The sequence below is a fragment of the Neisseria sp. genome (assembly GCF_030530745.1).
GTDB lineage: Bacteria > Pseudomonadota > Gammaproteobacteria > Burkholderiales > Neisseriaceae > Neisseria.
In genome coordinates this window covers 157,565-214,849 of sequence record NZ_JAUMUI010000001.1, presented here as the reverse complement: position 1 = coordinate 214,849, position 57,285 = coordinate 157,565, and the positions used below count along the sequence as shown (strand labels likewise).

The 57,285-nt window shown below is 52.5% G+C and carries 53 protein-coding genes, 2 pseudogenes and 1 CRISPR repeat array; of the genes and pseudogenes, 42 read left to right on the top strand and 13 right to left on the bottom strand.

Features of this window, described 5'->3' with window-relative positions; translation table 11 throughout:
• Window positions 1-149: 149 nt before the first annotated feature.
• The gene (locus Q3970_RS01010) at window positions 150-2,060 is read right to left on the bottom strand and encodes an ATP-binding cassette domain-containing protein (protein ID WP_303098751.1); all 1,911 of its coding nucleotides are present in this window, start codon (window positions 2,058-2,060) and stop codon (window positions 150-152) included.
• A gap of 144 nt (window positions 2,061-2,204) precedes the next feature.
• Here Q3970_RS01010 and Q3970_RS01005 point away from each other — a divergent pair, with 144 nt between their 5' ends.
• A complete protein-coding gene (locus Q3970_RS01005) occupies window positions 2,205-2,729 on the top strand; it encodes an RDD family protein (protein WP_303098750.1) in 525 nt (174 codons plus the stop codon).
• 160 nt (window positions 2,730-2,889) lie between these two features.
• On the opposite strand, the gene Q3970_RS01000 is transcribed toward Q3970_RS01005, so the two are convergent.
• Entirely contained in the window at window positions 2,890-3,864 is a 975-nt protein-coding gene (locus Q3970_RS01000) for a 3'-5' exonuclease (RefSeq protein WP_368494361.1), read from the bottom strand.
• A 182-nt stretch (window positions 3,865-4,046) separates the two neighbouring features.
• On the opposite strand from Q3970_RS01000, the gene Q3970_RS00995 reads away from it, so the two are divergent.
• From Q3970_RS00995 to Q3970_RS00950, 11 genes and pseudogenes are all read left to right on the top strand, one after another.
• Window positions 4,047-4,844, top strand: coding sequence for a DsbC family protein (locus Q3970_RS00995; protein ID WP_303098748.1), 798 nt, complete (start codon window positions 4,047-4,049; stop codon window positions 4,842-4,844).
• A gap of 521 nt (window positions 4,845-5,365) precedes the next feature.
• Entirely contained in the window at window positions 5,366-6,247 is an 882-nt protein-coding gene (locus tag Q3970_RS00990) for a prephenate dehydrogenase/arogenate dehydrogenase family protein (protein ID WP_303098747.1), read from the top strand.
• A gap of 133 nt (window positions 6,248-6,380) precedes the next feature.
• Complete coding sequence (locus Q3970_RS00985) at window positions 6,381-6,872, top strand: disulfide bond formation protein B (protein WP_303098746.1); 492 nt, start codon at window positions 6,381-6,383, stop codon at window positions 6,870-6,872.
• Between the two features lie 215 nt (window positions 6,873-7,087).
• Entirely contained in the window at window positions 7,088-7,528 is a 441-nt protein-coding gene (gene mscL, locus Q3970_RS00980) for a large conductance mechanosensitive channel protein MscL (protein WP_303098745.1), read from the top strand.
• Window positions 7,529-7,695: 167 nt separating this feature from the next.
• Window positions 7,696-8,322: a hemolysin III family protein gene (locus Q3970_RS00975; RefSeq protein ID WP_303098744.1), complete on the top strand. Its 627-nt coding sequence runs from the start codon at window positions 7,696-7,698 to the stop codon at window positions 8,320-8,322.
• 306 nt (window positions 8,323-8,628) lie between these two features.
• Window positions 8,629-9,078: a PTS IIA-like nitrogen regulatory protein PtsN gene (ptsN, locus tag Q3970_RS00970; protein WP_303098743.1), complete on the top strand. Its 450-nt coding sequence runs from the start codon at window positions 8,629-8,631 to the stop codon at window positions 9,076-9,078.
• Window positions 9,079-9,081: 3 nt separating this feature from the next.
• A complete protein-coding gene (gene hprK / locus Q3970_RS00965) occupies window positions 9,082-10,116 on the top strand; it encodes an HPr(Ser) kinase/phosphatase (protein WP_303098742.1) in 1,035 nt (344 codons plus the stop codon).
• Window positions 10,097-10,951 carry an RNase adapter RapZ gene (gene rapZ, locus Q3970_RS00960; protein ID WP_303098741.1) on the top strand — a complete coding sequence of 285 codons (855 nt, stop codon included), beginning with the start codon at window positions 10,097-10,099 and terminating at the stop codon, window positions 10,949-10,951. The genes hprK and rapZ overlap by 20 nt, the downstream gene beginning before the upstream one ends.
• A gap of 203 nt (window positions 10,952-11,154) precedes the next feature.
• Complete coding sequence (gene glnD, locus Q3970_RS00955) at window positions 11,155-13,716, top strand: [protein-PII] uridylyltransferase (protein WP_303098740.1); 2,562 nt, start codon at window positions 11,155-11,157, stop codon at window positions 13,714-13,716.
• Between the two features lie 293 nt (window positions 13,717-14,009).
• Window positions 14,010-14,211 (top strand): annotated as a pseudogene (locus tag Q3970_RS10705) (hypothetical protein).
• Window positions 14,208-14,576 carry a PAS domain S-box protein gene (locus Q3970_RS00950; protein WP_303098739.1) on the top strand — a complete coding sequence of 123 codons (369 nt, stop codon included), beginning with the start codon at window positions 14,208-14,210 and terminating at the stop codon, window positions 14,574-14,576. The pseudogene Q3970_RS10705 and the gene Q3970_RS00950 overlap by 4 nt, the downstream one beginning before the upstream one ends.
• A gap of 97 nt (window positions 14,577-14,673) precedes the next feature.
• On the opposite strand, the gene metW is transcribed toward Q3970_RS00950, so the two are convergent.
• Both metW and Q3970_RS00940 read right to left on the bottom strand, forming a co-directional pair.
• Window positions 14,674-15,258 carry a methionine biosynthesis protein MetW gene (gene metW, locus Q3970_RS00945; protein WP_303098738.1) on the bottom strand — a complete coding sequence of 195 codons (585 nt, stop codon included), beginning with the start codon at window positions 15,256-15,258 and terminating at the stop codon, window positions 14,674-14,676.
• Complete coding sequence (locus Q3970_RS00940) at window positions 15,251-16,393, bottom strand: homoserine O-acetyltransferase (RefSeq protein WP_303098737.1); 1,143 nt, start codon at window positions 16,391-16,393, stop codon at window positions 15,251-15,253. The genes metW and Q3970_RS00940 overlap by 8 nt, the downstream gene beginning before the upstream one ends.
• Before the next feature lie 279 nt (window positions 16,394-16,672).
• Here Q3970_RS00940 and Q3970_RS00935 point away from each other — a divergent pair, with 279 nt between their 5' ends.
• Window positions 16,673-16,849 (top strand): hypothetical protein, encoded by a 177-nt coding sequence (locus Q3970_RS00935; protein WP_303098736.1) that lies wholly within the window; start codon window positions 16,673-16,675, stop codon window positions 16,847-16,849.
• Between the two features lie 87 nt (window positions 16,850-16,936).
• Here Q3970_RS00935 and Q3970_RS00930 read toward each other — a convergent pair whose 3' ends face one another.
• Together Q3970_RS00930 and miaA are read right to left on the bottom strand one after the other, a co-directional pair.
• A complete protein-coding gene (locus Q3970_RS00930; protein WP_303098735.1) occupies window positions 16,937-18,949 on the bottom strand; it encodes a site-specific recombinase in 2,013 nt (670 codons plus the stop codon).
• Window positions 18,950-19,039: 90 nt separating this feature from the next.
• Window positions 19,040-19,990, bottom strand: a complete 951-nt coding sequence (miaA, locus tag Q3970_RS00925; protein ID WP_303098734.1) for a tRNA (adenosine(37)-N6)-dimethylallyltransferase MiaA — start codon at window positions 19,988-19,990, stop codon at window positions 19,040-19,042.
• A gap of 147 nt (window positions 19,991-20,137) precedes the next feature.
• On the opposite strand from miaA, the gene Q3970_RS00920 reads away from it, so the two are divergent.
• The gene (locus Q3970_RS00920; RefSeq protein WP_303098733.1) at window positions 20,138-21,004 is read left to right on the top strand and encodes an ATP-binding protein; all 867 of its coding nucleotides are present in this window, start codon (window positions 20,138-20,140) and stop codon (window positions 21,002-21,004) included.
• 65 nt (window positions 21,005-21,069) lie between these two features.
• Here the strand turns inward: Q3970_RS00920 and Q3970_RS00915 are convergent, their stop codons facing one another.
• The gene (locus Q3970_RS00915; protein ID WP_303098732.1) at window positions 21,070-21,489 is read right to left on the bottom strand and encodes a DUF2846 domain-containing protein; all 420 of its coding nucleotides are present in this window, start codon (window positions 21,487-21,489) and stop codon (window positions 21,070-21,072) included.
• A gap of 31 nt (window positions 21,490-21,520) precedes the next feature.
• Complete coding sequence (locus tag Q3970_RS00910; RefSeq protein ID WP_303098731.1) at window positions 21,521-22,126, bottom strand: Slam-dependent surface lipoprotein; 606 nt, start codon at window positions 22,124-22,126, stop codon at window positions 21,521-21,523.
• Between the two features lie 310 nt (window positions 22,127-22,436).
• On the opposite strand from Q3970_RS00910, the gene metZ reads away from it, so the two are divergent.
• From metZ to Q3970_RS00880, 6 genes are all read left to right on the top strand, one after another.
• Window positions 22,437-23,606, top strand: a complete 1,170-nt coding sequence (gene metZ / locus Q3970_RS00905; RefSeq protein ID WP_303098730.1) for an O-succinylhomoserine sulfhydrylase — start codon at window positions 22,437-22,439, stop codon at window positions 23,604-23,606.
• A gap of 55 nt (window positions 23,607-23,661) precedes the next feature.
• On the top strand, window positions 23,662-23,868 hold the full coding sequence (locus Q3970_RS00900; protein ID WP_303098729.1) for a DUF2788 domain-containing protein: 207 nt from the start codon (window positions 23,662-23,664) through the stop codon (window positions 23,866-23,868).
• A gap of 66 nt (window positions 23,869-23,934) precedes the next feature.
• A complete protein-coding gene (folP, locus tag Q3970_RS00895; RefSeq protein WP_303098728.1) occupies window positions 23,935-24,801 on the top strand; it encodes a dihydropteroate synthase in 867 nt (288 codons plus the stop codon).
• Window positions 24,802-25,496: 695 nt separating this feature from the next.
• On the top strand, window positions 25,497-25,703 hold the full coding sequence (locus Q3970_RS00890) for a dioxygenase (protein WP_303098727.1): 207 nt from the start codon (window positions 25,497-25,499) through the stop codon (window positions 25,701-25,703).
• Window positions 25,703-26,086 carry a VanZ family protein gene (locus Q3970_RS00885; protein ID WP_303098765.1) on the top strand — a complete coding sequence of 128 codons (384 nt, stop codon included), beginning with the start codon at window positions 25,703-25,705 and terminating at the stop codon, window positions 26,084-26,086. The genes Q3970_RS00890 and Q3970_RS00885 overlap by 1 nt, the downstream gene beginning before the upstream one ends.
• Before the next feature lie 385 nt (window positions 26,087-26,471).
• Window positions 26,472-27,617 carry an iron-containing alcohol dehydrogenase gene (locus tag Q3970_RS00880; protein ID WP_303098726.1) on the top strand — a complete coding sequence of 382 codons (1,146 nt, stop codon included), beginning with the start codon at window positions 26,472-26,474 and terminating at the stop codon, window positions 27,615-27,617.
• Between the two features lie 301 nt (window positions 27,618-27,918).
• Here the strand turns inward: Q3970_RS00880 and Q3970_RS00875 are convergent, their stop codons facing one another.
• A complete protein-coding gene (locus Q3970_RS00875) occupies window positions 27,919-28,704 on the bottom strand; it encodes a basic amino acid ABC transporter substrate-binding protein (RefSeq protein ID WP_303098725.1) in 786 nt (261 codons plus the stop codon).
• Window positions 28,705-28,821: 117 nt separating this feature from the next.
• Entirely contained in the window at window positions 28,822-29,073 is a 252-nt protein-coding gene (locus Q3970_RS00870; RefSeq protein WP_303098724.1) for a hypothetical protein, read from the bottom strand.
• A 134-nt stretch (window positions 29,074-29,207) separates the two neighbouring features.
• Between Q3970_RS00870 and Q3970_RS00865 the strand changes: the two genes are divergently transcribed.
• Window positions 29,208-30,020 (top strand): hypothetical protein, encoded by an 813-nt coding sequence (locus tag Q3970_RS00865; RefSeq protein ID WP_303098723.1) that lies wholly within the window; start codon window positions 29,208-29,210, stop codon window positions 30,018-30,020.
• 39 nt (window positions 30,021-30,059) lie between these two features.
• On the opposite strand, the gene Q3970_RS00860 is transcribed toward Q3970_RS00865, so the two are convergent.
• Window positions 30,060-30,215 (bottom strand): hypothetical protein, encoded by a 156-nt coding sequence (locus Q3970_RS00860; protein WP_303098722.1) that lies wholly within the window; start codon window positions 30,213-30,215, stop codon window positions 30,060-30,062.
• A gap of 59 nt (window positions 30,216-30,274) precedes the next feature.
• Here Q3970_RS00860 and Q3970_RS00855 point away from each other — a divergent pair.
• The 14 genes and pseudogenes from Q3970_RS00855 to Q3970_RS00790 all read left to right on the top strand — a co-directional run bounded on the left by Q3970_RS00855 (window position 30,275) and on the right by Q3970_RS00790 (window position 47,039).
• Window positions 30,275-31,128 (top strand): annotated as a pseudogene (locus tag Q3970_RS00855) (IS630 family transposase).
• Window positions 31,129-31,667: 539 nt separating this feature from the next.
• On the top strand, window positions 31,668-31,976 hold the full coding sequence (locus tag Q3970_RS00850) for a hypothetical protein (RefSeq protein WP_303098721.1): 309 nt from the start codon (window positions 31,668-31,670) through the stop codon (window positions 31,974-31,976).
• 13 nt (window positions 31,977-31,989) lie between these two features.
• Window positions 31,990-32,571: a hypothetical protein gene (locus Q3970_RS00845; protein ID WP_303098720.1), complete on the top strand. Its 582-nt coding sequence runs from the start codon at window positions 31,990-31,992 to the stop codon at window positions 32,569-32,571.
• Complete coding sequence (locus Q3970_RS00840; RefSeq protein ID WP_303098719.1) at window positions 32,568-33,512, top strand: DUF4868 domain-containing protein; 945 nt, start codon at window positions 32,568-32,570, stop codon at window positions 33,510-33,512. The genes Q3970_RS00845 and Q3970_RS00840 overlap by 4 nt, the downstream gene beginning before the upstream one ends.
• Window positions 33,513-33,524: 12 nt before the next feature.
• The gene (locus Q3970_RS00835; protein ID WP_303098718.1) at window positions 33,525-35,309 is read left to right on the top strand and encodes a site-specific DNA-methyltransferase; all 1,785 of its coding nucleotides are present in this window, start codon (window positions 33,525-33,527) and stop codon (window positions 35,307-35,309) included.
• On the top strand, window positions 35,302-36,336 hold the full coding sequence (locus Q3970_RS00830) for a YhcG family protein (RefSeq protein ID WP_303098717.1): 1,035 nt from the start codon (window positions 35,302-35,304) through the stop codon (window positions 36,334-36,336). Before Q3970_RS00835 ends, Q3970_RS00830 begins: the two co-directional genes overlap by 8 nt.
• 1 nt (window position 36,337) lies before the next feature.
• Window positions 36,338-37,369, top strand: a complete 1,032-nt coding sequence (locus Q3970_RS00825; protein ID WP_303098716.1) for a virulence RhuM family protein — start codon at window positions 36,338-36,340, stop codon at window positions 37,367-37,369.
• Window positions 37,369-40,059 (top strand): DEAD/DEAH box helicase, encoded by a 2,691-nt coding sequence (locus Q3970_RS00820; protein WP_303098715.1) that lies wholly within the window; start codon window positions 37,369-37,371, stop codon window positions 40,057-40,059. The genes Q3970_RS00825 and Q3970_RS00820 overlap by 1 nt, the downstream gene beginning before the upstream one ends.
• 123 nt (window positions 40,060-40,182) lie before the next feature.
• Window positions 40,183-42,615, top strand: coding sequence for a CRISPR-associated helicase Cas3' (cas3, locus tag Q3970_RS00815; protein WP_303098714.1), 2,433 nt, complete (start codon window positions 40,183-40,185; stop codon window positions 42,613-42,615).
• A 10-nt stretch (window positions 42,616-42,625) separates the two neighbouring features.
• Entirely contained in the window at window positions 42,626-43,348 is a 723-nt protein-coding gene (gene cas5c, locus Q3970_RS00810) for a type I-C CRISPR-associated protein Cas5c (RefSeq protein WP_303098713.1), read from the top strand.
• Entirely contained in the window at window positions 43,345-45,339 is a 1,995-nt protein-coding gene (gene cas8c, locus Q3970_RS00805) for a type I-C CRISPR-associated protein Cas8c/Csd1 (RefSeq protein ID WP_303098712.1), read from the top strand. Before cas5c ends, cas8c begins: the two co-directional genes overlap by 4 nt.
• Before the next feature lie 25 nt (window positions 45,340-45,364).
• Window positions 45,365-46,204, top strand: coding sequence for a type I-C CRISPR-associated protein Cas7/Csd2 (gene cas7c, locus Q3970_RS00800; RefSeq protein ID WP_303098711.1), 840 nt, complete (start codon window positions 45,365-45,367; stop codon window positions 46,202-46,204).
• Window positions 46,205-46,215: 11 nt separating this feature from the next.
• Entirely contained in the window at window positions 46,216-46,872 is a 657-nt protein-coding gene (gene cas4, locus Q3970_RS00795; protein WP_303098710.1) for a CRISPR-associated protein Cas4, read from the top strand.
• Window positions 46,873-46,886: 14 nt separating this feature from the next.
• A complete protein-coding gene (locus Q3970_RS00790) occupies window positions 46,887-47,039 on the top strand; it encodes a hypothetical protein (protein WP_303098709.1) in 153 nt (50 codons plus the stop codon).
• Between the two features lie 245 nt (window positions 47,040-47,284).
• On the opposite strand, the gene Q3970_RS00785 is transcribed toward Q3970_RS00790, so the two are convergent.
• Complete coding sequence (locus Q3970_RS00785; protein ID WP_303098708.1) at window positions 47,285-47,659, bottom strand: hypothetical protein; 375 nt, start codon at window positions 47,657-47,659, stop codon at window positions 47,285-47,287.
• Between the two features lie 537 nt (window positions 47,660-48,196).
• Between Q3970_RS00785 and cas1c the strand changes: the two genes are divergently transcribed.
• The 6 genes from cas1c (at window position 48,197) to Q3970_RS00755 (ending at window position 56,008) form a co-directional block, all read left to right on the top strand.
• On the top strand, window positions 48,197-49,210 hold the full coding sequence (gene cas1c, locus Q3970_RS00780) for a type I-C CRISPR-associated endonuclease Cas1c (protein WP_303098707.1): 1,014 nt from the start codon (window positions 48,197-48,199) through the stop codon (window positions 49,208-49,210).
• A gap of 39 nt (window positions 49,211-49,249) precedes the next feature.
• On the top strand, window positions 49,250-49,543 hold the full coding sequence (cas2, locus tag Q3970_RS00775) for a CRISPR-associated endonuclease Cas2 (RefSeq protein ID WP_303098706.1): 294 nt from the start codon (window positions 49,250-49,252) through the stop codon (window positions 49,541-49,543).
• Between the two features lie 191 nt (window positions 49,544-49,734).
• Window positions 49,735-52,023: direct repeats of the CRISPR family, unit length 32 nt; unit sequence GCAGCCGCCTTCAGGCGGCTGTGTGTTGAAAC.
• A gap of 295 nt (window positions 52,024-52,318) precedes the next feature.
• Window positions 52,319-53,992 (top strand): energy-dependent translational throttle protein EttA, encoded by a 1,674-nt coding sequence (gene ettA, locus Q3970_RS00770; RefSeq protein ID WP_303098705.1) that lies wholly within the window; start codon window positions 52,319-52,321, stop codon window positions 53,990-53,992.
• Window positions 53,993-54,239: 247 nt separating this feature from the next.
• A complete protein-coding gene (locus tag Q3970_RS00765; RefSeq protein ID WP_303098704.1) occupies window positions 54,240-54,890 on the top strand; it encodes a protein-L-isoaspartate O-methyltransferase in 651 nt (216 codons plus the stop codon).
• A 137-nt stretch (window positions 54,891-55,027) separates the two neighbouring features.
• The gene (locus Q3970_RS00760) at window positions 55,028-55,351 is read left to right on the top strand and encodes a rhodanese-like domain-containing protein (RefSeq protein ID WP_303098764.1); all 324 of its coding nucleotides are present in this window, start codon (window positions 55,028-55,030) and stop codon (window positions 55,349-55,351) included.
• Window positions 55,352-55,435: 84 nt separating this feature from the next.
• On the top strand, window positions 55,436-56,008 hold the full coding sequence (locus tag Q3970_RS00755) for a DUF4126 domain-containing protein (protein ID WP_303098703.1): 573 nt from the start codon (window positions 55,436-55,438) through the stop codon (window positions 56,006-56,008).
• Between the two features lie 134 nt (window positions 56,009-56,142).
• Here the strand turns inward: Q3970_RS00755 and Q3970_RS00750 are convergent, their stop codons facing one another.
• A complete protein-coding gene (locus Q3970_RS00750; RefSeq protein ID WP_303098702.1) occupies window positions 56,143-56,415 on the bottom strand; it encodes a PepSY domain-containing protein in 273 nt (90 codons plus the stop codon).
• 212 nt (window positions 56,416-56,627) lie between these two features.
• Between Q3970_RS00750 and greB the strand changes: the two genes are divergently transcribed.
• Window positions 56,628-57,119, top strand: a complete 492-nt coding sequence (gene greB, locus Q3970_RS00745; RefSeq protein ID WP_303098701.1) for a transcription elongation factor GreB — start codon at window positions 56,628-56,630, stop codon at window positions 57,117-57,119.
• Window positions 57,120-57,285 lie beyond the last annotated feature (166 nt).

Below are 57,285 nucleotides of genomic sequence, written 5' to 3'. Positions count from 1 at the left end.
CCGGGTGCTTCCCGGGTATTTTTTATGGGGTTTGTTGGAAAGGGCGGGCGGAAACCTTGCAAAATTCCCTCATGCCGTCTGAAATATCCGACGTCATACCTTAGGTATGATGCAGGGAATTTAAAATACCGGCATAACTTGCAAAGGTTTCAACCCGCGCCGTTTTTCTTGTTTTCCAATATTTCCCAGCGTTCCAGTTTTTCCAACAGCAGCATTTCGACTTCCGCCGCGCGCGTTTGCAGGGCGCCGGCTTTTTCGTAGTCTTTGAAGATTTCTGGATCAGAAAGCTGCATGTTGAGTTCGGCCTGTTCGTTTTCCAGGGCGGTGATTTCTTCGGGCAGGGCGTCGAGTTCGCGCTGTTCTTTGTAGGAGAGTTTTACCGTGCGGTTGGCTTTGCGTTCGGTTTTTATGTTTTCAGACGGCCTTTCGGTTTTGCTGTTCGAGGCCGTCTGAAAACTTTGCTCGCGTTTTTTGGCATCGAGATAGTCTTCATAGCCGCCGATGTATTCTTTCAGACGGCCTTCTCCTTCAAACACGATGCTTTGCGTAATCACGTTATCCAAAAACATCCGGTCGTGGCTGACCAGAAACACCGTGCCCTGATAATCGCGCAACAGCTCTTCCAAAAGCTCTTGCGTGTCGATGTCCAAATCGTTGGTCGGCTCGTCGAGCACCAGGATATTGGCGGGTTTTGTAAACAGTTTGGCCAGCAACAGGCGGTTGCGTTCGCCGCCGGAGAGTGAAGAAACAGGGCTTTGTGCGCGGGCGGGCGGGAACAGAAAATCTTCAAGGTAGCTCATCACGTGTTTTTTCTTGCCGCCGATTTCCACATAATCGTTGCCTTGTCCGAGCGTGTAGAACACGGTGTCGTTTTCGTTGAGCGCGCTTCTGAACTGATCGAAATAGGCCACTTCCTGTTTGCTGCCGATGCGGATGCGGCCGTAGGTGGGCTGCAATTCGCCCAAAATCAGCTTTAAAAAAGTGGTTTTGCCGATGCCGTTGGGGCCGATTAAGCCGATTTTGTCGCCGCGCTGAATCACGGCGGAGAATTTATCGATGATGACTTTGCCGCCGTATTGGAACGAAGCGTGTTCCAGCTCGGCGATGATTTTGCCGCTTTTTTCGCCGCTGTCGAGTTTGAAGTTCACCTGCCCCTGCCGTTCGCGGCGTTCGGCGCGTTGGCGGCGCAATTCTTCCAAACGGCGCACGCGGCCTTCGTTTCGGGTGCGGCGCGCTTCGATGCCTTTGCGTATCCAGGCTTCTTCTTGGGCGTGGAATTTGTCGAACAGGCGGTTGTGTTCGGCTTCGACGGCCAACTCCTGCGCTTTTTTCTCGCTGTATTTGGAAAAGCTGCCGGGGTAGGAACGCAGCGTGCCGCGGTCGAGTTCGACGATGCGGCCGGCGGTGTTGTCGAGGAAGCGCCGGTCGTGGGTGATGACTACGATGCTGCCTTCAAAGGCTTTGAGCAGGTTTTCCAGCCAGATGATGGCGTCGATGTCGAGGTGGTTGGTGGGTTCGTCGAGCAGCAGGATATCGGGCTTCTGCACCCACGCCTGCGCCAGCGCCACGCGTTTTTTCTGGCCGCCGGAAAGGTTGCCGATCAATTCGTTTTCAGGCAGGCCCAGTTCGCTGACGGCCTGCCTGATAGCCGCGTCGAACTGCCAGCCGTTTTGTGCTTCCAATTCGGTTTGCACCTCGTGCAGCGCTTTCAATAAGGCATCGTCGGTGCCGTTTTCCAGCTCGCGGCTGATGCGGTGGTAGCGGCGCAAAATGCCGCGCAGGCCGCCCAAACCTTCGGCTACCACGTCGAACACGCTCTCTTCGGGGTTGAAAAACGATTCTTGCGGCACATACACGGTTTTCAGGCCGTTTTGCAGAATCAGCCGGCCGTCGTCGGCTTTCTGCACGCCCGCCAGAATTTTCAGCAAGGATGATTTGCCCGCGCCGTTGCGGCCGATCAGGCCGACTTTTTCGCCGCTGTTAAGCTGGAACGAGGCTTTGTCGAGCAGGGCGACATGGCCGACGGCGAACGAGAGGTTTTCTGCTTGCAGGATATTCATGGTTTCGGGCGCGTAAAAAGCGTGTATTTTAATGGATGAGGCCGTCTGAACAAAGTGTTTCAGACGGCCTGCCGCCGCGCCGCTATACGCTGTGCCGTTATCCGCTATAATAGCCGCCTTGATTATCGTGCCGCTTTTTATTTTATGACCCTGCCTGCCGTTTCCCTAAAACGCCGCCTGATTGCGCTGCTGTATGAAGCGCTGCTTGCGGGTGCTGTCGGCGCGGTGGCCGCGCTGCCTGCCGGTGTGGCCGCCACGCTGCTCAACACCGTTTCCCATGTTTTGTCCAGCCTGGCGGCCACGCTGATTCCGCTGGCGGTGTGGTGGTTTTATTTCAAGGCCAATTGGTATAAAAAAGGGCAAACGTTGCCGATGAAAGTGTGGGGCATAGGGCTGGCCGATGCGTCGGGCGCCCGTCCGCCACTGCGCCGGTTGCGCCTGCGCTTTATGTGGGCGTGTGTGTTGGTTATTTTTGTGCCTATGCTGGCTTATTCGGCTTTGCGCCACTTCGGCCAAATCCCCCCGCGGCCGGCTTTCGGCGCGGCGCTGGTTTGGTGGATACTGCCGTGGGGCTTTGCTTTGTTGAATCCGGACCGCCAGTTTTTATACGATTATCTGGCGGGAACCCGTTTGGTGGATGTGCGGGAGAAGCGCAAGGGTGGGGATTGAGCGGCGGCACCTTGAAATTTCTGCGTTATGCCCGGGTTTGACCCGGGCATTTTTCAACAGCCCTCAAAAATTTAAGATATTCGGGCAAGGCCCGGGTGTAGCCGGATCGGGTATTTCAGACGGCCTCAAGGCCTCTTGTAAAGGCTCCGGCGGCCAAAAATTACCGCCATGCGGTGCAGAATTCGGCCCAATGGGCTTTTTCTTCGGCCAGCGTTTTCAAGTAGCCTTTCATGCGTTTGATTTCCAGCTCGTATTCGTCGGCATCGAGTGCGCCGCTCATCATGCGGAAGCGCAGATACATTAAATAAGTGTTGGCAGCATCGGTTTCGCAATAGTCGCGGATGTCTTTCAGACGGCCTGCATGGTAGGCTTCCCACACTTTGCTGCCGTCCATGCCGAGTTTGCCGGGAAAGCCGCACAGTTTGGCCATGTCGTCGAGCGGCACGCTGGCACGGGGCTGGTAGAGGGCGAGCAGGTCCATCAGGTCGCAATGGCGGCTGTGGTAGCGGCTGATGTAGTTGTTCCATTTGAAGTCGCGGCTGTCGCCGAAATCGCCTTCGCCCATGTCCCAATAGCGGGCGGCGGGAATGCCGTGTATCAGGGCGCGGTAGTGCAAAACGGGCAGGTCGAAGCCGCCGCCGTTCCAGCTCACCAGTTGCGGCGTGTGGGTTTCGACCAGATCGAAAAACTTGGCGATCATGGTTTCTTCGTCGTCGCTGGTTTCGCCTATGGTGCCGACGTGGATTTTATCCTGCCCCCAACGCATACAGCAGGAAATCGCCACCACTTGGTGCAGGTGGTGCTGCATGAAGTCGCTGCCGGTTTGGGCGCGGCGTTTCTGCTGGGCGAAAACAACCGCATCGGCATCGTTTACGCTGTCGGGCAGTTCGTAAAGGGTGCGTATGCCCTTCACATCGGGCACGGTTTCGATATCGAAGGCTAGAATCGGGGTCATGGCTGGGGCTTCCGTATAAGGTTTCGGCATTTTGGCATGAAGCGGCGCGTGCGCCAAGTGTGGTGTGAAAATATCATGTTCAGGGTGGAAATTCATCAAGTTTCCTTTTCGGTTGAGACCCCGCCGGTTATGGCGGTAGAATTTGGGTTTATCGGATAGGGGGGGGTAACCCCTTCCCAATCAGGGCAACACGTAGGGCGGCGCTTTATGTGTCGTCCTGTGTGTTGAAACATGTTTTAACGGAAAGAAATGCAGAATTTGGTAAAATACGTGCGTTTAAAAGGCCGTCTGAACGTTTCAGACGGCCTTGAGGGCTTTTCAGGCAGGGCGCAACCCCGCACATAAACGATACGAGGAAATACATGAAATTCATCAAACAACCGCTGCTGCATGCCTTGCTGATGGCTTCGCTGGCGGCCTGCGGCCAAACGCCGGTGAAAAACGGTCAGGCAGGCGCCAAGCCGCAGAAGGAGCAAGCCGAAGTCAAAACAGGCACCGAAGCTGCCATTAAGGCCAAGCTGGAAAAAACCTATGCCGGGCAGAAGCTGAGCGTGCAAAGCGTGCGCACCACGCCTATCGGCGGTATTTACGAAGTGGTGGTGTCGGGCAACCAGATTATCTACACTGATGCCAAAGCCGACTATATTCTGCAGGGCAGCCTGCTCGACACTAACAGGCGCATCGACTTGACCGAAGAACGTATGGCCGAGTTGAACACCGTTGAATTCGATTCGCTGCCGCTCGATAAAGCCGTTAAAGAAGTGCGCGGCAACGGCAAACTCAAAGTAGCGGTGTTTTCCGACCCCGACTGCCCGTTCTGCAAACGTTTGGAGCACGAATTTGCCAAGATGACCGACATCACCATTTACAGTTTTATGATGCCGATTGCCAGCCTGCACCCCGACGCCGCCCGCAAGGCAGAACAAATTTGGTGCCAGAAAGACCGTACCGCCGCATGGACGGCTTGGATGCGCGAAGGCAAAATGCCGCCGCAGGTTGCAGGTTGCGAAAATCCGGTGGAAGAAACCACTTCGCTGGGCGAGCAGCTCGGTTTTTACGGCACGCCTGCGCTGGTGTTTCCCAACGGGCGCACGCAAAGCGGCTACAGCCCTCTGCCGCAGTTGCAGAAGGCTGTTGAGGAAAACCAGAAAAAAGTGTAAGCATTTTTTGGCTGTTTTTGACTGTTTATGCATTTCAGAATGTGGTCTGACACATTAAACAATGCCGCACCCGGGCTTGGCCCGGGTGTTTTTTATTTCGAGTACCGAGAGGTGCCTGAACCGGATCCAGGTATGGCAAGCGGATTAATTTAACTTTCGCTCGCGCCTTACTATACTTGCACTATCTGCAGCTTGCAGCTTGCTGCTTGGTATCAAAGTAATTAAACCCGCTATAGGAGCCACTAATTAAATAGTTGGGAAGAGAAAATGTTTCAATACACAGGACGGCACATAAAGCGTCGCCCTACGTATTGTCCTGATTGGGAAGGGGTTGCGCCCCTCCAATAAACCCAAATTCTGCCGCCATAAATAACGGGGTTTCAACCGTAAAGGAATTTTTGATGAAAACAGGGGACGGGTCGTCTGAAAAATCATTCCGACAGCCTGTATTTAGTTAAATGCCTGTTAAGTAACCACCCAATCAGGTAAACTGGCGGCCTTAATCTGCTTTCCGTTCCGTTATGACCGCCATCCTTCAACCACTGCGCATCACCCTTATCGGCGTCGGCCTGATAGGCGGATCGTTTGTGCTTGATTTGAAACACAAAGGGCTGGCGGGCACGGTAACGGGCATCGACCTTGACCGCAGCAACCTCGACCGCGCGTTGGAGCGCAAAGTAGTCGACCGCGCGTTTGATCATATTTGCGCCGAAGCAGTCGGCGGGGCGGATTTAGTAGTGGTGGCTACGCCCGTCGCCACTTTGCCGGCCGTGTGCGCGGAACTGGCGCCGTTGCTTGACGGGCATACCGTGATAACCGACGTGGGCAGCACCAAACAGTCGGCAATCGACGCGTTCAGGCAATATCTGCCGCAACAACTGCCGCGCTGCATCGCCGTCCACCCGATAGCCGGTTCTGACCGCAGCGGCGCATTAGCGGCACAGTTCGGGCTGTTTCAAAACAAAAAACTGATTATCTGCCCGCACGGCGCAGAAGATTCAGACGGCCTTTGCCTGGTGGAATCGCTGTGGCAGGCGGCGGGGGCGCAAACCTTCCGCATGAGCGCGCAAGAACACGATGCCGTTTTCGCCGCCGTGTCGCACCTGCCTCACCTCTTGGCCTACGCTTATGTGCACCAAATCGCCACTCATCCCGACGGCGGCGTTTATTTCGATTTCGCCGCTTCGGGCTTTCGGGACTTCACCCGCATCGCATCCAGCCACCCCGCCGTCTGGGCCGATATCTGCCTGGCCAACAAACACAGCCTGCTCGCATTGCTCGACGGCCAGCAGCAGCAGCTTGCCGCCTTGAAAACTATGCTCGAAGCGGGCGATGCCGCTGCACTTTACCGTTATTTCGAAGAGGCCAAGCGGGCGCGAGACGATTGGGCGGCGGTGCAATAAAACGGCGGCAGCCGCGCGGGCGGTATCGGACAGGCCGTCTGAAAGCGTACCGCGCCCGCCGGTTGACGGCTTTTTCTTTTGAAACTGATGAAATTTACCGCCATCTGGCCTGCCTGATACGGAGTATTTATTTATGAATCTTTTCCGCAAAACCTTATGGGCCGTGGTGGTGCTTTCGGTCTGCACCGCCATAGGTTCGTTTTATTCGCAATACGTTATGGGGTTAAACCCCTGCGTGTTGTGCATTTTGCAGCGTTTATCGGTGTTGGCCGTCGGCATAACGGCGCTGCCGGCCGCGCTGGGCAGGCAGAAGAGCAGGGCGGGGCGTATGTTCAGCGCGCTGCTGGTGAGCGTGCCTGCCGTGTATGGTGCAGGCGTGGCGGTGTATCAAATGTATATTCAAAGTCTGCCGCCGGGCGCAGCTCCGGCTTGCGGAGCGCCGTGGACGTTCCGTCTGCGCGACTGGCCGCTGTTCGATTTATACGAGCCGGTTATCCGCGGTTTCGGCGATTGTGCCGTGCCAGATTATTTCTTCGGCGTACCGCTGCCGGTGTGGAGCGTGCTGTATTTTAGTTTTGTGCTGCTGTTGGTGTGGGGGAGCTGGCTGAAAAGCCGTTCGCTTTAATGAGGGCGGGGTGCGGCAAAAAAGTTACATTTGCTGTCGAACGGTATTTTTTACACCTGAACGGAAACCAAAACCGCTGTTTTGAGCATTAAGTACAAAATTTAACTATTTAATACATATCATTACAATAAATCCAGTACTATGCGCGGTCTTGTTTTGAAAGCGTAATTTTACCGCTTCATGCATTTTTTTGAGTTTTTTAGAAAGGAAGTATTATGTCTTTGGCACAAGAATTTAAAGAGTTTATCATGCGCGGTAACGTTATCGACCTTGCAGTCGGTATGGTTATCGGTACGGCGTTTAGCGGCATCGTAAAATCTTTGGTTGACGACGTGATTATGCCCCCCATCGGCATCCTGATCGGCGGTGTGGATTTCTCGAACCTGTTCATCACCCTGAAAGACGGTGCCAATGCCCCTGAAGCCGGCTATGCTACTTTGGCTGCCGCTCAAGAGGCCGGCGCGGTTACCCTGAATTTGGGCCTGTTCATCAACACCATTATCAGCTTCCTGATTATCGCCGCCGCCATTTTCGTGGTAATCAAACTTATCAACAAACTGAAGCGCGAAGCTCCGGCAGCCGAAGAAGCTCCGGCCGAACCTTCCGAAGAAGTGTTGCTGCTGCGTGAAATCCGTGATTCTTTGAGCAAAAAATAATATTTGCCCGAACGATAATCAGGCCGTCTGAATATTTTCAGACGGCCTGAATTTTTAGGATTCATACCGGGTTTTGCAAAGCCTTTAACCCGATTTAATTATAGACGGCTGCACGTTTGATGCAGAATGCAGTAAACTGACAAGCCCTTCAAATAAGAACTGTTACGATGTACGCAGGTGAAAAATTTAACGCATACAGCCATTTGGCAGGCGCGGTGTTGGCTGTGGCCGGGCTGGTACTGCTTTTGGTTAAGGCGGCAGGCACGCTTGATGTTTATAAAATCATCAGTGCGGCAGCTTACGGAGCCTGCCTGATTGTGCTGTATGCCGGTTCCACGGTTTACCACAGCGTGCCTCAGCCGAAAGTGAAGGCGGTGCTGCAAAAAGTAGACCATTGCGCCATTTATCTTTTGATTGCAGGCAGTTATACGCCGTTTACGCTGGTGTCGCTGCACGGCGCATGGGGCTGGTCGCTGTTCGGCGTATCGTGGGGGTTGGCGGTGTTCGGTATCGCCCAAGAGCTGACCATAGGCCGAAAGAGCGAAAAACGGCTGCTTTCGATGATACTGTATGTGCTGATGGGTTGGCTGGTGCTGGTGGCGATTTATCCGCTGGCCAAAAGCCTGCCGCCGGAGGGGCTGTTTTGGCTGGTGTTGGGCGGCCTGCTTTACAGCGCGGGGATTTATTGGTTTGTGAATGATGAAAAAATCAAGCACGGCCACGGCATCTGGCACCTGTTTGTGCTCGGCGGCAGTTTGGCGCAGTTTGTTTGTGTATATTTTTATGTGATTTAGGGCTTGCCGACGTCCAATACAACAACGGTATTTTGGATCCAAAACTGCTTCGTCGGTTAAATGCCGGCAGACATCGGTGCCTGTCGTGCCTGCGTGTAATGAAAATTCCCCGGCCGTCTGAAACTGCCCAAGGTTTTCAGACGGCCTCGCCTTTAAATATAACTTGGTTGTAAGTTTATGAATTATTTAAAAATAAATAGTTTCAGGGCGGGGTGGGATTATGTAAATCAGGGCTGAAAAGTTTGAGGTTTGACCTGACAGTGGGTACAATCCGCTCCTGTTTTGCTTACATAAGTTGAGACCAATATGAGCCTGATCAGCGAAATCCTGCCTTTATCCCATATTGAGCTGGATTTGGAAGTCAGCAGTAAAAAACGCGTGTTCGAGCAGGCGGGGCTGTTGTTGGAAAACGAAGCCGGATTGGCGCGCGCCGACGTGTTCGACTGCCTGTTTGCCCGCGAAAAGCTCGGCACCACCGGCCTGGGGCAGGGAGTGGCGATTCCGCACGGCCGCCATGCTTCGGTGAAAAAAGCGGTGGGCGCGTTCATCCGCACTAAAGATCCTGTGCCTTTTGATGCGCCCGACGGCAAACCGGTTTCGCTGATTTTTGTTTTGCTGGTGCCTGAAAACGCTACCGGCGGGCATTTGGAAGCGTTATCCAAATTAGCAGAGCGTTTCTCGCAAAAAAACGTGCGGGAAGCTTTAACGGCCGCCGTTTCTGCAGAAGAAGTGCGGCGGCTTTTGAGCGAAGAGTAAATTATGCCCAGTATTTCCGTCCGCCGCCTGTATCAGGACAACCAGCACAAGCTGCAACTGGCTTGGGCGGCCGGTACGGCGGGAGCCGACAACCGTATCGGCATAGAGGCCGACAAGCCCGTTTTGGCGCTGGTCGGCCATTTGAATTTTATCCACCCCAACCAAGTGCAGGTAATCGGCGTGGCCGAAGCCGAATTTCTGAAGCGCATGGAAGAGGGGGCCGACGATCTCAGCGATCTGAGCACGATGGTGGATAAAACCCGCCCCATGCGCCAGGTGCAGGCAAACGGCAACCCTGAAGAGAGCTTCGGCGCGCTGTTTGATATTCCCATGTCGGTGGTGATTGTGGCCAACGGCCTGCCCGTGTCGCCCATGCTGCGCGACTACTGCCACACCAACAATATCCCGCTGCTCACGTCCAAACTGGAAAGCCCGCATTTGATGGACGTGCTGCGGATTTACCTGCAACGCACGCTGGCGGTTTCCACCGTGAAGCACGGCGTGTTTCTCGATGTGTTTGAAATCGGCGTGCTGATTACCGGCCAATCCGGCTTGGGCAAAAGCGAGTTGGCATTGGAACTCATTTCGCGCGGGCACAGCCTGATTGCCGACGATGCGGTCGAACTTTACCGCACAGGCCCCGAAACGCTCGACGGCCGCTGCCCGCCCATGTTGAAAGACTTTCTCGAAGTGCGCGGGCTGGGGGTGTTGAACATCCGCCATATTTTCGGCGAAACGTCTATCCGGCCGAAAAAAATCCTTCAATTAATCATCAATTTGGTTGCTGCCGACGATGAATACATGAAACGGCTCGACCGTTTGAGCATCCGTTCGGAAACCGAATCCATTTTAGATGTCAGCGTGCGTTCGGTTACCCTGCCCGTGGCAGTGGGCCGCAACCTGGCCGTATTGGTAGAAGCCGCCGTGCGCAACTATATTCTTCAGCTTCGCGGCAAAGACAGTACCAAAGAATTTTTGGAACGCCACCAAAGCATGTTGAAAGAAAACGAAACCAGCCATGAAAATAGTATTGATTAGTGGGCTTTCCGGTTCGGGAAAATCGGTTGCGCTCAAGCTTCTGGAAGATTTGGGCTATTACTGTGTCGATAACCTGCCCATCCAACTCCTGCCCGGCCTGGTGGCCTATCATGCCGAAAGCAGCGAAGTTGCCCGGTTGGGCATCAGCATGGATATCCGTTCGCGAATCGACATCAAAGAAGCGCAAACCCGGATTCAAGCCCTGCGCGATCAAGGGCACGAAGTCGAAATTCTCTTTCTCGAAGCTGAAGAGGGCGTTTTGGTACGCCGTTTTTCGGAAACACGCCGCAGCCATCCCCTTTCCGGCCAAACCCTGACCCTGCTGGAAAGCCTGCAGCAGGAAAAAACCTGGCTGTTTCCCCTTCGAGAGGCCGCCTACTGCATCGATACCTCCAAAATGAATGCCCAGCAGCTGCGCTACACCGTGCAGCAATGGCTCAAACACGAGCGGCAGGGATTATTGGTACTTCTCGAATCGTTCGGCTTCAAATACGGCGTGCCCACCAATGTGGATTTTCTGTTCGACATGCGCAGCCTGCCCAATCCCTATTACGACACCGAGCTGCGTCCTTTCAACGGCCGCGACAAGCCGATTCGGGATTATCTGGGCAACCAGCCTGCCGTGCAGGAAATGATCAACGATATCGGCAACTTTATGAGCCGCTGGCTGCCGCAGATGCAGGTGGAAAGCCGCAGCTACGTTACCATCGGCATAGGCTGCACCGGCGGCCAGCACCGCTCGGTGTATGTGGTGGAAAAACTGGCCGAACGCCTGCAGGGGCACTACGAACTGCTGGTGCGCCACCGCCAGCTGAACCGTTTGGCGGAACGCTGACGGTTCGGGAGGCAGGCCGGAAGGCAGCGCAGGTTTTCAAACATCTGCTCCATATTCGGATCCGCCTGGGGTGTTTTTTATCAGCCATATGTGGAAAAATTACAAATTCTGCAGGACGTTAAGTTTTCCGCTTTTACAGATTCTGCTTTTTCCAATATTTAAGGCCGTCTGAAAGTTTTCAGACGGCCTGTGCACACAACATCATGCAAGCCTTAATCCAATCTGCCGCTCAAAACCTCAAACTTCAAAAACAGCAGGCCGTAGAAGCTTATTTCGCCAAGCGGCGGGCAACGGTTTTTTTCGAGCAATACACCAAAGCCATCGAGAATGCGCTGGTAGTGTTGTGGCAGGCGCTTTTTTCTGACAGCCCGCTGTGCCTGCTGGCCACCGGCGGATTCGGACGCGGGGAGATGTATCCTTATTCCGATGTCGATCTGGCCGTCGTGTCGCCTGAACCGCTCACGGCGCAGCAGCAGGAAAAAGCCGAAATCTTCGTGCAGGCACTGTGGGATATGCAGCTGGTTCCCGCCGTGAAAACCGGCAGCGTGGAAGAGTTGTGCGGGAGCGTGCGCGAAGACATCACAGGCGACACAGCTTTTCTTGAGGCCCGTTTCCTTTGCGGCAGCCGTGTTTTAGCCGGCCGGCTTTTGCAGCGTATGGATTTGCAGCGCGACACCGTAGCTTTTCTTGAAGCCAAAATAATGGAAATGCAGCAGCGCCATGCCAAGTCGCAAGGATCGGGTGCGGTGCTCGAACCCAACATCAAAAACTGCCCGGGCGGCCTGCGCGACATCCACACTATGTTGTGGCTGGCGCGGGCGCAAGGCTTGGACGCACCTTTGGGCACCCTGATTTCTCAAGGTGTGGTTACCCGGACAGAAGCAGCGATGCTGCTTAACAGCCATAAAAAACTGGCTGCCATCCGCATCGGCCTGCACCTGGCGGCAGGGCGGTGTGAAGACAGGCTGATTTTCGACCTGCAAACACAGGTGGCCGAAAACATGGGCTGGCGCGATGATGCCCGCCGCATCAAAAGCGAAAAACTGATGCGGGTGTTTTACCGTGCCAGCAAAACCGTGATGCAGCTCAACGGCATTCTGCTGCCCATGCTGCGCGGGCGTGTGTATTCGCAGGTGCACCGCATTGTTTACCGTATCGATGATAATTATTACCAGGTGGGCAACCGGCTGGCGGTATACGATAAAAAACTGTTTTCCCGCCACCCCGAACACTTGTGGAAAGCGGTAGAAATCCTGCAAACGCGTAACGACATCACCACGCTTGCCCCGAAAACCCTGCGCAACTGGTGGGCGGCTTCGCGCAAAATCAATACCGCGTTTTACAACAACCCCGAAAACCGCCGCCGTTTCGTCGGTTTTTTCAAGCACGGCGAAGGGTTAACCCATGTGATGCGCTTTCTCAACCTCTACGGCGTGCTCGAACGCTACCTGCCCGCTTGGGATAAAATCGTCGGCCTGCTCCAGCACGATCTGTTCCACATTTATCCCGTAGACGACCATATTTTAACCGTGCTGCACAATATGCGCCGCTTGGCGATGGATTCGCGCAGCCACGAGCTGCCGTTTGCTTCGGCGCTGATGCAGGCATTCGAAAAGCAGCATATCCTTTATCTGGCCGCACTGTTTCACGATATTGCCAAAGGACGGGGCGGCGACCATTCGGTAGAAGGCATTGCCGACGCCCGCCGTTTTGCCGCCGACCATTTTCTCAGCGAAGAAGAAAGCGACCTCTTGGCCTGGCTGGTGGAAGACCATCTGCTGATGTCGGCGGTGGCGCAGAAAGAAGACATTCAAGATCCGGACGTGATCAACAACTTCTGCGGGCGCGTGAAAACGCAGGAGCGGTTAAACGCACTTTACCTGCTCACCGTTGCCGACATCCGCGGCACCAATCCCAAACTGTGGAACAGCTGGCGTGCCGGCTTGCTGGAAAACCTCTTTCACGCCGCCGCCCGCCGTTTTGCCGGCGAAAGCGGCAGCCGCCGCGTGATTGTCAGCCGCCGCCAGCAGGGTGCGGCCGATCAGCTCGCCCGTGCAGGCACGCCCGAAAAACAGCAGCAGAAACTCTGGCAGGCACTGGGGCCGGCTTATTTTGTGCGCCACGAATTGCGCGAAATCCTTTGGCATACCGCCAACCTCGTCCATCAAACCGAACAGCCGCAGGTGCGCAGCCGCATTTTGCCCGAGAGCGATACCTTGCAGGTGATGGTGTTCATGCCCAACCAACCGCGCCTGTTCGCCCGCCTGTGCCGCATTTTCAGCCGCCACGGCCTCGATATTCTCGCCGCACGCGCTTTCGTTACTGAGCACGGCTATATTCTCGACACCTTTATCGTGCAGATACCGCCCAAACACGCCGCCGCCGATTACCCCAACGTGCAAAGCGCACTTGAAGCCGAAATCAACAATTTCATCCACGGCTGTGACACCACCGCCGAACACACCGCCTGCGGCATCCGCAGCCGCCGCAGCCTCCACCTGCCCATCGCCCCGGGCGTGCATCTGACCGCCGAGCAGGATTATCCGGGCTGGTACACGCTCGAAATCGTCGCCGTCAACCGCCCCTATCTGCTGGCCGACGTTGCCGAAGTGTTGTCCGACCAAGGCATCAGCCTGCGTTACGCCAAAATCGCCACCCTCGACGAACGTGTGGAAGACAGCTTTGTGCTGTTCAGCCCGCATCTGGAAAACCCGAAAAACCAGCTTGCCTTAAAACAGGCGCTGCTGGCGCAATTGTCGGTTTAACGGCCAATAGACGCAGATGTCTGAAATAAACAGAGGCTGATACCTTTGCGAAACTCTTTTAGGCACCTTAAAACACTTACGTCATGCTCGGGCTTGACCCGAGCATCTTTTTGTTTTAGAAGAAAAAGAGATAATCGGGTTGAGCACGGGTATGACGAAATATAATACATTCAGGATTAAAACGGCTTTTTTGCAAAGGCTTCAGGCCGTCTGAAAACTTTCAGACGGCCTGAAGTCTGATATAGTGAATGAACACAAAAAGATACAAGGTGCGCTGACACCGTAGGAGACTTTTGCAAAACCCCCATCTGCGGCGCATTTCTTCGTTGTGCGTTTATGCCCTTTAGGGTACTGCTCGCTCGCTTAGCCTATCTGTTTGATATGTCTGCACTCGCTGCGCTGCTACGCCTTGAACTGCATCCACATCTGGGGGCAAAGGTCTCCGTAGATTTTTGTGTTCATTCACTCACTATAAAAAAAGGAACCCTGCCATGAACCTGCCTTATCAAGCCATGCTCGAACAAGCCACCGATTCGGTTATCTACGCCGACCAAACGGGCATTATCCGTTTTTGGAACCGCGCCTCTGAAATGCTGTTCGGTTTCAGCGCCGAAGAAGCCGTCGGCCGAAGCCTCGATATTATTATTCCCGAACATCTGCGCGAACCGCATTGGCGGGGGTTTTATGCCGCCATCGAAACGGGCAGAACCAAACACGGTGGCAAGCCAGCGCGCACCAAGGCGTTAAACAAAGCCGGCGGATATATTTATGCCGAAGTGGGTTTTTGTGTGGTGGTTGATGAAGAAACGGGGCAGAAAGGGGCATTGTCAATCGCCCGTGCGGCAGCGCCGAAAGGATAAACTGAGATTAAAGATGCCATGCCCGAAGCAAACAGAGGCCGTCTGAAAACTTTCAGACGGCCTCTGGTTGTCTGTTAACAGCAACCTCAAAACCAAACTAGCCCACGCGGTAAAACGCCAGGCTGCCGAGCAGGTTGGGCAGGATGTTGATGCGCCGGCCTGCGGTCATCACCGTGCGTTCCAGTACGCGGATATGGTTTTTGGCGCACAGGCGGTCGAAATCCTGCAGGGTGCACCAGTGGATATTGGGCGTGTTATACCATTGGTAGGGCATGCGCTCGCTCACCGGCATATGGCCCAACAGGCCGATTTGCAGGCGGTTTTTCCAGTAGCCGAAATTGGGGAACGATACGATGGCCTGTTTGGCCACGCGGGTGAGGTCTTGCAGAATGGTTTCGGTGTTCTGCATGGCCTGTATGGTTTGGCTCAACACGATGATGTCGAAGCTGTCGGCATCGAAATCCTGCAAGCCTTGTTCCAAATCGGCCTGTATCACGTTGATGCCGCGTTCCATCGAGGCGAGCACGCCCTCGGTGTCGATTTCCACGCCGTAGCCGCTGCAGTTTTTTTCCCGAATCAGGGCGGAAAGCAGCTCGCCTTTGCCGCAGCCTAAATCCAGCACGCGGCTGCCGGCGGGAATCCAACCGTAAATCAATTGTAAGTCGTCGCGCAGCTCAGTCACGGCGGCACTCCTCGGCTACGTTGTTCATATAGGCGCGCACGGCGCGGATATAGGGTTCGTCGGTCATCAGAAAGGCATCGTGGCCGTGGTGCGACTCCACTTCGATATACTGCACACTTTTTCCGGCTTTCACCAAATGTTTCACCAGTGCGCGCGAGCGGGCGGGGGCGAAACGCCAGTCGGTGCTGAAGCTGGCTACGAAAAATTTGGCCTGCACGGTTTTGAGGGTGGCCACCAAATCGTTGCCGAACTCGGCGGCAGGGGCGAAATAATCCAACGCTTTGGTCATGCGCAGATAGGTGTTGGCATCGAAGCGTTCGGCGAATTTGTCGCCCTGATAGCGCAGGTAGGATTCGACTTCGAATTCAACGTCGTAGCTGTATTGATAGCCGTCGGCGTGCATATTGCGGCCGAATTTTCTGCCCAAACCCTGTTCGGCAAGGTAGGTGATATGCCCCATCATGCGGGCGATGCGCAGGCCGCGGCGGGGAATGGTTTGATGGCGGCGGTAGTGGCCGTCGTGGAAATCGGGGTCTGTGATGATGGCTTGGCGGGCTACATCGTTAAAGGCGATGTTTTGTGCGGAAAGGCGGGTGGCCGAGGCAATCACGAGGGCGTGGCGCACGCGGTCGGGGAAGTCTATCGTCCATTGCAGGGCCTGCATTCCGCCCAAGCTGCCGCCGACAACGGCCGCCCATTGCCTGATGCCGAAATGATCAGCCAAAAGGGCTTGGCTTTGCACCCAGTCTTTCACCGTTACCACGGGGAAGTCGGCGCCGTATTCTCCGCCGGTTTCGGGGTTGGTGCTCAAGGGGCCGGTGCTGCCGTGGCAGCCGCCGAGGTTGTTCAGCCCCACCACGAAAAAACGGTCGGTGTCGATGGGTTTGCCGGGGCCGACCATGTTGTCCCACCAGCCGGGGTGTTTGTCGTCGGGCGAATGGCGGCCGGCAACGTGGTGGTTGCCCGAAAGGGCGTGGCAGACCAATACGGCGTTGGATTTGCCCGCGTTGAGCGTGCCGTAGGTTTCGACCATCAAATCGAAGCGCGGCAGGGTTTGGCCGTTTTGCAGGGTGAGCGGCGTTTCAAACGCGATTTTCTGCGGGGTTACAATCCAAACGTCGGCTTTGTCGGTCATGGCGGGCAGGCGCAAATTCGGGAAAACGGCTATTATATAGCGGAAAAACTTATTTCTGCCACAAGGCAGCAAGCCGCAGACAGTACAAATAGTACGGCAAGGCGCAGCAACGCCGTGGCAGAAATAAAGTTTTTTCCGCTATAGCGGTTTGGTTTTGATTTGTGTGCGCATACGGCTGCGGCGGATATGCCGCTGTTTTTGTGTGTACGCTTTGCAGGGGCCGTCTGAAATCCGAATCTTTCAGACGGCCTCTGCGGCGAGCTTGGGAAACGGAATATTATGATAGGCCGCATTTTACGCATTGCGTTTCTGATTGCGCTGGTTGCTCTGGTGGTGCACCGCCTGTTTAACCGCAGGCAGAAACGCGCCCTGCACGAAATCGTGCAAATCAGCGCGTGGGTGTTTTTGGCGGCGGCGCTGGCGGTGCTGGTGTGGTATGTGCTGGGTGCGTGGTGAGGCTGTTTTGAATTTTGCAATCGGGCAGGCCGTCTGAAAATTTTCAGACGGCCTGTTTGCTTTTGCCCGGATCAGCCGTGCGGGATTTTAGGACTGCTTGTGCCCGGCCTTGCTGCCTTTGGCAGCATCCGCCACGATTTGCACGGGGAAAAACAAGTGCAGGGGGTTGGCTTTGATTTGCAGCCAGGTGCTTTTTAAGAGGGCGGGCACACTTTCGATACGGGTGCCGCGGGCGCGCAGGGCAACGGTGAGGGCGAGGGTGAAGCTCACCAGCAGGTTGACCAGGCCGATGAGCAGCACGCCGGCAAGGGTAATCATAAAGGCGGCAAAACCGAGATTGCCGCTTACGGCGGCATAGCCGATGTTGGCCGATGAGAACGCCACATGGCGGATATCGAGCGGCAGGTCGAGCAGGTGGCCGACGTAGCCGGTCATGCCCAGCAGCATGCCGAAAATGAAGTTGCCCATCATCGAGCCGTAGTTGCGGTGGATATAGTCGCCGAAACGCTGGCGCGCGTGCAGCGGCACGGTTTTTCTGAGCAGCGGGTTGACGGTGAGGCGGCGGCGCAGGTCGAGATAGTCGGCGCGGTTGTCGAAAAAGCCCGCGATGATGCCCGAGCAAAACAGCCACACGCCGGCAATGGCGGCATACCACAGGGTAGGCTCGGTGAACGGGCGCACCGATTTGAGTTGGTAGGCAACGTTGCCGGCGTTCAGAATCGGCGTGCCGGTGTTGGCGGCAAATGCCACCGAAACCAGTGCGGCCAGCAGCACGGCCACGCTGACGTTGCCGAACACGGCCACGCTTTGCGAGCGCACCACGTCTATCAGCAGCGAAGCGAGTTTCACATCAACGGCGCGGCCCTTTTCGTTGTGTTCTACCTGTTCGGCAAAGCTGGCGGCGGTCATGGCGGGCTGTTTGGTGGCAACGGTTAGGCCCAGAAGTTGGATCATCATGAACCCTAAGCCGTAGTTCAGGCCGCTGAGCAGCGATGTGGTGAATTCGCTTAGGCCCATGCCGCCGATGTGGATTTTGTTCAGCGCCATCAGGGCAATCAGCACGCCGCCGCCGGCCGCCGAACGCAGCATGGCGAAATATTCGCTGCGGTTGCGGGTGATGTAGTGCCCGCCGCGGTTGCTTTTGTTTTCGGTGATGCTTTTGGCCAGCATTTTCACGCTGCTGTGCCACAATTGATCGGTGCTGTGCTGTTCGACGGCGGCGGTGGTCATCGAGCTGAGCAGAACGGCGGTGTGGTATTCGGGGTGGCTGCCGGTTTGGATATTGAGCAGCAGTTCGAGCCGCTCTACGGTTTGCGCCAGCCGTTCGATCAGGTGGGCGACTTTCACCGAAGAGCCGGAACCTGCCCCCGTGCCGCGGCGGCGCAGGCGCTCTATCTGGCTGCGGCATTGGTCGAGCATCACTTCGATATGGGCGGTGTCGTAGGGGGAGGTTTCGGTTTGGTAGTGTTCGGCCAGTTTGGCGGTTTCGCGCTGGAGGGCGATAAAGGCGGAGTTGGTGTCGAGCAGGCGCGGTTCGATGCGGATCAAATCCTGATCGAGCGCCTCGGCGGCTACCCACACGGAAAGCATTTCCAAAGCGTGCAGGCGTGCCTGCGCGAGCTGGCGCGAGGCCGCCTGAACGGCGGCGGTGTCGGCGTGGTTTCTGATCAGGCGGTAGAGTTTCAGCCATTGTTTGGCCGACACGGCTGCAAGCCATCTGCCGTCGTTTTTCGAGTGGAAGAGATAAAGAAAAATATCGTGCAGGTTGTTTAAATCTTTATAAGAAGGGTTGAAGCGCTCGTAGAGGCGAATCCCCATTTCGCGCGCGAAACCGCTGCGCGAAAAAATGCCCAAACCCACCAGTGCGGGATAGATGCGCACTTGCGCGAGCCAGGTGTAAAAGCGTTTGGCAAACCGGTGGCACAGAGCTTCGTTTTCACCGAAAACTTCAATCAGCGCACCAATGCGCGCCGGGGCGCGTTTGATGCCGCCCTTGCGCAGGAAATCGGTTAGGGCGTTGAGTACGGCTACGAAATCGGGGTTGTCGGCATGTTTGCCCAACAGTGCGTAAAGTGTGGGTTTGATGCTGTTTTTCTTCATCTCGTTTGGAGGAGGTGTTTTATTTCAGGCGTTAAAGCTTGGGTTATTTTAATAAAATTACAACCGTTGCGGGGAAAGATTGTCAACAAATTACACGCTGCCGCCGAAATGCCGGCCGGCTTCGGCTAAGGCCGTCTGAAGCATACCGCAGCCGCTGCCGTAGGGATCGATCACTTTGTTTATCGGGGTTTTGCGCAGCCAGGTAAGCTGGCGTTTGGCAAGCTGGCGGGTGGCGGCGGTGCCTTTCTCGATAAATTCCTGATAGCCGTATTCGCCCGCCAGATAATCCCACGCCTGGCGGTAGCCTACGCAGCGCATGGAAGGCATATCGGCGGTGAGCGCGGGGTATTCGGTTTGCAGCAGTTCGACTTCACTTAAAAAGCCTTGTTCGAGCATGGTTGCGAAACGCTTGCCGATTTGCGCGTGAAGCAGGGCGCGGTTTTCGGGAATCAGCGCCACAGTGTGCAAATCGAGCGGCGGGGTGTGCGCTTGCTGCCCGGCGAAATGGCGGCTCAAGGGTTTGCCGGTGAGGATAAACACTTCGAGCGCGCGCTCGATGCGCTGGCTGTCGGCGGGTTTCAAACGCGCGGCGGTGGCGGGATCGCACTCTTGCAGGCGGCGGTAGAGGTGCGGGAGTCCGTGTGCGGCCTTTTCGGCCTGCAAGGCGGCGCGTACGGCAGGGTCGGCTTCGGGCAGCGTGTTCAAGCCTTCTGCGAGGGCGTGGAAATACATCATGGTGCCGCCCACAATCAGCGGCAGTTTGCCGCGCGCGCCGATTTCATGCGCCAAGCGCACGCAGTCGCGCACGAAGTCGGCGGCGCTGTAGGCTTCAAGAGGGGAAACGATGTCGATTAAGTGGTGCGGCACGGCGGCGCGTTCGGCGGCGGCGGGCTTAGCGGTGCCGATGTCCATGCCGCGGTAAACCAGTGCGGAATCAAGGCTGATGATTTCCACGGGCAGGTGTTCGGCAATTTGCAGGGCAAGCCCGGTTTTGCCGCTTGCGGTCGGCCCGAGCAGGGCGAAAGCTTTCGGTGCGGTCATTTGAAATGATGCAGAAACAGATAAAGGAAAAGATTATAACAAAGGCTGTTTGAAAAGCATTCTGCCTCTTTCAGACGGCCTGCATGCAAAACAGGATAAAATAAAGCCAATCTGTCTGACTGTTTGAGCGTCTGAAAAAGGAAAACCATGAAACCCGCAAAATTCTTCAAACTCGCCGCTTCGGTGCTGCGCCGCCTCGATACCCTGCTGCCGCCCGAAGCCGCCGACCCCGATTGGCGCGCGCTGGCTTACCGCTGGCAGAGCATAGGCAGGAAGGGCGTGCTCGAAAGCCTGCCCGAACCGCACACTTTTCCGCTCGGCCGTTTGGCGGCGGTGGACACGCAGATGCGGCGGCTGGTGCGCAACACCGAGCAGTTTCTGGCAGGGCGTCCCGCCAACAGCGTGCTGATGACGGGCGCGCGCGGCACGGGCAAATCTTCACTGGTTAAGGCGCTGCTGCACGAATACGCTTCAGACGGCCTGCGCCTGATAGAAGTGGACAAAACCGATTTGGTTACGCTGCCTGCTCTGTTGGGCGTGTTGGAAAAGCGCCCCGAAAAGTTCATCGTGTTCTGCGACGATTTGTCGTTTGAAAGCGGCGACGAAACCTATAAAGCACTCAAAACCGCGCTCGACGGCGGCCTCTCGCAGCGCTGCGCCAACGTGTTGGTGTACGCCACCTCCAACCGCCGTCACCTGATGCCCGAATATATGGACGAAAACCTTGCAACCACGGGCAGCCGCGGCGAAGTGCACCCGAAAGAGGCGGTGGAGGAAAAAGTGTCGCTTTCCGACCGCTTCGGCCTGTGGCTGAGCTTTTACCCGTTCGACCAAAACGACTACCTGCAAGCCGCGGAAAACTGGTTGGCCGATTTCGGCCTGCCGTTTGACGAAACCGCCCGCAAAGCCGCACTCAACTGGTCGCTCACGCGCGGCAGCCGCTCCGGCCGCACCGCGTGGCAGTTCGCCGTCGATTGGGCGGGCAGGCTGCCCGAAGAGCGGGCGGCAGATTGAGAAACAGCCCGTTATCAATAAAGGCCGTCTGAAGTTTTTCAGACGGCCTCTCCGAAGGTCGAAACTTAAAAGCTCTGCACGGTTCCTGCAATTTCGGCTTTGCATTGTTCCAAAGGAACATGCTGGAATTTAGGCCTGCCGACGAACGCGCCGAATCCGACAGAGGCTTTGACGCATTGGATTCTGTTTGGCTGCAGCGGCACGGTTACACCGCGGCGCGCCTCGGTTTTTGCCCATATTTCGTAATCTCCCGGGGGCAGTTCGGTGCTGATATAGCCGCCGTTGCGCAGGTGGCCGATGGGGGTGTCGTTGGCGTTGACATCAAAATGTATGCCGCCGCCTTTGAGCGCTTTGGTGCGGTAAACATATAGTTTGCTTTGACCTTCGGCAGGCTCTTCCAAGCCTGAAAAGGCTGTGCCGGTAGCACCGCAGGCAGCCAATAATAAAGATGCCGCACTGACGGCGAAGATTTGTTTGAATTTCATTGATAAATTCCTTTTTGATTGATTTTGTTTATCAATAACGTTTTCCGCCGAATGCGGTATCCAAGCTCGAATTGTTGTCGAATTTAACTACCCCTGCGGTTTCGGCGGCATTCGCACCGAACAGGCCGCCTTCGTAACGCCCGCCGCTGTTGCCCAAAACGCTTGCGTTTCCTGAATATTGGGCGCCGCTCAGACGGCCTTCATGGAGGGTGATGTCGCGGCGCAGGCCGGGCATGGTAATTTCGCCGCTGACGGTTTTATTGCCGAAATCGACAGTAACGCGGCTGGTGCCGTCGGTGATGATATCACCGGTAAGGCTGTCGTTGCGCACGGCGTTGCCGTAATAAGTGGCCTTGCCTGAATTGGGAATGTCTTTTTCCGGAGTTAAGGTGCCTTGGTAACGCAACTCTTGAACTTGGTTGCTGTTATTGACCCAAGCGCCGTAAAAAGACGAATCCTGGTTCCAGCCGACCAGTTTGCCGTCTGTAGTCTGCCCGCCCACTAAGCCGTTATCGCTCAAACTTAAATTGATGCGGGTGCCGTCGGGTGTTTCGGCCGTGCCGGAACCGCCGCCGCCGCTTCCGCAGGCCGCAAGCAAGAGGGAGGAAATGCCGATAACGAATACAAAGTTTTTCATGGTTGAAGTCCTTTTACAGTAAGGTCGTTTTATGCGGTTTTGCCGTGTAAAAATTATTTCATTTTTTTTTTTTTTTTTCAACAAGTTATATTTTTATTTTTACCTTTGTTAAGATATATTCATGATTTTGTTATGAAAATAGTCGGGCGGTTGCTGCGGGTTCTGCCTTTTCTTTTAACAGAAACCTGCATTTTTCAAAGCATTTCAAAGGTTGAAACCCGCACCGAATAGGCGCAAAATGTTTGCCGTTTTCCACCCGGCCGTGCGCATGTTGCGGTGCGGTTTTATTTCACGCAGAGAAAGCATTCCGATGAGCGATAAACTACACCCCGAAACGCTGGCGATACGCGGCGCGAAAAGCCAAACCGAATATAACGAACACAACCAGGCCCTGTTTTTAACCAGCAGCTTCAAGTTCGACAGCGCGGCGCACGGTGCGGCGCTGTTTGCCAAAGAAGTGGAAGGCTACACCTATTCGCGTACCGCCAACCCCACCGTGTCGGCGTTCCAGCAGCGCGTGGCCGTTTTGGAAGCGGGCGAGGGCGGCATCGCCACCGCCACGGGCATGGCGGCGGTTCAGGCGGCATTGCTGACGTTTTTGAAGGCGGGCGACCATCTGATTGCCAGCCGCAGCCTGTTCGGCACCACAGCGGGCTTTATCAGCGGCATCGTGTCGAAATTCGGCATTGAAGTTACGCTGGTGCCGCAAACCGATATCAACGAATGGCGCGCGGCGGTGAAACCGAACACCAAAATGCTGTTTCTTGAAACGCCGTCCAACCCCCTAAACGAAGTGGCCGATCTCGAAGCCTTGGCCGCCATTGCCCATGAGGCGGGTGCGCTTTTGGCGGTGGACAACAGTTTCTGCACGCCAGCCATCCAGCAGCCTTTGCGCTTCGGCGCCGATTTGTCGGTGCAGTCGGCCACCAAAGGCATAGACGGCCAGGGCAGGGTGCTCGGCGGCATTATCGCGGGCCGGAACGGGCTGATTAAAGAAATCGCCCTGTATGTGAATTCGGCAGGTGTGGCGTTGTCGCCGTTTAACGCATGGGTGTTGCTCAGCGGTGTGGAAACCCTGTTTGTGCGCATGGAAAAACAGGCGGCCAACGCGGCGCAGGTGGCGGCGTGGCTGCGCACCCGGCCGCAGGTGAAGGCGGTGTATTATGCGGGGTTCGACGACCACCCGCAGGCGCAATTGGTGCGCAAACAGCAAAGCAGCGGCGGCATCGTGGTGGCCTTTGAAGTGGAAGGCGGCCAAGAAGCGGCTTGGAAGGTAATCGATTCGGCCAAAGTGTTCTCGAAAACCGCCAACTTGGGCGACGTGCGCTCCACCATCACCCATCCGTGGACCACCACCCACGGCAGAATGGCGCCCGAAACGAAACTCGAAGCCGGCATACAGCCCGGCCTGCTGCGCCTGTCGGTGGGTTTGGAAAACGTGCAGGATTTGATTGCCGATTTGGAACAGGCGCTGGCATAAGCTTTCAGACGGCCTGTTTATAAAGGCCGTCTGAAAAAACAATAAAGGTAAAAATATGGATGAAGCAGTATTTGCCGATTGGGCGCTGAAAATCTGCCTGACCGGCTTGGTGGTGTTTCTCGGTTTCATCGTTTGGAACTTGGGCAAAGAATCGAAAGCCGGCAAATTCGGTATGTTTATTCTGTTTTTGGTTTTAGGGCTGGGCGTGTTCGGCTTTATTTTCAAAAATGTATTAATCGAATTTTTTGTATTGACGAAATAAAGGCGGCAAAGGCCGTCTGAAAACATCTCATGCGGCAAGCCACCGCTTTCACAGAGACAACAACCGATGAACACACACTGGCAGTGCGGCCGCTTCAACATTGATTTGTCGCGGCCGAAAATCATGGGCATCGTCAACCTGACACCCGATTCGTTTTCCGACGGCGGCGCCTATTCGCAAAACGCCCGCACCGCATTAAACCACGCGGAGCGGCTGTTGCAGGAAGGCGCCGACATTCTCGACATCGGCGGCGAATCCACCCGCCCCGGGGCGGATTATGTGCCGCCCGAAACCGAATGGGCGCGCGTGGCGCCTGTGCTCAAAGAGCTGGCCTCGTGGAATGTGCCCGTGAGTTTGGATACCCGCCGAACGGCAGTGATGAAGCGGGCGCTGGAGCAGGGCGGGGTGGACATCATCAACGATGTATCTGCTCTGAGCGACGACGGCGCAGTGGAATTGCTGGCGCAGCAGCCCGCCACGGGTATCTGCCTGATGCACATGCAGGGCCTGCCCGCTACCATGCAAAACAATCCGCAATATCAAGATGTTGTGGCTGAAGTTGCCCGCTATCTCAACGGGCGCGCGGCAGTTTGCACCACAGCGGGCATTGCCCGCGAACGCATCGTTCTCGACCCGGGTTTCGGTTTCGGCAAAAACCTGCAACACAACACCGCGCTGATGCGGCATTTGCGCAGCCTGATGCAGCAAACCGGCCTGCCGCTGCTGATAGGCGTGTCGCGCAAGCGCATGATAGGCGAGCTGACGGGCGAAGCCGACGCTGCGGCACGCATACACGGCAGCGTGGCGGCGGCGTTGGCGGCGGCGGCGCGAGGCGCGCAGATTCTGCGTGTGCACGATGTAAAAGCCACCGCCGATGCGGTAAAAGTCTGGCAGGCATTGGGTGTGTTTGAAGGCGGCGGGAAGGCCGTCTGAAAAAACGGATGGCATCCAACCGAAAACAAACCGAACATTGCAGGCAGAAAATTCAGGCTTTGTGTTGCCTTTGCAACATCAAACGAACAGAATCCGAAAAATATTTGACTGCCTTACTGCAAATCAGCATAATACGTACATCAGGTTGCAATGAGCAGCTTGATGTTTTCTCCTCTATTTCTCCTTTGTAGACTTGGCGCATACCTTAACCGGATATGCGCATTTTTTTGTCTGTAAGGTTCGCTTGCGAAATCAAACGCTTCTAAAGCAGTTTCGGAAAAGTTTCGGGCAGCCCGGCTGGCAAGGTTTTCCAAATGTGCCGGCAGTATGCGCAATACAGGTACATAGCAAAAATAAAATACCCGGATTGTAAAATAAAATAAGCGGAATGATTGACTAGGTGCCGGCGTTTCGGCATAATCCTTTCCGTTGACTAATTTCTGTATTCAGTTGATAGTTTCTCCTCTATTTCTCCTTTGTAGACTTGGCACACATTCTTGTGAATGTGTGCATTTTTTTGCCTGTTGATTGTGGCGGTTCGGTTTTATTCGTTTGTGTTCTATTGTGAACCAAGTTGGGTGCGGCAGGGTATTTCAGACGGCCACGGCGGGTTTTGCAAAGGCTTCGGTTTGCGCTGGCGGATATCGGTCGAGGCGTTATAATCATATTTTATCTAACTGGTTAAGTTGGTTGTTATGCAGGCAGTTTTAGATTTAATCCGCACTGAATCCGCCGACGTAGTGGCTGAAACACTGGATTTTCTGCTTTATGAGTGCAGTTTGGACGAAGCGCCTTCGCGTGGCGATGTGGCCGGGTGGTGTGATATTCTGCAGGCGCGTGGTGGAAAGTTCGAGCGTTTGGCGCAAACCTGCCGGATTTGGTTGGAAGAGGAGGGAGTTTGATACGGATACCCAAAAACCGTTTTGCACTGTTTGCCGTGTTGTGGTTTGTTGCCGCAGTATATTTGCTGCTGTTCAGCGAGTCCGACGGCGGAGCCCCGCCGTTTGTCCATTTTGATAAGGTGGTGCATTTCGCGCTGTTTTTCGCCCAATTTTGGCTGCTGGCCAAAGCTTTTATGCAGGATGGCCTTGCCGTGCCTTACCGGTTGCTGTTTGTGTTGGCCGTATTGGCCGCTACGGGCAGCGAAACCGCGCAGGCTTTATTTACCCGCACACGCGAAGGTAGTATTGCCGACAGTATTGCCGATATGTTTGGGGCGGGTGCGGCACTGTGGCTGGCATATAAAGTTGCTTCGGCAAAACGTGTGTTCGGCAGGGCTTCTTAGCGTCGGGCTGTATTGCCCTTCCGTTTTTTGATATTGTGATCCGGATGCTGTAATTCAGATCAGGCAGTTTAAATTAACGGTTCTGCAGGCAGAGTGGGTGGTGTGTTTTGAACAGGCTTTCGGCCGTCTGAAAGATTGCGTTGGCGCAATAATGTGCCGGAAACTTTCAGACGGCCTTTCTCTGCAAACAAAGCAAAAGAAGTGAAAACATGTTTCAAATATTTAATATTAGGTAAGATAACGCTAAAAAACAAACGCAGGCGGATTTTCAGCTTGCAGCCGTTTGCGCCTTGTGGCAATTTGGACGGTACCGGTGTACAGGCGGTTTTCAGAAAAATACGGCACCGGCGGAATGATTTCTGCAAACTACACAAGGAGCACTATCATGGCAACACAATTCTTCATGCCCGTTCAAAACATTATCGGTGCCGGTGCGCTGGCTCAGGCGATGGACGCGATTGCCGCGCTCGGCCTGAAAAAAGCCTTAATCGTAACCGACGGCGGTTTGAGCAAAATGGGCGTGGCCGACCAAATCGGCGGCTTGTTGAAAGAAAAAGGCATTGATTATGCCGTATTCGACCAAGTGCAGCCCAACCCCACCGTAAGCAACGTTAATGCCGGTTTGGCGAAACTGAAAGAAAGCAGCGCCGACTGCGTGATTTCTTTGGGCGGCGGTTCTTCCCACGATGCGGCCAAAGCCATCGCCATCGTGGCGGCCAACGGCGGCAAAATCGAAGACTACGAAGGTTTGGATAAATCGAAAAAACCGCAAATCCCGCTGGTGGCCATCAACACCACCGCCGGCACGGCTTCGGAAATGACCCGTTTCACCATCATCACCGACGAAACCCGCCATGTGAAAATGGCCATCGTCGATAAACATGTTACCCCGCTGTTGTCGGTGAACGAACCGGCCCTGATGGAAGGCATGCCCGCCCCCCTCACCGCCGCCACCGGTATGGACGCGCTTACCCACGCCGTGGAAGCCTATGTTTCCACCGCCGCTTCGCCGATTACCGATGCCGTGGCCGTTAAAGCCATCGAGTTGATCGCCCGTTATCTGCCCACCGCCGTGAGCGACCCGACAAACAAAGAGGCGCGCGAACAAATGGCCTATGCGCAGTTTATGGCGGGCATGGCGTTCAACAACGCTTCGCTCGGTTACGTGCACGCCATGGCGCACCAATTGGGCGGTTTCTACGATCTGCCGCACGGTGTCTGCAACGCCTTGCTGCTGCCCCACGTAGAACGCTTCAACCAACAGGCCGCCAAAGCGCGCTTGGATGAAATCGGCGCGATTTTGGGCAAAAACAACCCCGATTTGGCCGGACTGGACGTTATCGGCGCCATCACCAAACTGGCGCGCATCGTCGGTATTCCGAAATCGCTGAAAGAATTGGGTGTGAAAGAAGAAGACTTCGACGTGTTAGCCGAAAACGCGCTGAAAGACGTTTGCGGCCTTACTAATCCGATTCAGGCAGACAAAGAGCAGATTATCGGCATCTTCCGAGCCGCTTTCGACCCGGCTTGATGAACCGGACCGATCGTTTAAGCTTCTAAACAATAACAAGGCCGTCTGAAACGTTTCAGACGGCCTTCAGATATATAGCAAAACCAACTGACTTAATAACAGTTTCGTCATGTTCGGGCTTGATCCGGATATCTTACTGTTACTGAAACCCTAAATACTTGGGTCAAGCCCGAGTATGACGGGGCTTGAGTATTTCAGACGGCCTCAAGGCAGTTTTGCAAAGGTCTCGGCTTGCTTGTTCAGGCCAAAACAAAAGCCCCTTGCGGCCAAGGGGCTTTTGTTTTGTTTGCAGCGAACCGCCTTATTTAGCGAAATACTTGCTTTGGATTTTTTCATATTCGCCGTTTTCGCGTACTTTGGCCAGGGCGTCATTCAGCATATTCAGCGTGGCGGTATCGTCTTTACGCACGGCCATGCCGTAGTTTTCCGCTTCGAAATCAGGCACGGCAACCATGCTGAAGCCTTTGTCGCCATTGTTTTTCACATAGTTGCCTACAACGGCGCTGTCGGAAATCACCGCATCAAGGCCGCCGTTTTCCAGCTCTTTAATCACCAGCGGCAGGCTTTCGAAACGGGCGATTTTGGGGCTGTTGCTGCCCAAGATTTTAGAAGCGGCAAAATCACCGGTTTGGCCGGTTACCACGCCCACTTTCTGTGCTTTTTTCAGATCTTCGACCGAATTGATGTTTTTACCCTTCTGCACCAGGATCACTTGCGTGATTTCAAAGTAGGGGTTGGTGAAGCTCATGGTTTGTTTGCGCTCGTCGGTGATGGTGATGGCCGAGAGCAGGATATCCACGTCGCCGTTGGTTAACGCGGGGAAAATGCTGTCCCACGGCTGGTGTTTGTATTCCACTTTGAAGTTGCCGGCTTCAGACATGGCATTGAGCAGGTCGATATCGAAACCTTCGATTTGGTTGCTGGCGTTCATCGATTCGAACGGGGCAAATTCGGCATTGGTGGCAACGCGGTATACTTTGTCGGCACCGGCACCTGTTGAGGCGGAACCGCCGCTTTGGCCGCCACAGGCGCCTAAGGCTAATGCGGAGCAGGCGATGGCGGCGGCAATCCATTTTTTCATGTTCATTTTGAGTGTTCCTAGGAAATTAAAAATAATTATTTTAACATAAGCCAACAAAAATACATCTTTAATACGGTTTGGGCTGTTGTCGCCTGCATATGAAGGCCATACGGTTGCAGGTTGTTAACGCTCTTTTTCGCGGAAAAAGGCATAAGTAACATCGTGGAACAAATCCGTGTGCGGGCTGTCTTCATAATTAAGTTCGGCCAAGGCATCTTCAAAGGCAAGCTGCACCGACTCGACCACATCTTGTGCGGTATCGGCGGGCAGGGCGCGCACCATGCCTTTGAAGGCAGTGGCCAATACATGGTTTTGCATGCGCAAAACGTCGCAGGCTTCTTCGAGATATTCCAAGCGCTGTTCTATGCTGTTCATGATTTTTCTTTCGGGAATCTGTTAGAATGCAGCATTATAGCGCAAACTCAGATTTAAACTTTGGCGGCACGGAAACTGAACCGGTTCACGATATAAAGCGGCGGCAACAGGCCGCAGACAATAAGGATAAACACATGACTAACCGCAACATGCCGGAAGCTTCCGGCAACGATAACGGACAAGAAGAATTCGACTGGGAAAAAGGTTTGGAAAAATTGCGCGAGCAGCGCCATTCGGGGCGAAGTGGAGCGGTAAGGCCGCAGGCGCAACGCCCGGCACCCGCCCCACAGGCCGCACCGAAGCGTGCCAAACCCGCGCCGGAAGAGGCACAGCTGAATGCCAAGGCTGCCGAACGGATGCTGCGCGAATATTTGCAGCAATGGCAGCAGGAACACAACGACCCGCTGGCCGACACCATTACCGCCGAAACCGACACCACCGTGTTGTTGCAGGAAGACTGGCTGGCCGCGCAAACGGCTTTGCAGTCGGCGCGGGTGGACGACGGCAAATTGGAAAGCACGCGCACGGTATGGCTGAATCCCAAGCGGCAAAGAGTTTCGTTTGCCGACCCTTCCGCACAGCAGCAGGAGGAGGGCGAAACGGTGCGGGAAGAAGACGGCAACGTATTTGAAGAAGCCGTGCAGGCCGAAGAATGGCTGCCGGTTACGGTGAAGGTAATCAACCCGCAGGTTGATCCGCGCAAGCCGGTGATGTGTTTGTCGGAACAAGAGCTGCTGGAACGCCTGATCCGCCGGCTGCGCCCGCACCTTACCGATGCAGTGGCCGGCATGGTGCGCGTGGCGGTTCAGAAACAAACTGCCGCACTCACCTACCAGCTCCAGCAGGTTCTGAACGAGCAGACTCCCGCTGTGGTAGAGGAAATCCTCGACTACAACCTTAAAGCCGCCATGTCGGAAATCAAATACAGCCTGAAATACAAACGCTGATACGCCGTACCGGCAAGGCAGGCCGTTTGAAAACCGGGTTTAGGTGAAACCGCCGCAGCACAAAATATGTGCACAGGCGGGTTTGCAGAAGCCCAAGGTTTTCAGACGGCCTTTTTTCAACCCGTTATTGAGGCCGTCTGAAAAAGGGCAGGCCGGATAAATGCCGTATTGATAAAAAATCAGCGTAAGGGACATTTCAACATATAGTGAATTAAAATAAGAATTCCGAACTTTACCCCCTTACCGACAGAAAAATGGCCTACCCGATAGAACTCCGGCAAAAAGCAATCGAATATTACCGGCAATGCAAAAATGCAAGCCAAGTCTGCCGTGTATACGGTATCAGCGACAAAACGCTGAGCAGTTGGCTGCGACTCTATGAACAAACAAGTTCACCGGCGCATCAAGTTAAAGGTGGTAATGCCACAAAAACAGACAGGCAACAGCTTTCGGACTATCTCAAACAACATCCTGATGCCTACCTGTACGAAATCGCAGAACATTTAGGGTGCAGCACCCCAAATGTCAGCTACCTGCTCAAAGTCATGGGCATCACACGAAAAAAAAGACCGCCACATACAAAGAACAAAAGCCCGAACAAGTAGCTGCTTATCAACAAGCATTGGGCCAATATACTGACTATCAAGCAGTTTTTCTTGATGAAACAGGGTTCGACACCTTTTTTTACCGCCCTTACGCCTACTCGGAAAAAGGCGTACCCGTCAAAGCACAAATCAGCGGCAGGAAATACCGACGTATTTCATTGGCTGCAGCACAAATCCAAGGTAAAGGCAGCCTGATTGCACCCATGACCTATTGCGGCACCATGGACGGCAGCCTGTTCGAAGCATGGTTTGAGCAGATGCTGCTGCCCGAACTGACGGAGAAATCCGTCATCATTATGGACAATGCCCGCTTCCACCGTATGGTGGTTTTGGCTGAAATGGCGCAGAAGCAGGGACATAAAGTATTGCCCCTTGCACCTTATTCACCCGAGCTTAATCCGATTGAAAAGGTATGGGCGGATATTAAAAAGCATTTGCGGAAAGTTTTACCTGCCGTGGGAGATTTTATGACTGCATTACTACGGAGTTCTTATTTTAATTGACTATATGATGAAGTGGCGGGGTTCTCTTGGGGGGATATAGCGTTTTTGAGGGCGGAGGAGTTGGTGATATAGCTTCAGTATCTCTATCACCATTCTTAGAAATAAAATTTGACTTCAGTTGTGGCAATGCTTATCATGATCACTTCTCAAATAAGAAAAATAGTATAACAGAATGAAGCACTTGCACCTCACTCCCCACCAAACCCAATACTATGCCTGGCTGCTCACCCGTCAGGCACAAAGCGGCAGCATGGATTAGCTGGCGGGCACGCTGGTTGATTCGCAAGTGGATCTGAATCCGCATCAAGTCGATGCCGCCTTGTTTGCCTGCCAGAATCCTTTATCGAACGGCGTGATTTTGGCGGATGAAGTCGGCTTGGGCAAAACCATTGAGGCCGGCTTGGTGATTTTGCAGTGCTGGGCGGAGCGCAAGCGCACAAACAAGTATTCAGATAGTCTTGGTTGTCGATATCGACTGCCGCCAATAACAACTGCAAAACGACGCCACCCACCGCAATTTCGGCTACTTTGAGCAAGAAGTGCAAAAGCTAGACGACTGGATGGACGACCTCAAACACGGCTTGGAGCAAGACATCAAAGAAACCGACCGCGAAATCAAAGAAGCCCGCCGCACCGCTGCCACCGCCGCCACGCTGGAAGAAAAGCTGGCTTGGCAGAAAAAACAGCGCGAACTGGAAAACAAACGCAGCAAACAGCGGCGGGAGCTGTTTGACAAACAGGATGAAATTGAAAACCAACGCAACCGATTGATTGAAGAGCTGGAAGAGCAGTTGAAACAGCAGGTGGAAGAGAAAGAATTGTTTTTTATTGAGTGGGAGATGGTGTGATGAGGATAAGTATATGGCTGATTCATCCTTAAGATTAAGACCATGGGTCTCGTTAATTCTTTTTATTAGTGCATATTCTCCATTAATGGTGATTATGGCAATTAAACAAATAGATTTGACAAGTCCAAACTATTTTAATTCTCCAGAAATCGGAATTGGCTTATTAGTTGCAGCAATAATTAGCAGCGTCATTGTGTTACGAGTGGTTAAAAGTGTCCGAAGTGGATTAATGGTTGTTGTGAGTAAGGCATCGAATAAGTCAGGAGATATGTTTGGATATACAATTCCTTATATGATGTCTTTTATGCGGATTGACTTAACTGATTGGCAAACAATATTGGCGATTCTATTATTTCTGATTGTATTGTTCACTATGGCTTATCGGACACAAACAGTATTTATCAATCCTATCTTAGCCATTTTTGGATATATGTTGATTGATTGTACGTTTAAGCGAGGGGAAAAGGAGGTGCAAGCAATGGTTATTACTAAGCAGCCCATTAGCTCTGGTGATACAGTTTGTTTGGATAGGCTTTCTCATTATTTATATATTCGTTCAAACTCTGACTATAAGAGTAATAAGGAAAAATCATGATTACAAACACCAAAAAGCAAATTAAAGAAATACAAGCAGAAAGTTTTAACGATTGGTCTGTATCATTCTGGCTGATAAAAAGAAAGGCTCCAACAACTATCAAAGAAGCTTCGTATCATGCTTGGCGTGTCGATATGGATAAAAAATTGCCTACTCGCTTTAAAGGCTACCTGAAAAATCAACTTCAAGGGAAAAAGTTTCATATTGAGAAATATGATTATAGCAATGCAGACTGTGATGATGTATTGCTAACAATTGATTCTGGTATCACGGATTTTGAAAAAGTTGAAACGGAAATAAATAAAGGCTTTGATAATCTAAGAGTAGATAATCATAAAGATCTGCTTAATTCATGGGCTTATGTTATTTTGTTTGAAAAAGATGATAAAAAATTGTATGCCTGGAAAAAAATCAATACGGACACGCAGCCTAAAAAGGTGGCTTCAAAAGGGGTTCTGTTTTTTATAAATAAAGAATTGGTTGATCCTGATGATAAAGAGGTTTTTGTTATTTATCCAAATTATGATTTTTTTGTTTATAAAGGAACAGTATTTATAGCGAGCAAAAAACAGTTTGAGAGTTCAATGAATTTTCGCGAAGGGATAAAGAGGAAATCTGCTGAAGTGATTGCTGATTTTAAAAATCTTGAAACTTTTAAAAATATAGAATTGATTGAGCAGTATGTTGGCAATAATCTACATCACTTACGAAAAATGGCTTCTATATTAAAATCTGGTTATTATAAACAACCTGATTATCTTAAAAAATTAATTGCTGTCAATAAAAAAGAAAAATGGGATTTGAAGGTGGAGAATGGACAGATTGTAGTTGAAGAAGAAACAATAGATTTATTGTTAAAACTACTTAATAACGATCGTTTGCGCTCACCCATCAATGACGAAATATTTGATGCTGCTGCAAAATCCAAGGTTAATAAATAAGGTGTTAAAGTTATGATCAAACAAAAACTAGAACTCACTTGGATAGGCAAAGACAAGCGCCCTAAGTTGGAGGCGCGGATTTTGCTGGAGGATGCGGAGAAATCGTATCATGCGGCAACGCGTTCCGAGCAGGCGATTTTTGATAATCGGTTGATTTTTGGCGATAATCTGCTGGCACTCAAGGCGTTGGAGCAGGAGTTTACTGGTGAAGTATCTTGTATTTATATTGATCCACCGTTTAATACAGGTGAAGCCTTTGAGAATTATGATGATGGTTTAGAACATTCCATTTGGCTTGGATTGATGTATGAACGATTTAAGTTGTTAAGTTCTTTGTTAAATAAAAGAGGTTCTATTTTTGTTCATTTGAATGATGACGAGCTAGACTATTGTAAAGTTTTGCTAGATGAAGTGTTTGGTCGAAGTAATTTTGTAAATAGAATTACTGTTGAAGCACGTTCCCCTTCCGCGTTTAGTACAGTAAATCCTGGAGTATTTAAATCATCAGAGTATATTTTATGGTATGCCAAAGATAAAAGCGAATTTATAGAGAATTCTGGCCGTGTTTCTCGTTCACCAGATTATGCATATAACAAATGGCTAGATAATCCAGATGAGGATTTTTCTCAATGGAGGCTTGTTCCACTAATGGATGCGTATGAGAAGTCTCCTCCTTCACGATCTCGTAGACCTGACTCCCTTTTAGAACATTTTAATGATTTCATTGTAAATAATGCAAGACAGGTATGTCGTTTGGCTTCAATTAGTGATTTAGGAGCGGGAGAAAAAATTGTCCAATTGAAAAAAGAATCTTTGAAGGCGCCTGGTAGAGTTTTTAAGCTAGAACGATCTAGTGGTTTAGATGATGTATATATTATTGATGGTCAACAATTAATTTTTTACAAGAAAAATGTTGCTGAAATTGATGGAAAATTATCAGCAACTGCCTTACTAACAAATGTTTGGAAGGATATCGCATGGGAAGGAATTGCAAATGAAGGAGGAGTTACTTTCCGTAAAGGGAAAAAACCAGAACGTTTAATTAAGCGATGTTTGGAGCTAGCCACCAACCCCGGAGACCTAGTCCTAGACTCTTTCGCCGGTTCCGGCACCACCGGCGCAGTCGCCCATAAAATGGGGCGGCGCTGGATTATGGTGGAGTTGGGCGAGCATTGCCATACGCATATTATTCCGCGTTTGCAAAAGGTGATTGACGGCACCGATCAGGGCGGGATTTCCAAGGCGGTGAACTGGCAGGGCGGCGGCGGCTTCCGTTATTACCGCTTGGCGCCGACCCTGATTGTGAACGATGCGTGGGGCAATCCGGTCATCAATCCCGACTATAACCCCGAAATGCTGGCGGAAGCGCTGGCCAAGCTGGAGGGCTTTACTTACAGGCCGTCTGAAACCTTGTGGTGGCAGCACGGTTTTTCCAGCGAGCGCGATTTTATTTATGTAACCACACAAACGTTGTCTGCCGAACAGTTGCAGGCGCTGTCGGACGAGGTGGGCGAAAACCAAAGCCTCTTGGTGTGCTGCGCCGCTTGGCGCGGCATTACGGCGGCGCAGGCGGCGGAGCGTTTCCCGAATCTTTCTTTGAAAAAAATCCCGAAAATGGTGCTGGCGCGCTGCGAATGGGGGCATGACGATTACAGTTTGAATGTCGCCAATCTGCCGATGGCGGAGCCTGAACCGATGCCGTCTGAAAGGCTGCCTGAAAACCGCAATAAAGCTGCAAAAGGCAAAAGTGCGGCGGACAATCAGGAGGATTTGTTTGCGGGGGAGGCAAATGAATAAAAACCATTTGTTACCCGCCGATTACGGCGATTGGCTTACCGAAATCAAAGGGCGGGTGCTGGCGGCGCGGCAAAAAGCGGCTTTGGCGGCAAATGCCGAGCTGGTCTCCCTGTATTGGCATATCGGGCGGGATATTTTAGAGCGGCAGGCGGCACAAGGCTGGGGCAGTAAAGTGATTGACCGCCTAGGGCGCGATCTGCGGGAAGCGTTTCCGGAGATGAAGGGGTTTTCTACCCGCAATCTGAAATATATGCGTGCGTTTGCTGAGGCTTGGCCGGATTTTGAAATTGTGCAGCAGGCTGCTGCACAATTACCGTGGTTTCATCTTTGTACTTTGATTGATAAGGTGAAAATACCACAGCAAAGAGAGTGGTATTTACAGCAGGCTATAGCACAGGCTTGGTCGCGTGCCACTTTGGAAATCCATATCAAAAACCGCTTGCATGAACGCCAAGGGCAGGCGGTTACCAATTTTACCGCCCGCTTGCCTGCGCCTACGTCTGCTTTGGCACAAGAGACCCTGAAAGACCCTTATTTGTTTGATTTTTTGGGTTTGGGGGAGGAAGCGCATGAGCGCGATATTGAAGAGGCATTGGTGCGGCATATTACCCATTTTCTGTTGGAATTGGGCAGTGGTTTTGCTTTTGTGGGGCGGCAATACCGTTTGGAAGTGAACGGCGATGAGTTTTTCATCGATTTGCTGTTCTACCATACGCGTTTGAAATGCTATGTGGTGGTGGAATTAAAAGCCACGGCATTTAAGCCGGAGCATGCAGGGCAGTTGAATTTTTATTTGGCGGCGGTCGATGCGCAAGTGAAAGCTCCTGATGATCACCCCACCATTGGTTTATTGTTGTGCAAAACGCAAAACCGCTTGGTGGCCGAATATGCTTTGTCCGGTATCGATAAGCCGATAGGCATCGCCGAATACGAACTGGTACGCGCCCTGCCTGAATCCTTGGTCAGTAATCTGCCGACGGTGGAGGAGTTGGAAAGCGAATTGTCGGATTGGCAGGAGGATCTTTGATATGGTGAAAAAACAGAATGCGGTTTCCATTACCCGCTCATCGGCGGCGGAGTATCTGACCTTTGTGGCGGCCAATAAGGAAGGCGGTGTGCAGGCGGTGTATGCCGATGAGAATGTTTGGCTGACGCAGAAAATGATGGCGGCGCTTTATGATGTGGATGTCCGCACAGTGAACTATCATTTGGGAAAAATTTTTTCCGACAGTGAGCTACAGGCAGATTCAGTTATCCGAAATTTTCGGATAACTGCCGCCGACGGCAAAAACTACCATACCAAACACTATAATTTGTCTGCCATTATTGCCGTGGGCTATAAGGTTAATTCCGAACGGGCGGTGCAGTTTCGCAAATGGGCAACCGAAATTGTGGAAAGTTTTACCATCAAAGCTTATGTGATGGATGACGAACGTTTGAAAAACGGCGGTTCGGTATTTACCCGAGAATATTTTGAAGAGCAGTTGCAGCGGGTACGGGAAATCCGCCTGTCCGAACGCAAGTTTTATCAGAAAATCACCGATATTTATGCTACGGCGGTGGATTATGACGTTACGGCACAAGCCACCAAGCGGTTTTTTGCCACGGTGCAAAACAAGCTGCATTGGGCAATTCACGGGCAGACGGCGGCAGAGGTTATTTATCACCGGGCCGATGCCGAAAAGCCGCATATGGGCTTGCAGTCCTGGAAAGACGCGCCACACGGCAAGATTCAGAAATTTGATGTCTCTGTTGCCAAAAATTATTTGAACGAATACGAAATGGCGCAGCTTTCGCGCTTGGTCAACGCCTATTTGGATATTGCCGAAGATATGGCGATGCGCCACATTCCGATGACCATGCAGGATTGGGAGGTGCGTTTGAACCGCTTTATTGAAGCCGCCGACCGCGAAGTGTTGCAGGATGCGGGAAAAGTAACGGCAGAAATCGCCAAGGCACATGCGGAAAGCGAATTTGAAAAATACCGCATTGTGCAAGACCGCTTGTTTGAAAGCGATTTTGACCGCTTGTTAAAACAAACGGATAAGGAAGACAAATAATGACCACAAGAATTCAAAACCATATCAACGGACGCTTGTCTTTGCGCACACCGCAGGCGGAAAGTCTGGCGAAGTTGAAACAAGCCTTGGATGCCGCCCCTGAAATGCTGAAACATCAGCGTGATGTGGCGGCGGTGCTGGAAACGCTGAAGGCCGAATTTTCCACCTTGCAGGAATTTGAACGTGATTTTCCGTCGCTGTGCTTTGCCTTGGCAACGGGGGTGGGTAAAACGCGTCTGATGGGGGCATTTGTCGCCTATCTGCATTTGGCGCACGGTATTAACAACTTTTTTGTGCTGGCACCGAACCTGACCATTTACAACAAGCTGATTGCCGATTTTTCGCCCAATACGCCGAAATATGTATTCAAGGGCATCGGCGAATTTGCCGTGAACCCGCCGCGCGTGATTACGGGCGACAATTACGAGCAGCAGAATATCGGCATGGCGGATTTCTTTACCGAGGTGCGCATCAATATCTTCAATATCTCCAAAATCAATTCCGAAGTGCGTGGCGGCAAGGAGCCGCGTATCAAGCGGATGCGCGAGGTGTTGGGCGACAGTTATTTCAATTATCTGGCTAACTTGCCCGATTTGGTGCTGCTGATGGACGAATCGCACCGTTATCGCGCGCAGGCGGGGATGCGGGCGATTAACGAATTGAATCCGCTGTTGGGTTTGGAGCTGACCGCCACGCCGTTTGTGGAATCCGCCAAAGCGCCGATTCCGTTTAAAAACGTGGTGATGGATTACCCCTTGGCGCGGGCGATGGAAGACGGTTTTGTGAAAATGCCCGCGGTGGTAACGCAGCGTAATTTCAACGCCCAAAACCATACGCCGGAAGAGATTGAAAAAATCAAGCTGGAAGACGGTGTGCGCCTGCATGAAAACACCAAGGTGGAGCTGCAAACCTTTGCGCGGGAAAACGGCGTGCCGGCAGTCAAACCCTTTATGCTGGTGATTGCCCGCGATACCACGCATGCGGCAGGGCTGCTTTCATTGTTGGAATCCGATGCCTTTTACGGCGGGCGTTATGCGGGCAAGGTGATTCAGGTGGATTCCAGCAAGTCGGGCAAAGACGAGGAAGAGATGATTGCGCGGCTCTTGGCGGTGGAAAGCGTGGACGAGCCGACCGAAATCGTGATTCACGTAAATATGCTTAAAGAAGGCTGGGATGTAACCAATCTTTATACCATTGTGCCGCTGCGCGCCGCCAATGCGCGCACTTTGATTGAGCAAAGCATCGGTCGTGGCTTGCGCCTGCCTTATGGCAAGCGCACCGGCGTGGAAGTGGTGGACAGACTCAATATTGTGGCGCACGACCGCTTTCAGGAAATTATTGACGAAGCCAACAAAGGCGGTTCGGTATTGCGCTTGCAGCAGGTGATTTTGGATCCTGCCGGGGAAGACGAGCAAAAAGTGAGCGTTACCGTTCCGAGCGGTATAGAAAGCCGTTTGGGGTTGGATAGGCCGTCTGAAACGGTTGGCGCGTATCCGGCAGAAGCGGATCAGCCGATATTTACCAGTGAGGCGGAAAAACAAATTGCCCGCAAGGTTATGGAAGCGGCGGCCCGATACGAAACCCGCCCTCAACAAGCGCCGACTTCGCAAGCCTTATTGCAAGCGGATATTCAGGCAAAAATCACAGAAGAAGTGAAACAGCAATTGCAGGGTGCGCAGGGCGAATTATTGGCAGATGCGTTGCCCGATGTGGCGGAAATTGTGGCGAAAACCACGCAAGTTCTGGTGGCGCAAACCATCGATATTCCGCGTATCACCATGATGCCGAGCGGGGAAGTCAGCACGAGGTTCCACCCCTTTACCCTGGATGTCGGCAATCTGCATTTGCAGCCGGGTGCGCGCGAAATCCTGATTCACAACCTGCATACCGATGAGCAAAGTAGCCTGTCTGCCGAGTTGGGGCTGGTTGAGAAACGCCCTGAAGACTATATCGTGCACGCGCTGATCGATTTTGACGATATTGACTACTTCACCCAAGCTAATCTTTTGTATGACCTGGCCGGGCAGATGGTGCGGCATTTGCGCAGTTATCTTTCCGAGGCCGAAGCGCTGGATGTGTTGGATAAAAACCGCCGCCTGATTGCACGGGAAATTCATGCGCAAATGACGGCGCATTTCTGGGAAAAAGCCACGCATTATGAAGCGCATGTCAGCCGTGGTTTTACCGCGCTCAAACCCTGCCATTACACCGCTTCGGCAAACGAGCCGGTGCATTCGGTGCGCGAAACGGTGCAAGATGTTTCGCGCATCAAGCAAATGCTGTTCGGCGGGTTTAAAAAGTGCCTGTATCCGCTGCAAAAATTCGATTCCGACACCGAGCGCCGCTTCGCCGTGATTCTGGAGCGCGATGCGCAAAAATGGTTCAAACCGGCCAAGGGGCAATTTCAGATTTATTACAAACAAGGTGCCGATCAGAAAGAATATATTCCCGATTTCGTAGTAGAGGGCGATGATTTTATCCTGATGGCAGAAACCAAATCCCGTGCTGATATGCAAAGCCCTGAAGTGCTGGCCAAAACCGAAGCGGCAGCGGCTTGGTGCAAACAGGCAGCGGACTATGCCACGCAGCACGGCGGCAAGGCGTGGAAATACCTGTTGATTGCCCACGATGAAGTAGATGAAGCAAAAAGACTGGAGGATTTTTTAAGATTTGAGAAAAAGGCCGTCTGAAAAACGGTTGTTGTGTCGTGCGCCTGCTGGCGTGCGTGTGTTGAAACTAAGATTGGTGAGTGATCATCGTTTGAAAATCAGCCGCCTTCGGGCGGCTGTGTGTAATGGAACGGATGGATAAGCATGACAAATTTTATCGCCCATATCCGCCAAGCGGATAAATCGGAACAATCTGTTGCCACTCATTTAACCGAAACCGCCGCCATTGCCCGCGAATTGGCGGCGAAGCTGGATTTGCCCGAAGCGGGTGAGTTACTGGGGTTAATGCACGATTTCGGTAAATATTCGCAAGCGTTTCAAAGCTATATCAAGGCGGCAGCGGGCGTGAATCCCGATGTCGATGTGGAAGATACGCTGCCGAACGGCAAGAAAATCGACCACTCCACGGCGGGCGCACAATGGGTGTATGGCCGTCTGAAAAAGTTTGGCGCGCAAAACGGCATCGGCGAATTGGTTGGACAAATATTGGGCTTGTGCATTGCTTCGCACCACGGCGCGGGATTGATTGACTGCCTGAGTCCTGAAGGCGATGCGGTTTGGCGGATACGCTTTTCAAAAGACGATGCGCTGACGCATTTGGCAGAGTGCGAGCAAAATGCTGATGAAGCGGTCAAGCGGCAGGCGGAAGGTTTGGCTAATGAAGATTTGGTTAAATTGCTGTTAAAGCCGCTTGCAGCCATTTTGAAGCAACCGGACAGCAACGAAAAAATCAAAGAATTTCATCTCGGCTGCCTCACCCGTTTTCTATTCAGCTGCCTGATTGATGCCGACCGTATCAACAGTGCGGATTTTGAACGCGAAGCGCAAAAGGATTTGCGCCGTTTGACTCAAAAGCCCAACTGGCAGGAAGCCATTGATAAGCTGGAAACTCATCTGGCCGATTTTGAAATCCGTTACCCGATTGACCAAATCCGCCGCGAGATATCCGATGCCTGTCTGAAACGTGCTACCGACCCGCAAGGCATCTACACGTTGACCGTACCGACCGGTGGCGGCAAAACGCTGGCGAGCCTGCGTTATGCTTTGCACCACGCACAAAAGCACAATCTCGACCGCATTATCTACATCATTCCCTACACGTCCATCATTGACCAAAATGCAGGCACCGTGCGTGAAATTCTCGGCGAAGATTGGGTGCTGGAACACCATTCCAACCTTGATCCTGAAAAGCAAAACTGGCAGGACAAACTGCTTGCCGAAAATTGGGATAAGCCGATTGTGTTTACCACCATGGTGCAGTTTCTCGATGCTTGGTTCGGCGGCGGCACACGCGGCGTGCGGCATATCCACCCGATGACACGCAGCGTGCTGATTTTCGACGAAATCCAAACTCTGCCGGTGAAATGCGTGCACCTGTTTTGCAATGTGCTGAACTGGCTCACGCAGTTCGGCAAATCCAGTGCGGTATTGTGCACGGCCACCCAGCCGCTGCTTGATAAATTGCCCAAATCGGAATTCGGCGAATTGAAACTGGCGCAAAACGCCGAAATGATGGGTAAAAACGACGAGCAAAACAAATTGTTCGACGATTTATCGCGTGTGGAAATCCAGTATCAACCCAAAGCGGGCGGCTGGTCAGTGAATGAAGCGGGCGGATTTTTATTGGAGCAGTTTCAGACGGCATCAAGCTGCCTGTTTATCGTCAATACCAAAAAATGGGCGCAAGAACTTTATCAATACTGTCAAACGCAGAACGTGCCGAAAGAAGCACTGTTTCACCTCAGCACCAACCAATGTTCCGCACACCGCAAAACCATTTTTGATGCAATCAAAGGCCGTCTGAAAAACAAACAACCCGTGATCTGTATCAGCACCCAATTGATTGAAGCGGGCGTGGATATTTCTATGGCTTGCGTCATCCGTGCTTTGGGCGGGCTGGATTCCATTGCCCAAGCAGCGGGGCGTTGTAATCGTCATGGCGAAAAAAACGGCAAAGGGCAGGTGTATGTGCTCAACCTGCAAGAGCCGGATTTGGCACGGGTGCTGCCCGATATTGACCAAGGGCAGAAAAATGCCGAACGCGTATTGCGCGAATTTGCCGGACAGGATATTTTGCAGCCTGCCGCCATGCAGCGGTATTTCCAATACTATTTTTACAACCGCAGCGGCGAGATGGGCTATGCGGTTAAAAACAGCATTTCAGGTAGCCTATTGGACTGGCTTTCCGATAATGCTTCAAATGTTTATGCAGCGAAAAACAATCAAAGAACCAAGCTGTTTCCGCTTCTGATGCAGTCATTCAAAAGCGCGGGGCAGGCTTTTCAAGCCATTGATGCGCCGACCCGCGCCGTCATTGTGCCATATGGCGAAGGTAGGGATTTGATTGCTTTGCTTTGCGGCGAATGGAAACCGAAAGTAATGTACCGCACGCTGGCCAAAGCGCAGCGCTACAGTGTGAACGTGTTTCCGAATGTGTGGCAGAAATTGGAGCAGGAACAGGCTATCTATGAAGTACAAGCAGGCTCAGGCATTTATTATTTGAAAGACGGGCATTACAGCGATGAATACGGCTTATCCGTCGATGAAACCGGCGAAATGCCGTTTTACGAATTATAGAAGGAGCGATATGAACAGCACCATTACTTTCCGCGTTTGGGGACGGCAGGCTTTGTTTACCGACCCCGTTACCAAAATCGGCGGCGAAAAATTCAGCTACCAGGTACCGACCTATGAAGCGGTTAAAGGCATTGTCAAAAGCATTTACTGGAAGCCGACCCTGATTTGGCACATCGACAAAATCCGCATAATGAAGCCGATCCGCACCCAAAGCAAATCCACCAAACCCTTGGACTGGAACGGCGGCAATACGCTGGCGATTTACACTTTTCTGCAAGATGTGGAATACCAAGTGCAGGCGCACTTCACTTGGAACGAAAATTGGGAAGAACTCAAAGGCGACCGCAATTTCGGCAAACATATGGCGATTGCCGAAAGAATGCTGGAACGCGGCGGCAGGCAGGATATTTTCTTGGGCACGCGTGATTGCCAAGGCTATGTGGAACCGTGCGAATTCGGCTCGGGCAAAGGCTTTTACGATGAGATCGACAACCTTGATTTCGGCTTGATGTTTCACAGCTTCGGCTATCCCGAAGAAACGGGCAAACCCGAGCTGGTCAGCCGTTTTTGGGCGGCGAAAATGGAACACGGCGTGATTGAGTTCCCAAGCGTAAACGATGAAACAGGCCGTCTGAAAACCCGCTTTATCCGAGAAATGCAGCCTGAAAAACCGTTTAAACGCGGCGAAAACGTCAAGCCTGTGGAAGATGAGGCTGAGGAGTTGGGACTATGAGCTGGATGCAGAAACTGTATCGGACGTATGAAGCCGTATCGGGGCAAACGTTTGACAGCGATGACGAACCGCTGACACCCGTCGGGCATACCCTGCAAAATGCCCATATTGTTATCGTATTAAACGGACAAGGAGAATTTCAAACGGCACGGGTAATGCCGCCAAAAACGGCAATTATGCTGCCGGCTACCGAATCATCGGAAAACCGTACCAGCGGTGAAGCACCGCACCCACTGGCAGACAAAATCCAATATGTTGCCAAAGATTACGCCGATTACGGCGGCGGCAAAAAAGCCTATTTTGAAGGTTATCGCAAGCAGTTGCAGCAATGGTGCGACTCGACATTCAAACACCCGAAAGTGCAAGCCGTGCTGGATTATGTCGGCAAAGGCACGGTTGTCGCCGATTTGGTTCGGGCAGGCGTTTTTCAGTCGGACGCAAACGGCAAAGTTTTAAGCAAATGGGAAGCGGAGGGCGAAGCCCCGCCGATTTTTTCCGTATTGCCGAAAACCAAGGGCGAAATCGAGTTCGGTTCGGCATTGGTGTGCTGGTGTGTGGAAATTGCCGGCGATGTGCATAGCGAAACATGGACGGATCAAAGCGTGCAGCAGTCGTGGATAGACTACATCGGCAGCAGTGCGGCACAACAGGGTTTTTGTTTGATACAGGGTATCGATACGTCGGTTTCCACCATGCACCCTGCCAAATTGCGTCATACGGGCGATAAAGCCAAATTGATTTCGTCCAACGATACGGCGGGCTACACCTTCCGTGGGCGTTTTGAAGCGGCTGAAGAGGCGGCCAGTGTCTCGGCGGAAGTATCCGCCAAAGCACACAGTGCATTACGTTGGCTGATCGCCCGCCAAGGTATCCGCAACGGCGATCAGGTAACCGTTGCTTGGGCAATCAGCGGCAAAGAAATTCCTTCGCCGATAAAAGATACTTTTGACGAAATCGACTGGGATAATCTGGATACAAGTGCGGTTGAAAATAATGACGAAATCAACAGTCTGTCTGAAAACGAAAACAGCGGTATCGATTGGTCTGTCAATATCGGGCGGCAGGCCGCCGCCATCATTAAAAAGAAACTGCACGGCTATAAAAAAGCGCTGAAAGAACATGAACAGATTTCCCTGCTCATGCTGGACTCCGCCACACCGGGACGTATGGCGCTGACTTACTACCAAGAATTTCTGCCTGCCGACTATTTCGCCAACCTGGACGCTTGGATAGACGATTTTTCTTGGTACCAACGCCACAGCATTGAAAAGCAAAACGGCAAAAAAACAGATAAACAAACCCTGTGGGCGTTTGTGCCGCCGTCGCCGTCTGCCATCGGCTACGCCGTTTACGGACAGACATTGAGCGATGCCCTGAAAAAACAACTCTACGCCCGCCTGCTGCCCGTGATTGCCGGCGGTAAAAACGTGCCGATGCCTTATGATTTGGTGCAAAAAAGTTTTCAGACGGCCTGCAATCCGAGCGGCAGCGAAAATTGGGAGTGGCAAAGAAACATCGGCGTCGCTTGCGCTTTATACAAAGGCTGGCGCGCCCGTCATCATGATTTATCAGAAAGGAGAACTTACCCTATGAGTTTAGATACAGAAAACCGTTCACGCGACTACTTGTACGGCAGGCTGCTGGCCATTGCCGAAAATATCGAATCCTATGCGCTTTATCTGGCGGAGGAAAAACGCGCCACCACCGCCGAACGCTATATGCAGCGCTTTGCCGAACACCCTTTTGCCACTTGGCGCAATATCGAATTGGCACTGAAACCCTATCAAGACCGACTGCGCAGCCGCGGCAAAGATACGGGCACGCAGGCCATCGGTGAGATTATGGAGCTGTTCCAAACCGACGACTTTGTTTGCGACGACAAATTAAGCGGCGAATTCCTGCTCGGTTACCACTGCCAAAAAATGGAGCTGGCACGCCAAATTGCCGCACGCAAAGCCGCCAAACAAAAGAAAACCGAAACCCCTGAATAACCCTGAACATTGAAAGGAAAACAACATGAGCTTAACCAAAAAAATCGACTTTGCCCTGATTATCAGCGTCAAAAACGCCAATCCCAACGGCGACCCCTTAAACGGCAACCGCCCGCGTGCCGATTTTTCAGGCATCGGCGAAATGACCGATGTTTGTTTGAAACGCAAAATCCGCGACCGCCTGCAAGACAGCGGCGAAGCCATCTTCGTACAATCCGACGAAAAGAAAACCGACGGCATGACCAGCCTTGCCAACCGTGCCAAAGACAAAGAAGTCGGCTTGGGGGCAGAGGCATTCGGTAAAAAAGCCGATAAAGACGAAACTGCTAAAAAAGCCTGTGAAAAATGGCTGGACGTGCGCAGCTTCGGGCAGGTATTCGCATTCGGCAAAAGTGATGACGGCGCAGGCGTATCGATTGCCGTACGCGGTCCCGTAACCATTCAATCCGCATTCAGTGTTGAGCCGGTCAATATCACCAGTACGCAAATTACCAAAAGCGTCAGCGGCGAAGGCGACGGCAGCAAACGCGGCTCCGACACCATGGGCATGAAACACCGCGTGGACAGCGGCATTTACGTCGCCTTCGGCGCCATGTCGCCGCAGCTGGCCGAACGCACCGGCTTTTCAGACGGCGATGCCGACAAAATCAAAGCCGTGCTCACCAAACTGTTTGAAGGCGACGCATCTTCCGCCCGCCCCGAAGGCAGTATGCAGGTACTCAAACTCATCTGGTGGGAACACAATTGCAAAGCAGGGCAATATTCGTCCGCCAACGTACACGGCAGCCTGAAAGTAAACGCCGACGGCAGCTATCGGTTAGATAATCTCGACGGATTAACACCTCAAGAAATAGACGGTTTCTGATGACGGAAAATTTGCAAAATTCTGAGCAAAAACCACCGCTTGCAGGCACAGGGGAACGGGATCTACCCACCGTTCCCCTCTCCGCCCTGCAACACTACGCCTTTTGCCCGCGCCAGTGTGCGTTGATTCACAACGAACAGGCGTGGGCGGAGAATTTTCTCACCGCACAGGGGCGGGTGCTGCACGAACGAGTGGACGGCGGCGAGCCTGAAACCCGCAAAGGCGTGCGGTTTGAACGCAGCGTGCATTTGTCCGCCGAACGCTTGGGGCTGACGGGCATTGCCGATATGGTGGAGCGGGATTTGCGTACAGGCAGCCTGAAACCCGTAGAATACAAACGCGGCAGGCCCAAACCCACCGCGATGGACGAAATCCAGCTCTGCGCCCAAGCGCTTTGTCTGGAAGAAATGACGGGGCAAACTATAGACGAGGGCGCACTCTGGTATATGCAAACCCGACACCGCGTGCCGGTAATATTTTCAGATGGCCTCAGAGCCGAAACCCTGAACGCGATCCGCCAAGTACGCGAACTGTTAGACAGCGGCACTACCCCGCTGCCCGAATACGGCAAACACTGCAAAGCCTGCTCGCTGATAGAAATTTGCCAACCGAAGTTGCTGGAGAAGGATAAGTCGGTGGGGTATGTGGAGGGGTTGTTTGGAGAGTAATAGTAGAAAATATTGTGAATATTCTTGTAGATACTGGACATGATGATCGGGTTTATACCTTTCATGATAACTTTCTCGGGTTAAAAAGTGGTTTGCCGCAAGAGTTATTATTAAAAAATGTTGATGAGATAGAAGAGAATAATTTTGTAGAAAATAATTTTAGATGAAATGAATGAAATACTAGATAATAAAAATACAATTTTTTTACTATTTGGAATGAGAGCTTAGTGAAGGTGATTTGGAGGCAATAAGGGAAGAAAGAGAAAGACTTGACCTAGATGATGAGTAAACGTAGGTTGGGTTACAGAATTTTGTCTAATCCAACCTACGTAATTTGCCTATAGATTGTAATTTAGATGGTTTTTTTAAATATTTAAAAAAGTCATCTAAGGGTTTATTGAACGAATAAAAATTATGAAAGATATCTCTTGGTTAGTTTTTTGAGATCATTCAAATGGCGAGCATTCCAGCCATTGGCTATGGCCCAATTTGCAACTGTTTGTTCATCGGCTTTGTATCCTTTTTCTTGTAGCTCTTTGAAAATACGTTGAGCATGCTTTTGATCTGAAGGGTGCGCCAAGCCAGTAGATAGATTAACCATAGAGGTTAACCGTTTTAATGATGATGTGATTTCTTCTGGTAAAATTTCAATTTGTTGAGAGGATTCCCCGTGAATAATGTTAAGCCCATTATTATGCCAAGTACTCTCCCAAATATCAGCTTCTTCTGAGAGCCATGATACAAATATAATTGAATTTGCAGAAGCATTTGAGTCTATTTTATTCATATCATCAGTTGAACAATAAATTGCCAAAATTGTACCGGACGAATTATGGAGGTTAATTTTTGATGGTAGTATAAAATCTAAATTTCCTATGCTTTCACCTTTGCATAATTTCTTGGCTGAACCATTACCAAATATTTGGTCAATTATTTTACCAAGATTGGTTGATTCAAAATTAGCTTTATGGGGAAATATGATATGAATATGCTTGTCATTATTTTGAGTAGAAATTTCGGAAGCATAATGAAGGGCATCGAATATTATTTGATCGTTAGGACCTTCGTTTTTAAATAAAATCTATTTTTCATTTAATGTTCCTTTAATTAAGGTTGTGAATTTAAGCCAAGAGTATTTTAGCATGAAGATACTAAATTGCATATAAATAGAAGCAAACATGGGTTGTGTCCTTGAACACGAACGCGTTAGTGGTTATCTGTTTTTTGTTCTATGCCGTCTGAAAGACTGATTTTCTCAGACGGCCTAAATGGTAAGTTGTTCCAAAAACAAAAGAGCGGTCAAAATAAAGGGAGTTTTTCAACCATGCGTAAGCTGCAAAATACGCTGTATATCACCACTCAAGGCAGTTATCTCCACAAAGAACGCGAAACTTTGGTGGTGGAGCAAGATCACAAAAAAGTGGCACAGTTGCCGGTGCATTCCATCGGGCATATTTTCTGTTTCGGCAATGTGTTGGTGTCGCCGTTTTTGATGGGGTTTTGCGGTGAAAATAATGTCAATTTGGCGTTTTTCACCGAAAACGGGCGTTTTTTGGGGCGGTTGCAAGGGCGGCAGAGCGGTAACGTGCTGTTGCGGCGGACGCAGTATCGGCTTTCCGAGCAAAACCCCGTGCCGGTGGCACGCAATATTATCGCCGCCAAAATTCAGGCTTCCAAGCGGGTGTTGCAGCGGCAGATTCGCAATCACGGCGATAATGCGGAGATTCAGACGGCGGTTTCGGCATTAAATTCATCACTGATGCAATTGAAAAAAGCGGAAAATCTGGAACTGATTCGCGGTATCGAGGGCGACGCGGCAGCCCGCTACTTCGGCGTGTTCGGGCAGTTGATTAAGACAGAAAGCGGTTTTGTGTTCTACGGACGTAACCGCCGCCCGCCGCGCGACGGGGTGAATGCGTTGCTGTCGTTTTTATACAGTATTTTAGGTAAAGACATCAGCGGTTCCTTGCAGGGCGTGGGCTTGGATCCGCAGGTGGGCTTTTTGCACGCCGACCGTCCGGGGCGAGACAGTTTGGCACAGGATATTTTGGAAGAATTCCGTGCCTGGTGGGTGGATAGAATGGTGTTGTCGCTGATTAACCGCGGGCAAATCAAACCAACAGACTTTGTTAGCGAAGCAAGTGGTGCAATTATGATTAAACCTGAAACACGCAAGTTGATATTCCAAACCTTACAGGCGAAAAAACAGGAAAAAATAGTTCATCCTTTTTTGAACGAGGAAGTAGAAATCGGATTATTGCCATATATTCAGGCAATGTTGCTCGCCCGCCATTTACGCGGCGATTTGGCGGAATATCCGCCGTTTTTAATGAGGTAGCCGGTTTGCAAGCGGTCATTTTTTAGGAAAATTTTACCAATGCTGATGTTGATTACTTACGATATTTCATTTGACGATCCCGAAGGGCAGAAACGGCTGCGCAGGATTGCCAAACATTGCCTGGATTACGGCGTGCGGGCGCAATATTCGGTGTTTGAATGCGACGTTACGCCCGATCAGTGGGTAGTATTGAAAGCAAAATTATTGGAAACTTACAACCCCGAGTGCGACAGTTTGCGGTTTTACCATTTGGGCAGCAAATGGCGCAGAAAAGTAGAGCACTACGGTGCCAAACCGGCGGTGGATATATTTAAGGATACGTTGATTTTATAATTCGCTAACCTGCGGTTCTCATTAAAATGCAGGCAGGTTAGCGATAGCAAAAAATTCTTTAAAAATCAGTATGTTATAAAAATGCAGTATAAAAATTCATACCGTGCTATACTGCAAATCACTCCCTATGCGGAAGTTTAGCGAATCAAAGGCCGCCAAGCCTTACCCAGCAAGGCTTCAAACCATAGGGAGCAGCCGCCTTCAGGCGGCTGTGTGTTGAAACATTTTGTCGTTTTTGGTTTTGACGGCATGGCCGCGCAGCCGCCTTCAGGCGGCTGTGTGTTGAAACATTTGTGTGGAAACAGAAGAAAAAATGTTGTTAGGCAGCCGCCTTCAGGCGGCTGTGTGTTGAAACAGATAGTAAAGCTGGCTGAAACCAGTACCGACGCAGCCGCCTTCAGGCGGCTGTGTGTTGAAACAACAAATCGGCTTTTTCAGCCCGCGCCCTTCTTCTGCAGCCGCCTTCAGGCGGCTGTGTGTTGAAACAGAGCTATATCAACCGTCTGCCCAGCGGCGTAATGGGCAGCCGCCTTCAGGCGGCTGTGTGTTGAAACTAAAAGTCAATTCAGAAACGGCATTTGTAATCGTGCAGCCGCCTTCAGGCGGTTGTGTGTTGAAACACGAAACAGGGTACAGTGCGCAAATATGAATCAGGCAGCCGCCTTCAGGCGGCTGTGTGTTGAAACCTCTTCGCTTACCACGCCAAGGCTGAATGTGAAGGCAGCCGCCTTCAGGCGGCTGTGTGTTGAAACTTGCAGGCCGCGCAAATCCCCGAAAAGGGCGGTCAAGCAGCCGCCTTCAGGCGGCTGTGTGTTGAAACTAATCCCCGTCTATCAGCTGCCGGGTAGGGTAAAGCAGCCGCCTTCAGGCGGCTGTGTGTTGAAACCGTGCTGCTTAATTTGTCTAAATCTGCGCCAACGCAGCCGCCTTCAGGCGGCTGTGTGTTGAAACATAGTTTGGCAAGTGGGCACTTTGACCGCGTTATGCAGCCGCCTTCAGGCGGCTGTGTGTTGAAACATATACAAGGTGATACAGGATAGATGAACGGCAAAAGCAGCCGCCTTCAGGCGGCTGTGTGTTGAAACTTCAGCATACAAAACGAAGCGAAGCGAAGCTTTGTGCAGCCGCCTTCAGGCGGCTGTGTGTTGAAACCGTCTATATTGAGGATTCTTCCGCAGCCGTTATTACGCAGCCGCCTTCAGGCGGCTGTGTGTTGAAACACTTGAGAATAATATGCAAACTCATATCGTGAAGGCAGCCGCCTTCAGGCGGCTGTGTGTTGAAACTCTGTTTTACGTAGGATTGAGGCCAAGGGCGCGGGCAGCCGCCTTCAGGCGGCTGTGTGTTGAAACCTGCTTGTAATAAGCATAACTGCTCTTTAATTCAGCAGCCGCCTTCAGGCGGCTGTGTGTTGAAACATCCCAGTGCAGGATGCAGGGCGTGCGCAGGTTGGGCGCAGCCGCCTTCAGGCGGCTGTGTGTTGAAACAGCAGTTTTCGGCTGCGTTCGGCAACGGCAGCCTGCAGCCGCCTTCAGGCGGCTGTGTGTTGAAACAATTACGGAGTATTAAAGATGCCAAAACCACGCAGCAGCCGCCTTCAGGCGGCTGTGTGTTGAAACAACCTTGCCCCGCTGGCATTGGATGATTATCCATGCAGCCGCCTTCAGGCGGCTGTGTGTTGAAACGTTATGTAAAACAACGCCAAAAGAAATCTGTCAGGCAGCCGCCTTCAGGCGGCTGTGTGTTGAAACAAAATCCCCGTCTTATTCCGGTACTGCCGGGACGCAGCCGCCTTCAGGCGGCTGTGTGTTGAAACTTCAGAACTAACTACTTCGCCCCGTGGTATTGAAGCAGCCGCCTTCAGGCGGCTGTGTGTTGAAACCCCAACGGGAGGCATGACGACCAGGTAGATGCGTGCAGCCGCCTTCAGGCGGCTGTGTGTTGAAACTGCAGGCTTTGGGCAACGGCTATACCGCCTATAGGCAGCCGCCTTCAGGCGGCTGTGTGTTGAAACCGTTGAAGTCGCAGCCGCTGCCAGCATACATCCAGCAGCCGCCTTCAGGCGGCTGTGTGTTGAAACTATTCACAAGTAATGCAAGAACTACACCAACAACGCAGCCGCCTTCAGGCGGCTGTGTGTTGAAACAAGCTCAATCATGCTAGGGGAATAAACTTTAATGCAGCCGCCTTCAGGCGGCTGTGTGTTGAAACCGGCAAGGCCGTTTATGCGCCCTACCTTTCAAAACGCAGCCGCCTTCAGGCGGCTGTGTGTTGAAACATTAACTGGCCGACTGAAATTTGCGGGAAGCCCGAAGCAGCCGCCTTCAGGCGGCTGTGTGTTGAAACTACGTCTTTCACAACAAGGGATGGTATGTTAATAAGCAGCCGCCTTCAGGCGGCTGTGTGTTGAAACCTGCTGCCGGACAAACGCCGCCGGGATTTGGACAAGCAGCCGCCTTCAGGCGGCTGTGTGTTGAAGCAATTGGCAGAATGAAGCCAATGCCGGATAAACCACTTCAGTTGCTTTTGAGCGGTTGTGTATTGGATCTGCCGAAATTGGCAATTTTGAAGATATTTAAGACCGATATGGTTATTAAACAGCGGTATGTGTCGGCGGGAGGTTGGGGGATGCTGCTTATCTTCACTCATTGTTTTTAAAAAAGATTTTTTCGGTTAAAATGTAAAAATCTTTAAACAGTAGGAACGGTAGGCTTCAGACGGCCTGCCGGGTTGTGTGAAATTTTCCAATCTATGCATGAAGTTTAAGAGATTGCTATGAGCCAATACGTTTATTCCATGCTGCGTGTGAGCAAAACCGTGCCGCCGCAGAAAACCATCATCAAAGACATTTCCCTATCCTTTTTCCCCGGTGCGAAAATCGGCCTCTTGGGCTTGAACGGCGCGGGCAAATCCACCGTGCTGCGGATTATGGCGGGCGTGGACAAAGAATTTGAAGGCGAAGCCGTGCCGATGGGCGGCATCAAAATCGGCTACCTGCCGCAAGAGCCCGAACTCGACCCCGAAAAAACCGTGCGCGAGGAAGTGGAAAGCGGTTTGGGCGAAGTGGCCGCCGCACAGAAACGCTTGGAAGAAGTTTACGCCGCCTATGCCGACCCCGATGCCGACTTCGACGCGCTGGCCGAAGAACAAGGCCGCTTGGAAGCCATCATCGCCGCAGGTTCGTCCACCGGCGGCGGTGCGGAACACGAATTGGAAATCGCCGCCGACGCGCTGCGCCTGCCTGATTGGGACACCAAAATCGGCGTACTTTCGGGCGGTGAAAAACGCCGCGTGGCCTTGTGCAAACTCTTGCTCTCCAAGCCCGATATGCTCTTGCTCGACGAGCCTACCAACCACTTGGATGCCGAATCAGTCGAATGGCTGGAGCAATTTTTGGTGCGCTTCCCCGGCACCGTGGTTGCCGTGACCCACGACCGCTATTTCTTGGACAACGCCGCCGAATGGATTTTGGAACTTGACCGCGGCCACGGCATTCCGTGGAAAGGCAACTATTCGTCTTGGCTGGAGCAGAAAGAGCAACGCTTGGCCAACGAAGCCAAATCCGAAGCCGCCCGCATCAAAGCCATGAAACAGGAACTGGAATGGGTGCGCCAAAACGCCAAAGGCCGCCAAGCCAAATCCAAAGCCCGCTTGGCGCGTTTTGAAGAAATGAGCAATTACGAATACCAAAAACGCAACGAAACGCAGGAAATCTTCATCCCCGTGGCCGAGCGTTTGGGTAATGAAGTGATTGAGTTCACCAACGTGAGCAAATCGTTTGGCGACAAAGTATTGATTGACGATTTGAGCTTCAAAGTACCGCCCGGCGCGATTGTCGGCATCATCGGCCCCAACGGCGCGGGTAAATCGACCCTGTTCAAACTGATTTCCGGTAAAGAGCAGCCCGATTCCGGCGAAGTGAAAATCGGCCAAACCGTCAAAATGTCGCTCATCGACCAAAGCCGCGACGGCCTGCAAAACGACAAAACCGTGTTCGACAACATCGCCGAAGGCCGCGACATTCTGCAAGTCGGCCAGTTCGAAATCCCCGCCCGCCAGTATTTGGGCCGCTTCAATTTCAAGGGCAGCGATCAGAGCAAAATCGCAGGCAACCTCTCGGGCGGCGAACGCGGCCGCCTGCACTTGGCCAAAACTCTGTTAAGCGGCGGCAACGTCTTGCTGCTCGACGAACCGTCAAATGACCTTGATGTCGAAACCCTGCGCGCGCTTGAAGATGCGCTGCTCGAATTCGCCGGCAGCGTGATGGTGATTTCGCACGACCGCTGGTTCCTCGACCGCATCGCCACCCACATTCTGGCAGCAGAAGGCGATTCGAAATGGGTGTTCTTCGACGGCAACTACCAAGAATACGAAGCCGACAAGAAACGCCGCTTGGGCGAAGAAGGCGCGAAACCGAAACGGATTAAATACAAGCCGGTAATACGTTAATGGCCCAACCATCTATGCAGGCCGTCTGAAAAATTCGGTTTCAGACGGCCTGAACGGTTTTTATAAAAAGCAGTGAAAAACTGCCATGATAAAATTTTGGTTTTTATGATAGTTTTTAACGGTTTGTCTGAAGCCGAAAAAAATCAAGCTGAGATGCTGCACATGCCGTCTGAAACATTGTGATACCCGCGTCAAACACCGTATAATCCAAAAACAATCCGAATATCAAACCGCCACGGAGCAAGGCATGAACTTTGAGCAAGCACGTTTCAATATGGTAGAACAACAAATCCGCCCTTGGGATGTGTTGGATTTCGATGTTTTAGACGCACTGGCCGAAGTGCCGCGCGAACGTTTTGTGGGCGAAGCGCAGCGGGCTTACGCCTATGCCGATATAACGCTGCCGCTGCCTAACGGCGGCAGCATGCTGGAGCCGAAAATCGTTGCCCGCCTGATTCAGGGGTTAGCGCTGAAAGCGGGCGAGCGCGTGCTGGAGGTCGGCACCGGCTCGGGTTATGCCACCGCGCTGCTGCACAAACTGGGCGGCAGCGTAACCACTATTGATATCGACGCCGCACAGCAACAGCGTGCCCGAAACGTGCTTGACGGGCTCGGTTTCGATAATGTGGTTTATCAAACCGGCGACGGCCTGGCAGGTGTTTCGGAAAGCGCCCCGTTCGATGCCGTCTATATCGGCGGTGCCGTGCCCGTTGTGCCCGAAGCCTTGAAAAACCAATTGAAAAACGGCGGCCGTATGGTGGTGGTGGCGGGCAGCGCGCCTGTTCAGCGCGCCCTGCTGATTACCCGCCACGGCGAAGGCTTTACCGAACACACGTTGTTCGACACTTATATCCCTTATCTGAATACCCCCGCAGCCGCCGGAAAATTTCAGTTTTAACAAACAGGCCGAATCTTCCGCACGGCCGGCCAGCATCAGAAACGCCCAACCTGCACAGCAGGCGGGAATTTAATTTTGCAAAGTTTGAGGCCGTCTGAACGCGTTTCAGACGGCCTTGCACACACTCAAACACACTCATTATGATTCCGCAAATCACCCCCCAACAATTGCAGCAATGGCTTGCCGAAGGCAAACCGTTAACCCTGCTCGACGTGCGCACCGACGAGGAAGTTGCCTTTTGCGCGCTGCCCGGCCATGTGCATATTCCGATGAACCTGATTCCGCTGCGCCACAACGAGTTGCCCGACGAAGGCCCGATTGTGGTGTATTGCCACCACGGCGTGCGCAGCCTGCACACCGCCATGTATTTGGCCAACGCAGGTTTCGACGAACTGTATAACCTGCAAGGCGGTATCGACGCCTGGTCGTTGCAGGCCGATCCTGCTGTACCGAGATATTGACGGGCCGGGTTGCCATAATCGTAAATCTGCCGCAAACGCGCAAGATTGCAGTATCATGCGCGTTTTCTGTTTTCGATTAAAATCATGAACTTTGAAACACTTATCAGCATCGCGCTCGGCATCGGTTTGGCGGCCAGCTCGGGCTTTCGCGTTTTTCTGCCTTTGTTTGCCCTGAGCGTGTCGGCTTATTTCGGCATGTGGCCGTTGAACGAAAGCTGGCAGTGGCTGGGCAGCACCAACGCGCTGATTATCCTCGGCATCGCCGCCATCACCGAATCGCTGGCCTATCTGGTGCCGTTTGTCGACAACCTGCTCGACACGCTCGCAGTACCGCTGGCCGGCTTGGCGGGCACGGCCGTGATGGCCTCGACCGCCGCCGATTTAAGCCCCGCCGTAACGTGGGCGCTGGCGGTTATAGCAGGCGGCGGCGCAGCGGCGGCCATTAAAGGCGTGAACGCCACCACCCGCGCAGCCAGTACCGCCGCCACGGGCGGCACGGCCAATCCCGTGTTTTCGGTTTTGGAAACCGGTGCGGCGGTGGTGATGACGCTGCTCAGCCTGTTTCTGCCGGTTCTGGCCGTATTCGTGGTGGTGTTTGTGGCTGTGTGGCTATACCGGAAATATGCGGCCTACCGGCGCGGCCGGGTGCAGGCATAGAAGTTACTACGCCAAGTTACGGAAAAACCGTATTGATGGGTATCGGTTGTTAACGCAGCCTGTAAGAAGGCCGTCTGAAAAGTTTTCTATAAAGAAATTTTTTCAGACGGCCTGAAGCATTTGTAAAACCTTTATCAATCATCATAGTCGATACGGTTTGAATAAACCTTGCCGGTGCGTGCATCTACTTTGATTTCGTGTTTGCGGCCCCGTTTGGTATAAATATCCACTTCATAATGCGGGCGGCGTGAATCAAGTTCTGCATCTACATCGGCAACGCGCCCGGGCACTTTGGCTTTGGCGGCGGCAACTGCCTGCTTTCTTGAAATATAGGTTTGGGCGGACGCAGGTGCGGCGGCGGAAAATATCAGCGCGGCAGCGGTCATCAGGGCAAACGGTTTTTTCATGGCAACTCCTTAATGATGCGGGAAATACAGGATAAATTTTAACGGGTCCGGTTTAGTCGGAAATTAGGGGCTGCCGACATTCAACGCAACGGCGGTATTTTTGGCCAAAAACACCGCCGTTGCGTTAATTGTCAACAGCCCCTAGGGAGGCCGTCTGAAAAAAGCGCGGCAATCGGTTAAAATGCACTTTTGTACATTTCAGACGGCATTACATGAGCGGCAACACACCCAACTACATCACCCCCGCAGGCTGGCAGGCTTTGAAAGACGAGCTGTACAGCCTGGTTAACAAAGAACGCCCCGAAATCGTTCAGATTGTGAATTGGGCGGCGGGCAACGGCGATCGAAGCGAAAACGGCGACTATCTCTACGGCAAGCGCCGTATGCGCGAAATCGACCGCCGCATCCGTTTTTTAACCAAGCGTTTGGAAGCGGCGCAAGTGGTCGATCCAGAAATCCGCGAAGCCACCGACCAAGTGTTTTTCGGCGCCACGGTGGAACTTTTGCGCGGCGACGGTAGCGAACAGGTGGTGAGAATCGTCGGTATCGACGAAATCGACACGGCCAAAAACAAAATTTCATGGATTTCGCCGCTGGCGCGCAGCCTGATTAAAGCGCGCGAAGGCGACGAAGTGGTGCTGAACGGGCCGGAGGGCAGGGAAGTGATTGAAATTTTGTCGGTGGCGTATGTAAGGATTGAGTGAGTGTGTGGGGGCGAACCGAGTTTGAGTCCGGCAATTCGGAACCGCCGCAAAAAACGATGCCGGCATTGCCTTTAACCAGCCGCCTTCGGGCGGCTGTGTGTTTAAACAAACGATGCGGCCGGTTCTGACAAAGCACCGGCCGCATCGGTTTGATTTCTGCCTTACC

Bases quoted from the DNA above. Each gene is read 5' to 3' on its own strand.
- Q3970_RS00935 (WP_303098736.1), top strand. From the start codon at position 16,673: ATGATAGGCCGCATTTTACGCATTGCGTTTCTGATTGCGCTGGTTGCT.
- Q3970_RS01005 (WP_303098750.1), top strand. From the start codon at position 2,205: ATGACCCTGCCTGCCGTTTCCCTAAAACGCCGCCTGATTGCGCTGCTG.
- Q3970_RS00865 (WP_303098723.1), top strand. From the start codon at position 29,208: ATGACTAACCGCAACATGCCGGAAGCTTCCGGCAACGATAACGGACAA.
- Q3970_RS00875 (WP_303098725.1), bottom strand. From the start codon at position 28,704: ATGAACATGAAAAAATGGATTGCCGCCGCCATCGCCTGCTCCGCATTA.
- Q3970_RS00930 (WP_303098735.1), bottom strand. From the start codon at position 18,949: ATGAAGAAAAACAGCATCAAACCCACACTTTACGCACTGTTGGGCAAA.
- Q3970_RS00920 (WP_303098733.1), top strand. From the start codon at position 20,138: ATGAAACCCGCAAAATTCTTCAAACTCGCCGCTTCGGTGCTGCGCCGC.
- cas3 (WP_303098714.1), top strand. From the start codon at position 40,183: ATGACAAATTTTATCGCCCATATCCGCCAAGCGGATAAATCGGAACAA.
- greB (WP_303098701.1), top strand. From the start codon at position 56,628: ATGAGCGGCAACACACCCAACTACATCACCCCCGCAGGCTGGCAGGCT.
- cas7c (WP_303098711.1), top strand. From the start codon at position 45,365: ATGAGCTTAACCAAAAAAATCGACTTTGCCCTGATTATCAGCGTCAAA.
- Q3970_RS00910 (WP_303098731.1), bottom strand. From the start codon at position 22,126: ATGAAAAACTTTGTATTCGTTATCGGCATTTCCTCCCTCTTGCTTGCG.
- Q3970_RS00995 (WP_303098748.1), top strand. From the start codon at position 4,047: ATGAAATTCATCAAACAACCGCTGCTGCATGCCTTGCTGATGGCTTCG.
- Q3970_RS00950 (WP_303098739.1), top strand. From the start codon at position 14,208: ATGAACCTGCCTTATCAAGCCATGCTCGAACAAGCCACCGATTCGGTT.
- Q3970_RS00975 (WP_303098744.1), top strand. From the start codon at position 7,696: ATGTACGCAGGTGAAAAATTTAACGCATACAGCCATTTGGCAGGCGCG.
- Q3970_RS01010 (WP_303098751.1), bottom strand. From the start codon at position 2,060: ATGAATATCCTGCAAGCAGAAAACCTCTCGTTCGCCGTCGGCCATGTC.
- hprK (WP_303098742.1), top strand. From the start codon at position 9,082: ATGCCCAGTATTTCCGTCCGCCGCCTGTATCAGGACAACCAGCACAAG.
- Q3970_RS00940 (WP_303098737.1), bottom strand. From the start codon at position 16,393: ATGACCGACAAAGCCGACGTTTGGATTGTAACCCCGCAGAAAATCGCG.
- Q3970_RS00845 (WP_303098720.1), top strand. From the start codon at position 31,990: ATGGCTGATTCATCCTTAAGATTAAGACCATGGGTCTCGTTAATTCTT.
- cas1c (WP_303098707.1), top strand. From the start codon at position 48,197: ATGCGTAAGCTGCAAAATACGCTGTATATCACCACTCAAGGCAGTTAT.
- Q3970_RS00990 (WP_303098747.1), top strand. From the start codon at position 5,366: ATGACCGCCATCCTTCAACCACTGCGCATCACCCTTATCGGCGTCGGC.
- ptsN (WP_303098743.1), top strand. From the start codon at position 8,629: ATGAGCCTGATCAGCGAAATCCTGCCTTTATCCCATATTGAGCTGGAT.
- Q3970_RS00755 (WP_303098703.1), top strand. From the start codon at position 55,436: ATGAACTTTGAAACACTTATCAGCATCGCGCTCGGCATCGGTTTGGCG.
- Q3970_RS00880 (WP_303098726.1), top strand. From the start codon at position 26,472: ATGGCAACACAATTCTTCATGCCCGTTCAAAACATTATCGGTGCCGGT.
- Q3970_RS00840 (WP_303098719.1), top strand. From the start codon at position 32,568: ATGATTACAAACACCAAAAAGCAAATTAAAGAAATACAAGCAGAAAGT.
- Q3970_RS00860 (WP_303098722.1), bottom strand. From the start codon at position 30,215: ATGTCCCTTACGCTGATTTTTTATCAATACGGCATTTATCCGGCCTGC.
- cas2 (WP_303098706.1), top strand. From the start codon at position 49,250: ATGCTGATGTTGATTACTTACGATATTTCATTTGACGATCCCGAAGGG.
- mscL (WP_303098745.1), top strand. From the start codon at position 7,088: ATGTCTTTGGCACAAGAATTTAAAGAGTTTATCATGCGCGGTAACGTT.
- Q3970_RS00830 (WP_303098717.1), top strand. From the start codon at position 35,302: ATGAATAAAAACCATTTGTTACCCGCCGATTACGGCGATTGGCTTACC.
- Q3970_RS00750 (WP_303098702.1), bottom strand. From the start codon at position 56,415: ATGAAAAAACCGTTTGCCCTGATGACCGCTGCCGCGCTGATATTTTCC.
- miaA (WP_303098734.1), bottom strand. From the start codon at position 19,990: ATGACCGCACCGAAAGCTTTCGCCCTGCTCGGGCCGACCGCAAGCGGC.
- ettA (WP_303098705.1), top strand. From the start codon at position 52,319: ATGAGCCAATACGTTTATTCCATGCTGCGTGTGAGCAAAACCGTGCCG.
- Q3970_RS00825 (WP_303098716.1), top strand. From the start codon at position 36,338: ATGGTGAAAAAACAGAATGCGGTTTCCATTACCCGCTCATCGGCGGCG.
- cas8c (WP_303098712.1), top strand. From the start codon at position 43,345: ATGAGCTGGATGCAGAAACTGTATCGGACGTATGAAGCCGTATCGGGG.
- Q3970_RS00915 (WP_303098732.1), bottom strand. From the start codon at position 21,489: ATGAAATTCAAACAAATCTTCGCCGTCAGTGCGGCATCTTTATTATTG.
- Q3970_RS00820 (WP_303098715.1), top strand. From the start codon at position 37,369: ATGACCACAAGAATTCAAAACCATATCAACGGACGCTTGTCTTTGCGC.
- Q3970_RS00985 (WP_303098746.1), top strand. From the start codon at position 6,381: ATGAATCTTTTCCGCAAAACCTTATGGGCCGTGGTGGTGCTTTCGGTC.
- Q3970_RS00900 (WP_303098729.1), top strand. From the start codon at position 23,662: ATGGATGAAGCAGTATTTGCCGATTGGGCGCTGAAAATCTGCCTGACC.
- Q3970_RS00765 (WP_303098704.1), top strand. From the start codon at position 54,240: ATGAACTTTGAGCAAGCACGTTTCAATATGGTAGAACAACAAATCCGC.
- Q3970_RS00785 (WP_303098708.1), bottom strand. From the start codon at position 47,659: ATGAATAAAATAGACTCAAATGCTTCTGCAAATTCAATTATATTTGTA.
- rapZ (WP_303098741.1), top strand. From the start codon at position 10,097: ATGAAAATAGTATTGATTAGTGGGCTTTCCGGTTCGGGAAAATCGGTT.
- folP (WP_303098728.1), top strand. From the start codon at position 23,935: ATGAACACACACTGGCAGTGCGGCCGCTTCAACATTGATTTGTCGCGG.
- Q3970_RS00890 (WP_303098727.1), top strand. From the start codon at position 25,497: ATGCAGGCAGTTTTAGATTTAATCCGCACTGAATCCGCCGACGTAGTG.
- cas5c (WP_303098713.1), top strand. From the start codon at position 42,626: ATGAACAGCACCATTACTTTCCGCGTTTGGGGACGGCAGGCTTTGTTT.
- glnD (WP_303098740.1), top strand. From the start codon at position 11,155: ATGCAAGCCTTAATCCAATCTGCCGCTCAAAACCTCAAACTTCAAAAA.
- Q3970_RS00835 (WP_303098718.1), top strand. From the start codon at position 33,525: ATGATCAAACAAAAACTAGAACTCACTTGGATAGGCAAAGACAAGCGC.
- metZ (WP_303098730.1), top strand. From the start codon at position 22,437: ATGAGCGATAAACTACACCCCGAAACGCTGGCGATACGCGGCGCGAAA.
- Q3970_RS00870 (WP_303098724.1), bottom strand. From the start codon at position 29,073: ATGAACAGCATAGAACAGCGCTTGGAATATCTCGAAGAAGCCTGCGAC.